Origin of the sequence: Kitasatospora sp. NPDC050543 (assembly GCF_044457565.1) — a bacterium.
Lineage (GTDB): Bacteria > Actinomycetota > Actinomycetes > Streptomycetales > Streptomycetaceae > Kitasatospora.
Genome location: NZ_JBITGZ010000025.1, coordinates 1 through 57671 on the forward strand (window position 1 = coordinate 1; position 57671 = coordinate 57671).

Annotated in this window: 51 protein-coding genes (1 of these 51 running past the window's edge); 11 read left to right on the forward strand and 40 right to left on the reverse strand. The window is 71.4% G+C overall.

What is annotated here, in order from left to right; all coding sequences use genetic code 11:
• Positions 1–191: 191 nt before the first annotated feature.
• The 8 genes from ACIBH3_RS26230 to ACIBH3_RS26265 form a co-directional block, all read right to left on the reverse strand.
• Complete coding sequence (locus tag ACIBH3_RS26230; RefSeq protein WP_396314534.1) at positions 192–1715, reverse strand: CoA-acylating methylmalonate-semialdehyde dehydrogenase; 1524 nt, start codon at positions 1713–1715, stop codon at positions 192–194.
• Positions 1716–1882: 167 nt separating this feature from the next.
• Complete coding sequence (locus ACIBH3_RS26235) at positions 1883–2743, reverse strand: nucleotidyl transferase AbiEii/AbiGii toxin family protein (protein WP_396314535.1); 861 nt, start codon at positions 2741–2743, stop codon at positions 1883–1885.
• A 157-nt stretch (positions 2744–2900) separates the two neighbouring features.
• Positions 2901–4295 carry an NAD(P)/FAD-dependent oxidoreductase gene (locus tag ACIBH3_RS26240; protein ID WP_396314536.1) on the reverse strand — a complete coding sequence of 465 codons (1395 nt, stop codon included), beginning with the start codon at positions 4293–4295 and terminating at the stop codon, positions 2901–2903.
• Positions 4296–4412: 117 nt separating this feature from the next.
• The gene (locus ACIBH3_RS26245) at positions 4413–5216 is read right to left on the reverse strand and encodes an ABC transporter permease (protein ID WP_396314537.1); all 804 of its coding nucleotides are present in this window, start codon (positions 5214–5216) and stop codon (positions 4413–4415) included.
• Positions 5216–6139 carry an ABC transporter permease gene (locus tag ACIBH3_RS26250; RefSeq protein WP_396314538.1) on the reverse strand — a complete coding sequence of 308 codons (924 nt, stop codon included), beginning with the start codon at positions 6137–6139 and terminating at the stop codon, positions 5216–5218. The genes ACIBH3_RS26245 and ACIBH3_RS26250 overlap by 1 nt, the downstream gene beginning before the upstream one ends.
• Complete coding sequence (locus tag ACIBH3_RS26255) at positions 6136–7278, reverse strand: ABC transporter ATP-binding protein (RefSeq protein ID WP_396314539.1); 1143 nt, start codon at positions 7276–7278, stop codon at positions 6136–6138. Before ACIBH3_RS26255 ends, ACIBH3_RS26250 begins: the two co-directional genes overlap by 4 nt.
• Before the next feature lie 30 nt (positions 7279–7308).
• Entirely contained in the window at positions 7309–8562 is a 1254-nt protein-coding gene (locus ACIBH3_RS26260; protein WP_396314540.1) for a spermidine/putrescine ABC transporter substrate-binding protein, read from the reverse strand.
• A gap of 46 nt (positions 8563–8608) precedes the next feature.
• Complete coding sequence (locus ACIBH3_RS26265; protein ID WP_396314541.1) at positions 8609–10126, reverse strand: gamma-aminobutyraldehyde dehydrogenase; 1518 nt, start codon at positions 10124–10126, stop codon at positions 8609–8611.
• 563 nt (positions 10127–10689) lie between these two features.
• On the opposite strand from ACIBH3_RS26265, the gene ACIBH3_RS26270 reads away from it, so the two are divergent.
• A complete protein-coding gene (locus ACIBH3_RS26270; protein WP_396314542.1) occupies positions 10690–12357 on the forward strand; it encodes a PucR family transcriptional regulator in 1668 nt (555 codons plus the stop codon).
• A 182-nt stretch (positions 12358–12539) separates the two neighbouring features.
• Here the strand turns inward: ACIBH3_RS26270 and ACIBH3_RS26275 are convergent, their stop codons facing one another.
• Positions 12540–13898 (reverse strand): aspartate aminotransferase family protein, encoded by a 1359-nt coding sequence (locus tag ACIBH3_RS26275; protein ID WP_396314543.1) that lies wholly within the window; start codon positions 13896–13898, stop codon positions 12540–12542.
• A gap of 181 nt (positions 13899–14079) precedes the next feature.
• Positions 14080–15525: a gamma-aminobutyraldehyde dehydrogenase gene (locus ACIBH3_RS26280; protein WP_396314544.1), complete on the reverse strand. Its 1446-nt coding sequence runs from the start codon at positions 15523–15525 to the stop codon at positions 14080–14082.
• 282 nt (positions 15526–15807) lie between these two features.
• On the opposite strand from ACIBH3_RS26280, the gene ACIBH3_RS26285 reads away from it, so the two are divergent.
• The 4 genes from ACIBH3_RS26285 (at position 15808) to ACIBH3_RS26300 (ending at position 19986) form a co-directional block, all read left to right on the forward strand.
• Complete coding sequence (locus ACIBH3_RS26285) at positions 15808–16281, forward strand: Lrp/AsnC family transcriptional regulator (RefSeq protein ID WP_396314545.1); 474 nt, start codon at positions 15808–15810, stop codon at positions 16279–16281.
• Complete coding sequence (locus tag ACIBH3_RS26290; protein ID WP_396314546.1) at positions 16278–17672, forward strand: aspartate aminotransferase family protein; 1395 nt, start codon at positions 16278–16280, stop codon at positions 17670–17672. The genes ACIBH3_RS26285 and ACIBH3_RS26290 overlap by 4 nt, the downstream gene beginning before the upstream one ends.
• Positions 17673–17935: 263 nt before the next feature.
• Positions 17936–18694, forward strand: coding sequence for an ABC transporter ATP-binding protein (locus tag ACIBH3_RS26295; RefSeq protein WP_396314547.1), 759 nt, complete (start codon positions 17936–17938; stop codon positions 18692–18694).
• Positions 18695–18819: 125 nt separating this feature from the next.
• Entirely contained in the window at positions 18820–19986 is a 1167-nt protein-coding gene (locus ACIBH3_RS26300) for a hypothetical protein (protein ID WP_396314548.1), read from the forward strand.
• Positions 19987–20073: 87 nt separating this feature from the next.
• On the opposite strand, the gene rlmN is transcribed toward ACIBH3_RS26300, so the two are convergent.
• From rlmN to rpsB, 6 genes are all read right to left on the reverse strand, one after another.
• A complete protein-coding gene (gene rlmN, locus ACIBH3_RS26305) occupies positions 20074–21174 on the reverse strand; it encodes a 23S rRNA (adenine(2503)-C(2))-methyltransferase RlmN (protein ID WP_396314549.1) in 1101 nt (366 codons plus the stop codon).
• A 173-nt stretch (positions 21175–21347) separates the two neighbouring features.
• Positions 21348–22616, reverse strand: coding sequence for a phosphatidate cytidylyltransferase (locus ACIBH3_RS26310; RefSeq protein WP_396314620.1), 1269 nt, complete (start codon positions 22614–22616; stop codon positions 21348–21350).
• A 107-nt stretch (positions 22617–22723) separates the two neighbouring features.
• Positions 22724–23281: a ribosome recycling factor gene (gene frr / locus ACIBH3_RS26315; RefSeq protein ID WP_396314550.1), complete on the reverse strand. Its 558-nt coding sequence runs from the start codon at positions 23279–23281 to the stop codon at positions 22724–22726.
• Positions 23282–23449: 168 nt separating this feature from the next.
• On the reverse strand, positions 23450–24205 hold the full coding sequence (gene pyrH, locus ACIBH3_RS26320; RefSeq protein ID WP_396314551.1) for a UMP kinase: 756 nt from the start codon (positions 24203–24205) through the stop codon (positions 23450–23452).
• 265 nt (positions 24206–24470) lie between these two features.
• Entirely contained in the window at positions 24471–25310 is an 840-nt protein-coding gene (gene tsf / locus ACIBH3_RS26325) for a translation elongation factor Ts (RefSeq protein WP_396314552.1), read from the reverse strand.
• Between the two features lie 129 nt (positions 25311–25439).
• The gene (rpsB, locus tag ACIBH3_RS26330) at positions 25440–26342 is read right to left on the reverse strand and encodes a 30S ribosomal protein S2 (RefSeq protein WP_396314553.1); all 903 of its coding nucleotides are present in this window, start codon (positions 26340–26342) and stop codon (positions 25440–25442) included.
• Positions 26343–27074: 732 nt separating this feature from the next.
• Between rpsB and ACIBH3_RS26335 the strand changes: the two genes are divergently transcribed.
• Entirely contained in the window at positions 27075–27605 is a 531-nt protein-coding gene (locus ACIBH3_RS26335) for a murein hydrolase activator EnvC family protein (protein ID WP_396314554.1), read from the forward strand.
• Positions 27606–27794: 189 nt separating this feature from the next.
• On the opposite strand, the gene ACIBH3_RS26340 is transcribed toward ACIBH3_RS26335, so the two are convergent.
• The 18 genes from ACIBH3_RS26340 to proS form a co-directional block, all read right to left on the reverse strand.
• Entirely contained in the window at positions 27795–28448 is a 654-nt protein-coding gene (locus ACIBH3_RS26340) for a TetR/AcrR family transcriptional regulator (RefSeq protein WP_396314555.1), read from the reverse strand.
• Between the two features lie 184 nt (positions 28449–28632).
• Entirely contained in the window at positions 28633–29505 is an 873-nt protein-coding gene (gene whiG, locus ACIBH3_RS26345) for an RNA polymerase sigma factor WhiG (RefSeq protein WP_396314556.1), read from the reverse strand.
• A gap of 541 nt (positions 29506–30046) precedes the next feature.
• Positions 30047–31276: a DNA-processing protein DprA gene (gene dprA, locus ACIBH3_RS26350; protein WP_396314557.1), complete on the reverse strand. Its 1230-nt coding sequence runs from the start codon at positions 31274–31276 to the stop codon at positions 30047–30049.
• Between the two features lie 81 nt (positions 31277–31357).
• Positions 31358–32992: a YifB family Mg chelatase-like AAA ATPase gene (locus ACIBH3_RS26355; RefSeq protein WP_396314558.1), complete on the reverse strand. Its 1635-nt coding sequence runs from the start codon at positions 32990–32992 to the stop codon at positions 31358–31360.
• Position 32993: 1 nt separating this feature from the next.
• Positions 32994–33554 carry a YraN family protein gene (locus ACIBH3_RS26360; protein ID WP_396314559.1) on the reverse strand — a complete coding sequence of 187 codons (561 nt, stop codon included), beginning with the start codon at positions 33552–33554 and terminating at the stop codon, positions 32994–32996.
• Between the two features lie 284 nt (positions 33555–33838).
• Entirely contained in the window at positions 33839–34165 is a 327-nt protein-coding gene (locus ACIBH3_RS26365) for a DUF2469 domain-containing protein (RefSeq protein WP_148642766.1), read from the reverse strand.
• A gap of 55 nt (positions 34166–34220) precedes the next feature.
• Positions 34221–34700 carry an NUDIX hydrolase gene (locus ACIBH3_RS26370; protein ID WP_396314560.1) on the reverse strand — a complete coding sequence of 160 codons (480 nt, stop codon included), beginning with the start codon at positions 34698–34700 and terminating at the stop codon, positions 34221–34223.
• Between the two features lie 55 nt (positions 34701–34755).
• On the reverse strand, positions 34756–35511 hold the full coding sequence (lepB, locus tag ACIBH3_RS26375; protein WP_396314561.1) for a signal peptidase I: 756 nt from the start codon (positions 35509–35511) through the stop codon (positions 34756–34758).
• A 242-nt stretch (positions 35512–35753) separates the two neighbouring features.
• Positions 35754–36731 (reverse strand): signal peptidase I, encoded by a 978-nt coding sequence (gene lepB / locus ACIBH3_RS26380; protein WP_396314562.1) that lies wholly within the window; start codon positions 36729–36731, stop codon positions 35754–35756.
• Between the two features lie 246 nt (positions 36732–36977).
• A complete protein-coding gene (gene lepB / locus ACIBH3_RS26385) occupies positions 36978–37745 on the reverse strand; it encodes a signal peptidase I (protein WP_396314563.1) in 768 nt (255 codons plus the stop codon).
• A gap of 178 nt (positions 37746–37923) precedes the next feature.
• On the reverse strand, positions 37924–38727 hold the full coding sequence (gene lepB, locus ACIBH3_RS26390) for a signal peptidase I (protein WP_396314564.1): 804 nt from the start codon (positions 38725–38727) through the stop codon (positions 37924–37926).
• Positions 38728–38925: 198 nt separating this feature from the next.
• The gene (gene rplS / locus ACIBH3_RS26395; RefSeq protein ID WP_396314565.1) at positions 38926–39276 is read right to left on the reverse strand and encodes a 50S ribosomal protein L19; all 351 of its coding nucleotides are present in this window, start codon (positions 39274–39276) and stop codon (positions 38926–38928) included.
• A gap of 177 nt (positions 39277–39453) precedes the next feature.
• Complete coding sequence (gene trmD, locus ACIBH3_RS26400) at positions 39454–40272, reverse strand: tRNA (guanosine(37)-N1)-methyltransferase TrmD (protein ID WP_396314621.1); 819 nt, start codon at positions 40270–40272, stop codon at positions 39454–39456.
• A 158-nt stretch (positions 40273–40430) separates the two neighbouring features.
• Positions 40431–41054: a ribosome maturation factor RimM gene (gene rimM / locus ACIBH3_RS26405; RefSeq protein WP_396314566.1), complete on the reverse strand. Its 624-nt coding sequence runs from the start codon at positions 41052–41054 to the stop codon at positions 40431–40433.
• A 99-nt stretch (positions 41055–41153) separates the two neighbouring features.
• Positions 41154–41393: an RNA-binding protein gene (locus ACIBH3_RS26410; protein WP_030306741.1), complete on the reverse strand. Its 240-nt coding sequence runs from the start codon at positions 41391–41393 to the stop codon at positions 41154–41156.
• A 2-nt stretch (positions 41394–41395) separates the two neighbouring features.
• Positions 41396–41827 (reverse strand): 30S ribosomal protein S16, encoded by a 432-nt coding sequence (rpsP, locus tag ACIBH3_RS26415; protein ID WP_396314567.1) that lies wholly within the window; start codon positions 41825–41827, stop codon positions 41396–41398.
• Between the two features lie 437 nt (positions 41828–42264).
• Positions 42265–42843, reverse strand: coding sequence for a hypothetical protein (locus ACIBH3_RS26420; protein ID WP_396314568.1), 579 nt, complete (start codon positions 42841–42843; stop codon positions 42265–42267).
• A 481-nt stretch (positions 42844–43324) separates the two neighbouring features.
• Positions 43325–44737, reverse strand: a complete 1413-nt coding sequence (gene proS / locus ACIBH3_RS26425; RefSeq protein ID WP_396314569.1) for a proline--tRNA ligase — start codon at positions 44735–44737, stop codon at positions 43325–43327.
• 277 nt (positions 44738–45014) lie between these two features.
• On the opposite strand from proS, the gene ACIBH3_RS26430 reads away from it, so the two are divergent.
• Entirely contained in the window at positions 45015–45845 is an 831-nt protein-coding gene (locus ACIBH3_RS26430) for a class I SAM-dependent methyltransferase (protein WP_396314570.1), read from the forward strand.
• A 361-nt stretch (positions 45846–46206) separates the two neighbouring features.
• Here the strand turns inward: ACIBH3_RS26430 and ACIBH3_RS26435 are convergent, their stop codons facing one another.
• Both ACIBH3_RS26435 and ffh read right to left on the reverse strand, forming a co-directional pair.
• Positions 46207–46749 carry a GNAT family N-acetyltransferase gene (locus tag ACIBH3_RS26435; protein ID WP_396314571.1) on the reverse strand — a complete coding sequence of 181 codons (543 nt, stop codon included), beginning with the start codon at positions 46747–46749 and terminating at the stop codon, positions 46207–46209.
• Positions 46750–47034: 285 nt separating this feature from the next.
• On the reverse strand, positions 47035–48600 hold the full coding sequence (gene ffh, locus ACIBH3_RS26440; RefSeq protein ID WP_396314572.1) for a signal recognition particle protein: 1566 nt from the start codon (positions 48598–48600) through the stop codon (positions 47035–47037).
• A 184-nt stretch (positions 48601–48784) separates the two neighbouring features.
• On the opposite strand from ffh, the gene ACIBH3_RS26445 reads away from it, so the two are divergent.
• The 4 genes from ACIBH3_RS26445 to ACIBH3_RS26460 are packed head-to-tail and all read left to right on the forward strand — an operon-like array spanning position 48785 to position 51887.
• Positions 48785–49291 carry a hypothetical protein gene (locus ACIBH3_RS26445; RefSeq protein WP_396314573.1) on the forward strand — a complete coding sequence of 169 codons (507 nt, stop codon included), beginning with the start codon at positions 48785–48787 and terminating at the stop codon, positions 49289–49291.
• Entirely contained in the window at positions 49281–49910 is a 630-nt protein-coding gene (locus ACIBH3_RS26450) for a hypothetical protein (RefSeq protein WP_396314574.1), read from the forward strand. Before ACIBH3_RS26445 ends, ACIBH3_RS26450 begins: the two co-directional genes overlap by 11 nt.
• Before the next feature lies 1 nt (position 49911).
• On the forward strand, positions 49912–51654 hold the full coding sequence (locus tag ACIBH3_RS26455) for a putative T7SS-secreted protein (RefSeq protein ID WP_396314575.1): 1743 nt from the start codon (positions 49912–49914) through the stop codon (positions 51652–51654).
• Positions 51654–51887: a hypothetical protein gene (locus tag ACIBH3_RS26460; RefSeq protein WP_396314576.1), complete on the forward strand. Its 234-nt coding sequence runs from the start codon at positions 51654–51656 to the stop codon at positions 51885–51887. The genes ACIBH3_RS26455 and ACIBH3_RS26460 overlap by 1 nt, the downstream gene beginning before the upstream one ends.
• A 73-nt stretch (positions 51888–51960) precedes the next feature.
• On the opposite strand, the gene ACIBH3_RS26465 is transcribed toward ACIBH3_RS26460, so the two are convergent.
• The 4 genes from ACIBH3_RS26465 to ACIBH3_RS26480 all read right to left on the reverse strand — a co-directional run.
• The gene (locus ACIBH3_RS26465) at positions 51961–54384 is read right to left on the reverse strand and encodes a [protein-PII] uridylyltransferase (protein ID WP_396314577.1); all 2424 of its coding nucleotides are present in this window, start codon (positions 54382–54384) and stop codon (positions 51961–51963) included.
• Positions 54385–54503: 119 nt separating this feature from the next.
• Entirely contained in the window at positions 54504–54842 is a 339-nt protein-coding gene (locus tag ACIBH3_RS26470) for a P-II family nitrogen regulator (protein ID WP_396314578.1), read from the reverse strand.
• Positions 54842–56227 (reverse strand): ammonium transporter, encoded by a 1386-nt coding sequence (locus tag ACIBH3_RS26475; protein WP_396314579.1) that lies wholly within the window; start codon positions 56225–56227, stop codon positions 54842–54844. The genes ACIBH3_RS26470 and ACIBH3_RS26475 overlap by 1 nt, the downstream gene beginning before the upstream one ends.
• A gap of 352 nt (positions 56228–56579) precedes the next feature.
• A protein-coding gene (locus tag ACIBH3_RS26480; RefSeq protein WP_396314580.1) for a hypothetical protein crosses the window boundary here: on the reverse strand, positions 56580–57671 show its 3' portion. 363 nt of this gene lie beyond the right edge of the window; the window shows 1092 of its 1455 coding nt (coding positions 364–1455); its start codon lies off the right edge, out of view — the gene reads right to left on this strand; its stop codon occupies positions 56580–56582.

Sequence of the window (57671 nt, forward strand, 5' to 3'; positions counted from 1 at the left end):
TTGGCCGCCCCGGGACCGTCCGCGCAAGACTGCGTGTCCGGTGCTCCCTGCCGAGCGACTAGGGAACACTACGCCGATCCGGGCCCGGAGGCAAACGGGCCTGCCGGCCGCACGTTGCGTGCGGTCGGCAGGCCCGTCGGGCGAAGCGGTGACGACCGTGGGCGCCGACGTACGTCGGCTCCGAGGGGACGTCAGCTGTTGGTCGGGAAGCCCAGGTTGATCCCGCCGTGCGAGGGGTCCAGCCAGCGCTGGGTGACGGCCTTGCCGCGGGTGAAGAACTGCACGCCGTCGGGGCCGTACGCGTGGGTGTCGCCGAACAGCGAGGACTTCCAGCCGCCGAAGGAGTAGTAGGCGACCGGCACCGGGATCGGCACGTTGATGCCGACCATGCCGACCTCCACCTCGTGCTGGAAGCGCCGCGCGGCACCACCGTCGTTGGTGAAGATCGCCGTGCCGTTGCCGTACGGGTTCGCGTTGATCAGCGCCAGGCCCTCGTCGTACGAGGCCACGCGGACCACCGAGAGGATCGGGCCGAAGATCTCGTCGTTGTAGACGGACATGCCGGGCTTCACGTGGTCGAAGAGCGTCGGGCCGAGCCAGAAGCCGTCGGTGGTCGGTGCCCCGTTGGCGTCCTCGGCGGCGATCGGGTGCTTTCGTCCGTCGACGGTCAGCTCCGCGCCGTCGGCCACACCGGACTCGACGTAGGAAGTGACCTTGTCGCGGTGCTGGCCGGTGACCAGCGGCCCCATCTCCGACTCGCCGTTGCAGCCCGGGCCGACCTTGAGGGTGGCCATCCGCTGCTTGATCTTCTCGACCAGCTCGTCACCGATCGGGTCGACCGCGACCAGGACCGACACCGCCATGCAGCGCTCGCCTGCCGCGCCGAAACCGGCGTTGATGGCGGCGTCGGCGCTGAGGTCGAGGTCGGCGTCGGGCAGGACCAGCATGTGGTTCTTGGCGCCGCCCAGCGCCTGCACCCGCTTGCCGTACCGGGTACCGGTCTCGTAGACGTAGCGGGCGATCGGGGTGGATCCGACGAAGCTGACGGACTTGATGTCCGGGTGCTCCAGCAGCCGGTCGACCGCCGCCTTGTCACCGTGCACGACGTTGAAGACGCCGTCCGGCAGGCCGGCCTCCTTCCACAGCTCGGCGAGGAAGTTGGCGGCGGACGGGTCCTTCTCCGACGGCTTGACCACGACGGTGTTGCCGGCCGCGATGGCGATCGGGAAGAACCACATCGGCACCATGGCCGGGAAGTTGAACGGCGAGATGATGGCGACGGGGCCGAGCGGCTGGCGGATCGAGTAGACGTCGACGCCGGTGGACGCCTGCTCGGTGAAGCCGCCCTTGAGCAGCTGCGGGATGCCGCACGCGTACTCGACGACCTCCTGCCCCCGGGCGAGCTCGCCGAGCGCGTCCGAGTGCACCTTGCCGTGCTCGGAGACGATGATCGCGGCCAGCTCGTCCTTGCGGGCGTTGAGCAGCTCGCGGAAGTTGAAGAGCACCGTCGTCCGCCGGGCGACGGAGGCGTTGCGCCAGTCGGCGAAGGCCGAGGCGGCGGCCGCGACCGCCTGGTCGACCTCGGCGATCCCGGCGAAGTCGACGTGGCCAGCGACCTGGCCGGTGGCCGGGTCGAAGATCTCGCCGCGACGGGGCGCGGAGCCGGCGGTGGCGACGGACGTACCGCCGATCCAGTGGGTGATGTGCTTGCTCAAGGTCGTCTGCCTCCGAAGTCCCGGGCGGGCATTACTGCCGCCGGTCCCTTGTACGGCGCCACCCGGGCCGGGCGACGGGATCACGGAGCTACCGCGCTCACTGCCCAGTCTGCTGCCCTGCCCGCCCCGTCTCAACGAACAGGCTGACGGGGATCCGGGATTCAGCCTTACAGGTCGTCGGAGGTGTACTCCGGATAGTCGCCCTCCAGATAGGGGTCGTGCAGACCGTCCGGGCGCTCCTGGGTCTCCAGCAGGTCGAGTCTGAGGTCCTGCGCCCACTCCAGTGCCCAGCGTCTGAGCTCCGCGATCTGCTCCGCGTCGAGGTCGCGAGCCCGGTAGCGTCCGTCCGCCGCCTCCGCCAGGATGTCCAGCCGGTCGGCCAGCACCGCGGGCTGGAACTCGGCGTCGAGGGCGGTGGCCAGGGCGAGCAGTTCACCCGGACGGAAGCACGCCGTCAGCGCGTGCACGTCGACGAGGTCCCGTGGCATGCCGCGGTCCGCCAGCAGCAAGGTGGTGAGCGCGGCGGCGTCGTCCAGGGCGACGACGGGCACCTCGGCACCGGTCCCGTCCGCGCTGCCGGGCCGGTCGGATTCGAAGCCGCCTGACAGGTCGGTCGTCTCGGCCGCCTCGGACACGTCGGTGCCGTACCTGCCGTGCGCGCGCAGTGGCAGCCGCACGGGCTGGTGGGCCAACGGCTCCTTGCGCAGGTACACCAGGTGGCGCCCGCCGCCCCAGGGCAGCTGGACGGAGAGCTGCTCCGCCCGCGGGGTGCCGGGGCGGTCAGTCACCTCGCAGTCGGCCGCCCGGTACGCGCGTGCCAGCTCGGCCGCCGCGCCGGGCAGGTCGGTGGTGCCGCTCATGACCAGCGTCAGGCTCTCGGGCGGGCAGGCCGCCAGACCGTGGGCGCGCAGGGCGCCGCCGCCCGCGAGCGCCAGGCCGAAACGGTCGCAGACCGGTAGCGCGATCTCGATGAAGTGGGCGAGATCGGGTTGGAGGGCCGGGGTGGACGCGGCCGGGACGGGTGTCACCGTTCCAGTCTCGCGCGCGCCCGCCACCCGGCAAGCGCTCGGCGGGTGCAGGCCGCCGGTACGCGGGCGGCGGAGTGCACCTGGGCAGGCGTCGGGGGCGCGCCCGTGCGGGTCGCGCCCCCGAGGCCGGTCCGACGGCGGCGGATGACCGGAGGTGTCAGCTGTCGAAGCCGAGCCCGAGCCGGTCCATCGCGCGCAGCCACAGGTTGCGGTGGCCGCCGTTGCGGTCGGAGCGGTCCAGCGACCACTTGGTGATCTCGATCCCGGCCCAGCGCACCGGCTCGGGCGGGAAGGGCAGCGGCTTGCTGCGCACCATCTCCAGCGAGGTCCGTTCGGTGCGCTCCCCGGCCAGCAGGTCGAGCATCACCTCGGCGCCGAAGCGGGTCGCGCCGACGCCGAGGCCGGTGAAGCCGGCCGCGTAGGCGACGCGACCGCGGTACGCGGTGTCGAAGAACGCGGAGAACCGGGTGCAGGTGTCGATGGCGCCGCCCCAGGCGTGGCTGAAGCGGACGCCCTCCAGCTGGGGGAAGCAGCGCAAGAAGTTCCCGGCGAGCGTACGGAAGGTCTCCGGACGCTGGTCGTACTCACCCCGTACCCGGCCGCCGTAGTGGTACACGGCGTCGTAGCCGCCCCAGAGGATGCGGTTGTCGGCCGAGAGCCGGAAGTAGTGGAACTGGTTGGCGCTGTCGCCAAGGCCCTGGCGGCCGCTCCAGCCGATCGAGGCGAGCTGGGCGTCGGTGAGCGGTTCGGTCATCAGCGCGTAGTCGTAGACCGGCACCACGTACGGGCGGACCCGCTTGACCAGCGACGGGAACACGTTGGTGCCGAGGGCTACACGGCGGGCGAAGACCCGGCCGTAGGGGGTGCGGACGGCCATGCCGCTGCCGTACTCGCCCAGCTCGGTGGCCCTGGTCCGTTCGAAGATCCGCACGCCCTGGGCGAGGCAGGCGGCCTTCAGGCCCCAGGCGAGTTTGGCGGGGTGGACCATCGCTACACCGTCCCGGTCCCAGATGCCGCCGAGGAAGGTGGGCGAGTTGACCTGGGCGCGCAGCTCGTCCGCGTCGAGCACGGTGACGTCCAGGCCGTACCGGGCGACGGCTTCGGCGACCTCGTGCAGTTCCTCCAGCTGGTGCGGCTGGGTGGCGACGTCGATCTCGCCGGTGCGCTCCCACTCGCAGTCGATGCCGTAGCGCTTGACGGTGTCCTCGATGGCCTGCAGGTTGGCCGCGCCCTGGCGCTCCAGCTCGGCGAGTTCGGCGGGCCAGCGTTGCAGGCCGTTGCCGAAGCCGTGGGTGAGGCTGGCGGCGCAGAAGCCGCCGTTGCGTCCGGAGGCGGCCCAGCCGACCTCGTGGCCCTCGACCAGGACGACGTCGAGTCCGGGGTCGCGTTCCTTGGCGATGAGCGCCGTCCACAGGCCGCTGTAGCCACCGCCGACGACCAGCAGGTCGCAGGTGGTGTCGCCGACCAGGGCGGACAGCGCCTCGGGCCGGCCCGGGTCCTCCAGCCAGAAGGGGGTGGGCCTGGCATCACTGAGCGCGCGGGCGGAGTCCATGCACTATCAGCCACTTTCTGAGCGTTGATGGTGATTTGAGGGTACGCCGGGTGGACCGTTCGATCGGGCCGTTCGAACCGTGGCCCGTTCAGGCGGTTCGCTTCAGGTCGCGCCCCTTCAGGCGGTGGCCCGGCGGCGGTTGCCGAGCCACTGGCCGACGACGGTGAGGACGACGGCCGCGAGGAACATCGCCGTGCCGATGACGTTCACCTGGACGGGTATGCCCCGCTGCGAGGCGCCCCAGACGAACATCGGGAACGTCACCGTGGTGGGCCCGGAGTTGAACTGGGTGATGATGAAGTCGTCGAAGGAGAGCGCGAAGCTGAGCAGCGCGCCGGCCGCGATGCCGGGAGCGGCGAGCGGCAGGGTGACCCGGAGGAAGGTCTGGACGGGAGTCGCGTAGAGGTCCTGCGCGGCCTGTTCGAGCCGCGGGTCCATGCTCATCACCCGGGCCTTGACCGCCGTGACCACGAAGCTCAGGCAGAACATGATGTGGGCGATCAGGATGGTGGTGAACCCGAAGGGGATGCGCATGTTGAGGAACAGGGTGCCGAGCGAGGCGGCCATCACGACCTCGGGCATCGCCATCGGCAGGAAGATCATCGCGGTGGTCGCGGAGCGGCCGCGGAAGCGGTAGCGGGCCAGTGCGAAGGCGACCATGGTGCCGAGCACCGTCGCGCCGAGCGTGGCGAGCACCGCGACCTGGAGGCTGAGCGAGAGCGACTGGCACATGTCGGCGACGCCGCAGGGGTTGGTCCAGGCCTCCGTGGAGAACTCGGACCACTCGTAGTTGAACCTGCCCGCCGGCTTGTTGAAGGAGAAGGCGAGCACGACCAGGTTGGGCAGCACCAGGTAGGCGAGGGCCAGGATGCCCGCCAGGACCACCAGGTGTGCGCGGATCCACTTCACTGCACGTGTCATCAGACCAGTTCCTCCGTCCCGGCCTTGCGCATGTAGACCGTCACCATCCCCAGGATCAGGGCCATCAGGATGAAGCTGAGCGCCGCGGCCGTGGGGTAGGCGAGGACGTTCAGGAACTGCTTCTGGATGCCGTTGCCGACCATCTGTTCGCTCGGCGAGCCCAGCAGCTGCGCGTTGATGTAGTCGCCGGAGGCCGGAATGAAGGTGAGCAGCGTGCCCGCGACGACGCCCGGCAGCGAGATCGGGAAGGTGACCTTGCGGAAGGTGGTGAACGGGCGGGCGTACAGGTCGCCGGCCGCCTCGTGCAGGCGCGGGTCGATCCGCTCCAGCGAGGTGTACAGCGGGAGGATCATGAACGGCAGGAAGTTGTAGGTCAGGCCGCAGACCACGGCGAGCGGTGTGGCCAGCACCCGGTCGCCGGAGGTGAGGCCGATCGCATTGGTGACGTCCAGGATGTGCAAGCTGCCGAGCGCACCGACCACCGGGCCGCCGTCCGAGAGGATGGTCTTCCAGGCCAGGGTGCGGATCAGGAAGCTGGTGAAGAACGGCGCGATCACCAGGATCAGGATGACGTTGCGCCAGCGCTTGCTCGCCTTGAAGGCGATCGTGTACGCGAGCGGGTAGCCGATGGCGAGACAGAGCAGGGTGGCGATGGCCGCGTAGGAGAACGAGCGGACGAAGTGCCAGCGGTACTCGACCAGGGCGTCCCAGTAGGTGGCGAAGTGCCAGGTGACCTTGAAGCCCTGCTCCAGCGAGCCGGTCTGCAGCGAGGTCGAGGCCTGGTAGACCATCGGCACCGCGAAGAAGATCACCAGCCAGGCGAGGCCGGGGAGCAGCAGCCAGTACGGGGTCAGCCTGCGGCGGCGCTTGGCCGGTGCCAGGGGGATCACCTGAGGCGCGGCGGCCTCGGTGGTGGTGGTCATGCCGCCTCCTCCCCGGTGCCGGCGTCGATCGCCTGGGCGGCGTCGAGGCAGAAGGAGTGGGCCGGGTTCCAGTGCAGGACGACCGGGTCGCCGGGGGCGAGGCGGATGTCGCGGTCCATGTTCTGCTCGAAGACGGCTATCTCCTGGCCGGCCTCGGAGCGGACCACGTACTGGGTGGAGACCCCGATGAAGCTGGAGTCGACCACGGTGCCGGCGAGGCGGTTGCGGCCCTCGGCGACGGCCTCGCCCGCCCGGGTGACGGTGATCTTCTCGGGGCGGATGCCGAGGTAGACCTTCTTGGCGTCGGTCGAGCAGCGCGCCTTGGGCACCGCGAGCCGCACGCCGGAGGCGGTGAGCAGCAGGTCGCCGCCCTCGGCGCCGGTGACCTGGGCGGGGATCAGGTTGGACTGGCCGAGGAAGTTGGCCACGAAGGTGGTGCCGGGGTTCTCGTACAGGTCGGCCGGGGCGCCGAGCTGCTCGACCCGGCCGCCGTTCATCACCGCGATGGTGTCGGCCATCGTCATGGCCTCCTCCTGGTCGTGGGTGACGTGGACGAAGGTGATGCCGACCTCGGTCTGGATGCGCTTGAGTTCCAGCTGCATCTGGCGGCGGAGCTTGAGGTCGAGGGCGCCGAGCGGCTCGTCGAGCAGCAGCACCTGGGGGTGGTTGATCAGTGCGCGGGCGACGGCGACGCGCTGCTGCTGGCCGCCGGAGAGCTGGTGCGGCTTGCGGCGGGCGTACTGGCCGAGCTCGACCAGTTCCAGCATGTCCTCGACCTGCTTGCGGACGTCCTTCTTGCCGCGCCGGCGCAGGCCGAAGGCGATGTTCTCGAAGATGTCGAGGTGCGGGAAGAGCGCGTAGCTCTGGAAGACGGTGTTCACCGGGCGCCGGTACGGGGGCAGGTCGGTGACGTCGTGGCCGCCGATCAGGACGGTGCCGCTGGTGGGCTCCTCCAGACCGGCGATCATCCGCAGGGTGGTGGTCTTGCCGCAGCCGGACGCGCCGAGCAGGGCGAAGAAGGATCCCTGGGGGACGGTCAGGTCGAGCGGGTGGACGGCGGTGAAGGCGCCGTAGGTCTTGCCTATGCCGGTGAGCTTGACGTCGCCGCCCGTGGCCGGGCCGCTCAGCTGGTCTGTCATCGTGTCCTCTGTCTGCTGCCGTTAGGGGGGTCAGGCGCCGATCAGCTTGGAGAACTTCGCTTCGAAGTCGCTCTCCTCGGCCTCGGTCAGGGTCCGGAAGACGTGGGACTTGGCCGCCATCTCGGGGGTGGGGACGACCAGGGGGTTGGCGGCGACGTCCGGGGCGAGGGTGGCGAGTTCGGCCTGCATGCCGGCGACGGCGGAGACGTAGCCGATGCCTGCCACCAACTGGGCCGCGATCTTGGGCTGGTAGTAGAAGTCGATCAGGTGCTCGGCGTTGGTCTTGTGCTGCGCCTTCGCCGGAACCAGCATGTTGTCCGTGGAGGAGATGAAGCCCTTCTCCGGTATGACGAACTCGATGTCGGGGTTGTCGGCCTTGAGCTGGATGAGGTCGCCGCCCCAGGCGACGGCGGCCGCGATGTCCCCGGAGGAGAGTTCCTGGCCGTAGTCGTTGCCGGTGAACTTGCGGATCTGCTTGCTGTCGACGGCCTTCTGCAGGCGGGCGATGGCCGCGTCGTAGTCGTCGGCGGTGAACTTGGCCGGGTCCTTGTCCATGTCCAGCAGGGTGATGCCGATGCTGTCGCGCATCTCGGACAGGAAGGTCACCCGGCCCTTGAGATCGGGGTCGTCGAGCAGCTGGCTGACGCTGGTGACGGGCTTCCCCTTGGTGGCCTTGGTGTTGTAGGCGATCACGACCTGGATGCCGGCCCACGGGTAGCTGTAGAGGCGGCCGGGGTCCCAGTCGGGCGCGCGGAAGCGGGAGTCGATGTTGGTGATCGCGGTGGTGACGTTGGCCGGGTTGAGCTTCTGCGCCCAGCCGAGCCGGATCAGCCGGGCGGCCATCCAGTCGGTCAGCACCATCACGTCGCGGCCGGTGTCCTGGCCGGCGGCCAGCTGGGGCTTGACCTTGCCGAAGAACTCGACGTTGTCGTTGACGTCCTCGGTGTACCTGACCTTGATGCCGGTGGCCTCGGTGAAGGCGTCGAGGGTGCCGTGCTTCTGCTCGTCGTTCTCGTCCACGTCGATGTACAGCGGCCAGTTGGAGAAGTTCACCTCCTTCTCGCTCGCCGAGTGGTCCTCTGCCGCGTTGGCGACCGAGTCACCGGTGCCGGTGGTCCGTGCGGCCGGGATCCCGCAGGCGGCGAGGGTGCCCGCACCGGCGGTGAGGGCGGCGGCGCGCAGCATCGTACGGCGGCTGAGAGCGGCGCGGCCGCTGGTCAGGCTGCGTTGCCAGGCCTTGCGGACGGGCTCTGACATGCCGTCGCTGATCTCGTGGAACTCCATGCGGGGACACCCTCCTGGGGGGAAGAGGCGGGGAGACGGCGGGGGTTCATCTGTCTCCGAAGACCGTGCGGTGCCAGTCCTTGCGGGCGACCGCGGTGGTGTCGAACATGACGTGCTTGACCTGCGTGTACTCGTCCAGGGAGTACTGCGACATGTCCTTGCCGTAACCGGAGGACTTGTAGCCGCCGTGGGGCATCTCGCTGATGATCGGGATGTGGTCGTTGACCCAGACGCAGCCCGCGGCGATCTCGCGGGTGGCGCGCAGCGAGCGGTGGATGTCGCGGGTCCAGGCGGAGGCGGCCAGGCCGTAGGGGGTGTCGTTGGCCAGCCGCAGGCCCTCCTCGTCGCTGTCGAAGGGGAGGGCGACCAGGACGGGGCCGAAGATCTCGCCCTGGACGACCTCGCTGTCCTGGGCGACGCCGGTGATCAGGGTGGGTCGGTAGTAGGCGCCGAGGCTGAGGTCGGTGCCGTCGTGGCCGGTGGCCGGGGCCTGGCCACCGGCGGCGATGGTGGCGCCGTAGCCGCGGGCGCGCTCGACGAAGCCGGCCACCCGGTCCCGGTGGGTGTAGGAGACGAGCGGGCCGAGGTCGGTCTGCGGGTTGAGCGGGTCGCCGAGGCGGACGGCGTCGAACAGTTCGGCGACGCCCGCGACGAAGGCGTCGTACAGCGGGCGCTGGACGTAGGCGCGGGTGGCCGCGGTGCAGTCCTGGCCACTGTTGATCAGGGAGGCGGCGACGGCGCCGTGCACGGCGGCGTCGAGGTCGGCGTCGTCGAAGACCACGAAGGGGGCCTTGCCGCCGAGTTCGAGGTGGGTGCGCTTGACGGTGGCGGTGGCGAGTTCGGCGACCCGCTTGCCGACCGGCGTGGAGCCGGTGAAGGAGACCATCGCGACGTCCGGGTGGGAGACCAGGCGCTCGCCGGCGTCCCGGCCGGCTCCGGTGACGATGTTGACGACGCCGTCGGGGATGCCCGCCTCGGTGCAGGCCCGGGCGAACATCAGCGAGGTCAGCGGGGTGAGCTCGGCGGGCTTGAGGACGATGGTGTTGCCGGCCGCGATGGCCGGGAGGATCTTCCAGGCGGCCATCTGCAGCGGGTAGTTCCACGGGGAGATGGAGCCGACCACACCGATCGCCTCCCGCCGGACGTAGGAGGTGTGGTCCCCGGAGTACTCGCCGGCCGCCTTGCCCTCCAGGCTGCGGGCGGCGCCGGCGAAGAAGGCGGTGTTGTCGACGGTGCCCGGCACGTCGAACTCGGTGGAGAGCTTGATCGGCTTGCCGGTCTGCGCGGTCTCCACCCGGGCCAGCTCCTGCGCGTTGTCCGCGAGGACCGCCGAGAGGCGCAGCAGGGCCTCGGCGCGGGCGCCGGGGGTGGCGCCCGACCACTCGGGCAGTGCGGCCCTGGCGGCGGCGACGGCCGCGTCGACGTCGGCGCCGGTGGCCAGGACGACCTGCTGGACGACGCTGCCGTCGGCCGGGTTGACGACCTGGAAGGGCTCACCGCCGGTGCCGTGGGTCTGCCGGCCGGCGATGTACTGTGCGCCCGCGCTGAAGTCGGTCAGGTCCATCTGGTTCCTCCATGTGCCCGTGGTTCGGCTGCTGCCGTGACGTGCTGCACCCGCTGCCGTCATGCTGCACGCGTAGGTCGGCGCGTTCCCGTACCGACGGCGGTGCGACTGGTCGAGTCGCCGCCTCGCTGGCCGAGAGGAATCCGGCCCGGTTGGTCACCGGGTTGCCGATCACCGGGTTTGCGCGATCCTGGCAGCCGCACGTTGCCCTCACAAGGGATTCCGCTGTTGCGTTCAGGTTTCGCGGCGGATTTCGCCGGTGCTGTCCACGCCTCGCGACTGCCGACCCGCTGACCATGCCCGCTGGCCCGGGGAGCTCACAAGAAGCACTCCGCCAGGCTCGACGGGAAGGGCCTTACAAGGTGGAAGGGTTCGCGATGGGCGACAGGTCGTCGCGGCGATGGATGATTTACCTGACACAGTGCGACACGGTGCCCCGAGCGACACGATGGCCCGCCCCGCACACCGCCGCCCCGACCGGCCTCGCGCCCGGGCGGACCTGGCGCCGGGCGGACACCGTGCCCGACCCGGCACCGTGCCCGACCCGACCCCGGAGGACCGGCGTGCTCCCCACCGTGGCCCGCGTACTCGACCTTGAGGTGATGCGGCGCGGCCTGCCGCAGGTGGTGGCAGGCGCCTCACACCTGGAACGGCCCGTCCGCTGGGTCCACGTCAGCGAGCTGCCGGACGTCGCCGGCATGCTCCAGGGCGGCGAGCTGGTGCTGACCACCGGCATCGCGCTGCCCGAGGACCGCGAGGGCCTGGCCCGGTACGTCCGGGAGCTGGACGAGGTCGGGGTCGCCGGGCTGGTGATCGAGTTCGGGCGGCGCTACTTCGACAGCCTGCCGCGCGCCCTGGTGCACGCGGCCGAGCAGCGCGGGCTGCCGCTGATCGTGCTCCGCCGTGAGCTGCGCTTCGTCGCGGTGACGGAGGCGGTGCACGCCCTCGTGGTGAACGCCCAGCTGGAGCGGCTGCGCAGCTCGGAGGCGGTGCACCAGGTGTTCAACGAGCTGGCGGTGGAGGGCGCCGAGCCGGCCGAGGTGGTCCGCCAGGTGGCGCTGATGGCCGGAGCCCCGGTGGTCCTGGAGAACCTCGCCCATCAGGTGCTGGCGCACGAGCCGGCCGGGCGCCCGGAGGCGGAGCTGCTGGAGGGCTGGGAGCGCCGCTCGCGCGGTGTCCGCCCCCCCGGCCGCACCGGGCACGACCCGCGCAGCGGCTGGCTCGTGACGGCGGTCGGCGCGCGCGGCCAGGACTGGGGGCGCCTGGTGCTGGTCGAGGAGCCGGGGCCGCTGCCGGAGGAGACCGCGCACCCGCACGCGATGCTGCTGGAGCGTGGCGCGGCCACGCTGGCGCTGAACCGGCTGGTGGTCCGCGACCGGGAGAGCCTGGAGCGCCAGACCCACCGGACCCTGCTCTCCGGCATCCTCACCCACGCGCTGACGGTCTCCGAGGTCGCGCTGCGGGCGCAGGCGCTCGGCGTGCCGCTGGAGGGCCGACGACTGGTCGGGGTGGTGCTGCGTCAGCGGCGTGGCCCGAGCCCGGCCGCGCTGGAGGCCCAGGCCCGGCTGCGGGACTTCACCGAGCTGGCGGCCGCGGCCGTCCGCAGCTGCCGGCTGCCGGCGCTGGTCGGCGCGCTGGACGACGAGGGCGTGGGAGTCCTGATCGCGCTCGGCTCGCAGCAGGACGAGCACGCCGCGCTGGACGGCTTCGCCGCGGCGCTGCGCAGGCTGGCCGCCGACACCAACCGGGAGGCGGCGGGCCCGGCCCCGCAGCAGGTGTTCCAGCCGGTGGTCGCGGTCGGCTCCTCGGTCGGCTCGGTCCGTGACGCCCGGCGCACACTGCTGGAGGCCACCCAGGTCGCGGACGCCGCGCTGCACGACGCACCGGGCGGCCGGGCGGCCGCGTACTACCGGCTGCCGGACGTGCGGCTGCGCGGTCTGCTGCACCTGCTGCGGGACGACGCCCGGCTGCAGACGTACGTCGAGCGCGAGCTGGGCCCACTGCTGGCGTACGACGCGGAGCACGGGAGCCAGCTGGTGCAGATGCTGCGGATCTACCTGGAGCAGGGCCGCAACAAGTCGGCGGCGGCGGATGCGGCGCACCTGTCGCGGCCCTCGTTCTACGACCGGCTGCACAAGGTGGAGCGGATCCTCGCCGTCGACCTCGACCAGGTGGAGTCCTGCCTGTCGCTGCACGTCGCGCTGCTGGCACTGGACGCCGTCCGCCGGTGAACGCCCTGACGCGGTAACGGCGGTGACGGCGGTAATGGCGGGTGACGGGGTGAAAGCGGTGAACTCCGGCGGGCCCGGGGCGCCGAAGCACCCCGGGCCCGGTGGCATCGAGCCTGCACGGCGGCACACCCTCGCCGACCCGCAGACCCGCCGACCCACCCGCGGCCGGCCGAGGCGCCGCGTCAGACGGTGTGCGCGTCCGCGACCGAGAGCGCCTCGTCCAGGATGGCCAGACCGCTCTTGGCCTCCTGCTCGGTGACGTTGCACGGCGGCACGACGTGGAAGCGGTTCATGTTGATGAACGGCCACAGGCCGCGCTGCTTGCAGGCGGCGCCCAGCTCGGCCATCGGCGCATTGGCGGCGCCGGCCGCGTTGTAGGGCACCAGCGGCTCGCGGGTCTCGCGGTTCTTCACCAGGTCGAGCGCCCAGAAGACGCCCAGGCCGCGCACCTCGCCGATGGACGGGTGGCGCTCGGCCAGCTCGCGCAGGCCCGGGCCGAGCACCGTCTCGCCGATGTGCTTGGCGTTCTCCACGATGCCCTCCTCGGCCATCGCGTTGATCGTCGCCACGGCGGAGGCGCAGGCCAGCGGGTGGCCGGAGTAGGTGAGGCCACCGGGGAAGGGACGCTCGCCGAAGGTGGCCGCGATCTCGGCGTTGATCGCCACGCCGCCCAGTGGCACATAGCCGGAGTTGACGCCCTTGGCGAAGGTGAGCAGGTCCGGGGTGACGCCCCAGTGGTCCACGGCGAACCACTCGCCGGTGCGGCCGAAGCCGGCCATCACCTCGTCGAGGATGAAGACGATCCCGTACCGGTCGCAGATCTCCCGGACGCCCGCGAGGTAGCCGGCCGGCGGGATCAGGATGCCGGCGGTGCCGACCACCGACTCCAGGATGATCGCCGCGATGGTGTGCGGGCCCTCGAACGCGACCGTCTCCTCCAGGTGGGCCAGCGCGCGCTCGCACTCCTGGGTCTCGTTCTCGGAGTGGAACGGGGAGCGGTAGGCGTACGGGCCCCAGAAGTGCAGGACGCCGGAGACGCCGGTCTCGCTGGCCCAGCGGCGCGGGTCGCCGGTGAGGGCGATCGCGTTGGCGGTGGCGCCGTGGTACGAGCGGTAGGTCGACATGACCTTCTGCCGGCCGGTGTGCAGCCGCGCCATCCGGATGGCGTTCTCGACCGCCTCGGCGCCGCCGTTGGTGAAGAAGATCTTGTCCAGGTCGCCCGGGGTGCGCTCGGCGATCAGCCGGGCGGCCTCGCTGCGCGACTCCACGGCGAAGCCGGGCGCGACGGTGCAGAGCTTCGCGGCCTGCTCCCGGATCGCGGCGACCACCTTGGGGTGCTGGTGGCCGATGTTGGTGTTCACCAGCTGGGAGGAGAAGTCGAGGTAGCGGTTGCCCTCGTAGTCCCAGAAGTACGAGCCCTCGGCGCCGGCCACCGCGAGGGGGTCGATCAGTGCCTGGGCGGACCACGAGTGGAAGACGTGCGCGCGGTCGGCGGCCTTGACTGCCTGCCCGGCGGCTGAGTCAGCGGTGGGGATGCTCATGCCGGTAAGCGTAGGGAAGCGGGCGCGAGACGTGCAGCTTCATCTTGTCAGGCGCTCACGCGTGTGGCCGACAGCCTGACAGGCGAAGGCCCGGACCACGCGGGTCCGGGCCTTCGGTTCAGGCTCCTTCGGACACCGTCGGGCCTGGTTCAGGGCCTCGGTGCCGGGTGGGTCGGCTCGCTCAGATGGCGGTCATCACGTGCTTGACGCGGGTGTAGTCCTCGAAGCCGTAGGAGGAGAGGTCCTTGCCGTAGCCGGACTTCTTGAAGCCACCGTGCGGCATCTCGGCGACCAGCGGGATGTGGGTGTTGATCCAGACGCAGCCGAAGTCCAGGCGGCGGGACATCCGCATGGCGCGGGCGTGGTCCTTGGTCCAGACGGAGGAGGCGAGCGCGAACTCCACACCGTTGGCGTAGTCGACGGCCTGCTCCTCGTCGGAGAACTTCTGCACGGTGATGACCGGGCCGAAGACCTCGTTCTGGATGATCTCGTCGTCCTGGTTCAGACCGGAGACGACGGTCGGGGCGTAGAAGTAGCCGATGTCGCCGACCCGGTGGCCACCGGCCTCGACCTTGGCGTGGGAGGGCAGCCGCTCGATGAAGCCGGCCACCTGCTTCAGCTGGTTGGCGTTGTTCAGCGGGCCGTAGAGCACGTCCTCGTCGTCGATGCCACCGGTCTTGGTCTCGGCCGCCGCCTTGGCGAGCGCCTCGACGAAGGCGTCGTGGATCGACTCGTGCACCAGCACGCGGGTGGCGGCGGTGCAGTCCTGGCCGGCGTTGAAGTAGCCGGCCACCGAGATGCCCTCGACGGCCTCGGCGATGTCGGCGTCCTCGAACACCACGACCGGGGCCTTGCCGCCGAGCTCCAGGTGGACGCGCTTGACGTCCTTGGACGCCGACTCGGCGACCTGGATGCCGGCGCGCACGGAGCCGGTGATGGAGGCCATCGCCGGGGTGCGGTGCTCGACCATCAGGCGGCCGGTCTCGCGGTCACCGCAGATGACGTTGAAGATGCCCGCCGGCAGCTCCATGTCGGCGAGGATGCCGCCGATGATCTCGGCCAGCAGCACGGTGGAGGCCGGGGTGGTGTCGGAGGGCTTGAGCACCACGGTGTTGCCCGCGGCGATGGCCGGGGCGAACTTCCAGACGGCCATCATCATCGGGTAGTTCCACGGCGCGACCTGGGCGCAGACGCCGACCGGCTCGCGGCGCACGATGGAGGTCATGCCGTCCATGTACTCGCCCGCGGCCTTGCCCTCGAGCAGGCGGGCGGCGCCGGCGAAGAAGCGGATCTGGTCGGCCATCGGGCCGATCTCCTCGGACTTGGTCAGCCCGCGCGGCTTGCCCGTGTTGCGACACTCGGCGTCTACCAGCTCGTCGGCGCGGGCCTCGACCGCGTCGGCGATCTTCAGCAGCAGCCGCTGCCGGGTGCTCGGGGTGGCGTCACGCCAGATCGGGAACGCCGCGGCGGCCGCGGCCATCGCCGCGTCCACGTCCGAGGCGCCGGACAGCGGAGAGGTCGCGTAGGCGTCACCGGTCGTCGGGTCCACGATGTCCAGCGTGCGGCCGTCTGCCGCGTCGACGAACTCACCGTTGATGTAGTTACGCAGAGTGCGAAGGTCACTCACGGGATTCTCTCCTCGGTCTGGGCCTGCGGCGTTGCAGTATCCGGCGCCAGGATACGTCGGCGCCGGGTGGCCCGGCCGGGTCCGGCGCGGTCCACTGTTCGGTGGAGCGCGCCCTCCGGAGGAGGTGCGCGCGACTACCCTGCCAGGGTAACCGCACCGCTGCGGTTATCGACAGGCCAATGTCAGAACAACGATGAAATCCGTATGCGATCCCGAAGATCACGACGAAATCAGTAGCATTCTGCGCTTGCGAACGCGCAGGCGATCGGGCACAGTGGCGACGTGGCCAACCGCGACCGGAACGCCAGCGTTCCCCTCGACTCCGCCTCCAAGGCGATCATCGAGCAGCTCCAGGAGGACGGGCGCCGCCCGTACGCCGCCATCGGCAAGGCCGTCGGCCTGTCCGAGGCGGCCGTGCGCCAGCGGGTCCAGAAGCTGCTCGACCAAGGCGTGATGCAGATCGTCGCCGTCACCGACCCGCTCACCGTCGGCTTCACCCGGCAGGCCATGGTCGGTATCCGGGTCGAGGGAGACATCGAACCGGTCGCAGACGCGCTGGCCGCCCTCGACGAGGTCGACTACGTGGTCTGCACCGCAGGCTCGTTCGACCTGCTGGCCGAGCTGGTCTGCGAGGACGACGAGCACCTGCTCGAACTGATCAACAAGCGCATCCGCGCGCTTCCCGGCGTGCGGAGCACCGAGAGCTTCGTTTATCTGAAGCTCCGGAAACAGACCTACACCTGGGGCACCCGATGAGCGCCGACCCGGCACAGAAGGACCTTTCGAAGACCGCCTACGACCACCTGTGGATGCACTTCACCCGCATGTCGTCGTACGAGAACTCCCCCGTGCCGACGATCGTCAAGGGCGAGGGCACCTACGTCTGGGACGACAAGGGCAAGAAGTACCTGGACGGGCTCGCGGGCCTGTTCGTCGTCCAGGCCGGCCACGGCCGCGAGGAGCTGGCCGAGGCCGCCGCGAAGCAGGCCAAGGAGCTGGCCTTCTTCCCGGTGTGGAGCTATGCCCACCCGAAGGCCGTCGAGCTGGCCGAGCGCCTTGCCAACTACGCCCCGGGTGACCTGAACAAGGTCTTCTTCTCCACCGGTGGCGGCGAGGCCGTCGAGACCGCCTGGAAGCTCGCCAAGCAGTACTTCAAGCTGACCGGCAAGCCGACCAAGTACAAGGTCATCTCGCGCGCCGTCGCCTACCACGGCACCCCCCAGGGCGCCCTGTCGATCACCGGCCTGCCGGGCCTGAAGGCCCCGTTCGAGCCGCTGGTGCCCGGCACCCACAAGGCCCCGAACACCAACATCTACCGTGCCCCGGCCTTCCTGGCCGGCCCCGACGGCACGGTGGACCCGGAGGCCTACGGCCGCTGGTGCGCCGACGAGATCGAGGTGGCCATCCTCAACGAGGGTGCCGACACCGTCGCCGCAGTCTTCGTCGAGCCGGTGCAGAACGCCGGTGGCTGCTTCCCGCCGCCGCCCGGGTACTTCCAGCGCCTGCGCGAGATCTGCGACCGCCACGACGTGCTGCTGGTCTCGGACGAGGTCATCTGCGCCTTCGGCCGCCTGGGCACCATGTTCGGCGCCGACAAGTTCGGCTACCAGCCCGACATGATCACCTGCGCCAAGGGCATGACCTCGGGCTACTCCCCGATCGGCGCCACGATCATCTCGGACCGCCTGGCGGAGCCGTTCTACAAGGGTGACAACACCTTCCTGCACGGCTACACCTTCGGTGGCCACCCGGTCTCCTCCGCGGTGGCGCTCGCCAACCTCGACATCTTCGAGCGCGAGGGCCTGAACCAGAACGTGCTCGACAACGAGTCGAAGTTCCTGAACACCCTGGACAAGCTGCGCGACCTGCCGATCGTCGGCGACGTGCGCGGCAACGGGTACTTCTACGGCATCGAGCTCGTGAAGGACAAGGTCACCAAGGAGTCGTTCAACGACGACGAGGTGGAGCGCGTGCTCTACGGCTTCCTGTCGAAGGCGCTCTTCGACAACGGCCTGTACTGCCGAGCCGACGACCGTGGCGACCCGGTCATCCAGCTGGCCCCGCCGCTGATCTCGAACCAGTCGACCTTCGACGAGATCGAGCAGATTCTGCGGGTCAGCCTCACCGACGCGTGGGCCAAGCTCTGACCTTCTGTCCCACCCTCCGCCAAGGGCGGTCCCGCACTGCGGGACCGCCCTTGGGCGTCCCCCCGCCGGCCCAGCGCCGCCGGGGCCCGCCGAAGAGCCGGCAAGGAGCCCCAAGCCGAACGTCCGCGAAGGTTTCTTGACGCCAACACGCCGGATTCGCTCCGGTTTGCCCACGGATGGGCCAGTGTGCCGCAACCTCGGCACGGCTCAGTCGTTCTAATCTGACGACTGTCATATCCCCGTAGCCACCAGGATGGTGCTTCATGTCAGCGGCCCCGCCTGACAACGACGTGCTGTGGGCCCGAGGAGTCGTCAAGTCCCACCATGGCACTCCCGCCCTGCGCGGCATCTCGCTCGGCATCCGCGAGGGCGAGGTGCTGGCCGTCACCGGAGCGCGCGGCGCCGGCAAGTCCACCCTGCTCGGCTGCCTCTCCGCGCTACTCCCCGTCGACCAGGGCGAGGTCTGGTTCAACAGCTCCTCCGTCCACACCCTCGGCCGGGCCGGGCGTGAACGCCTGCGCCGCGACCGCTTCGGCTTCGTCGGCTCCGAACCCCACCTGGTACCGGAACTGACGGCCCGCGAGAACGTCGCCCTGCCGCTGCTGCTGGCCGGTGCCGGCAACAAGGCCGCGTACTGCGCCGCCGACGAGTGGCTGGAGCGGCTCGACGTCGCCGAAAGCAGCCGGCTGCGACCGGACCGGCTGATCCAGAGCCAGCGCCAGCGGATCGCCGTCGCCCGCGCGCTCGCCCCGCTGCCCCCCGTCGTCTTCGCCGACGACCCGACCGCGCCGCTGCACCGCGAGGCCGCAGATCAGGTCCTGCGGATACTGACCAGCGCGGCCCGCTCGCACCAGCTCACCCTCGTCCTTGCCACCCACGATCCCGAGCTCGCCCGGTACGCGGACCGCACCGTCGCGCTGGTCGACGGACGTCTCGCCGCGCCCGTCGCCCCCGTGGCGCGCGGCACCGGCGGCACCGGCGGCGTCACCGGCGCGTCCGCCGTCTCCGCCTCGCGCCGCTAGGAGCCCGAAGCGGCCGACCTGCCGAAGGCGCTGAGCGCTGAGCGGGCTGAGCTGAGGGCAGCAGAGCCGGGCGTCGAAGCGCCGAGTGTTGAAGAGCTGAAGAGCGAAGAGCTGAAAGAGTCGACGTGTTGTATCTCCGCCTGGCCCGTGGCTACCGGGTGCTCGACCTCGGCCGCTGGCTGCTCACCGCCCTCGCCGGCAGCGTGGTCGCGGCGTTCCTGCTGCGCTCGCTCGGCCGGGCGATGAGCGACCCGCAGGGCACCGACGGGTCCGTGGTCCGGCTGCTCTGGTGCCTGCCGCCGCTCGCCGCCGTCGCCTGGTTCGCCGCGGTCGCCGCCCGGGCCCTGCCCGCCCAGCGCCCCGAGCGGATCACCGGCCTGACCGCGGCCGGGGCCGGCTCCACCCGGATCAGGATCCTGATCGCCGGCGAGATCGCGCTGGCCAGCGCACTCGGCAGCGCCCTCACCCTGCTGCTCTTCCTGGTACTGCGCAACGACATCGCCGGTGACACGCTCGCCCCCGAGCTCGGCATGGGCGTCCCGCTGCCCGCCGCCGCCCCCGTCACCCTGCTCGCCCTCGTCCCGCTGGTCGCCGGAGTAGCCGCCGCCATCGCCGTACCCGCCGTCGAGACGCTGCCCGGCCGTGGCACTCCCGGCGGCACTCCCGGCACCGCCCAGGGATACACGCCACTGCGCCTCGCCATCCCGGTCGGCCTGACGGTGATCGGCCTCGCGCTGGAGCTGTACGGGCTGCGCTCCGGTGCCGCCGAGGACGGACGGCCACTCCACCTGCCGGCCGGGCTGGGCAGCACCAGCGTCGCCGCACTCGGCGGCTGGGCCGGCACCGCGATCGGCCTCGCGCTGCTGACCGGCCCGCTGCTCGCCTGGGCCGGGCGGCTGCTGGCCCTCGGCCGGCCGACCCCGCTGCGACTGCTGGCCGGCCGCGGCCTGACCGCCGAGGCCCGGCGGCTGAGCCCGCCGCTCGCCGTGCTCGCGCTGATCCTCGCGGTGGTGCTCACCACCATCCGGTACTGGGTCGGCACCCCGGACAGCGCGGACGTCCTGCCGGCCATCGAGGCGGTGCTGGTGCTCGGCTGCGCCGTCGCCGCCGTGGTGGCCCGGCTGGCGGAGGTCCGCACCGCCCGTCGGCAGGTCACCGCCGGGCTGCTCCAGCTCGGGGCGGCGCCCCGGCTGCTGTTCGGCGCCGTCGCACTGCGCGCGCTCGCCGTCGGGACGGTGCTGCTGCTGACCGGCGGGCTGACCGCCGCACTGGGCGCGGCCACGCTGGCCTGACCACGCGGGTGGCCCGGCCGGGCCACCGGGCCCGCGGTTATGGCCGACCGGGGCCGACCAGCTCGCGGTCCGCCCCGGCTCCGGGTCTCAGCCCGCGGCCGCCAGCTGCCCGCAGGCGCCGTCGATCTCCTGGCCACGGGTGTCCCGGACGGTCGTCGGCACACCGTGCGACTGCAGCCGACGGACGAACTCGCGCTCGTCCTCCGGGCGGGAGGCCGTCCACTTGGAGCCCGGGGTCGGGTTCAGCGGAATCAGGTTGACGTGCACCCGGTGGTTCTTGATCAGCCGCCCGAGGAGGTCCGCCCGCCACGCCTGGTCATTGATGTCCTTGATCAGCGCGTACTCGATGGAGATCCGGCGGCCGGACTTCTCGGCGTAGTTCCACGCCGCGTCCAGCACCTCGGCGACCTTCCAGCGAGTGTTCACCGGGACCAGCTCGTCCCGCAGCTCGTCATCGGGGGCGTGCAGCGAGAGCGCGAGGCGCACGCTCAGCTCCTCGTCCGCCAGCCGGTTCATCGCCGGGACCAGGCCGACGGTGGAGACGGTGATGCCGCGCTGCGACATGCCGAAGCCGTCGGGCGCCGGGTCGGTCAGACGCCGGATCGAGGCCAGCACCCGGTTGAAGTTCGCCAGCGGCTCGCCCATGCCCATGAAGACCACGTTCGACAGCCGCGCCTCGCCGCCGGGGATCTCCCCGGACTTGAGCGCGCGCATGCCCGCGGCGATCTGCTCCACGATCTCGGCGGTGGACAGGTTGCGGTTCAGCCCGGCCTGGCCGGTGGCGCAGAACGGGCAGTTCATGCCGCAGCCGGCCTGCGAGCTGATGCACATGGTGACCCGGTCCGGGTAACGCATCAGCACGGACTCGACCAGTGTCCCGTCGAAGAGCTTCCAGAGCGTCTTTCGGGTGGTGTCGTCGTCGCAGGAGACGTGTCGCACGACCGACATCAGCTCCGGGAGCAGGGCCTCGGTGAGCTTCTCCCGGCTGGCAGCGGGGATGTCCGTCCACTCGCCCGGGTCGTTGGACATCCGGCCGAAGTAGTGGTTGGACAGCTGCTTGGCGCGGAACGGCTGCTCGCCCAGCTCGGCGACGGCCGCCTTGCGATCGGCGGGGCTCAGGTCGGCAAGGTGTCGCGGGGGCTTGGCGCCGCGCGGCGCGACAAAGGTCAGTTCTCCGGGTGCAGGCATGGTTCATCCAGTGTCGCAGATGCCGCAGGCCCCGGACGCCGAGCGTCCGGGGCCTGCGGTCGTACCTCCCGCCGCACCGGCGGTCGTACCTGCGTTCGCGTCTCGCCGGTACCTGCGGGTGCGTCGTACCGCTCCCTTTCAGCTGCCGGTACCGGTCAGCTGCCAAGTGCCGGTCAGCTGCCGACAAAGGCTGCCAGCAGCAGCCAGACCACCGGTGCGGTCGGCAGGAGTGAGTCCAGCCGGTCCATGATGCCGCCGTGGCCGGGCAGCAGCGTGCCCATGTCCTTGATGCCCAGATCACGCTTGATCATGGACTCGCCGAGGTCGCCGAGGGTCGCCGTGACGGCCGCGCAGCCACCCAGGACCAGGCCCTGCCACCAGCTGCCGTCGTCGATGATCAGCTGCATCAGCAGCGCGCCCGCGAGCATCGACAGCGCGATGCCGCCGGCCAGGCCCTCACGGGTCTTGCCCGGGCTGATCGTCGGCGCCAGCTTGGTCCTGCCGAACTTGTACCCGACGGCGTAGGCCCCGGTGTCGCTGCAGACCGTGACGATCAGGAAGAGCACGATCCGCTGCGGGCCGTCGTCGGCCGCCAGCATCATCGCGACGAAGGTGGCCAGGAAGGGGACGTAGAAGGCGGTGAAGATGCCCGCCGTTATGTCCCGCAGGTAGTTCTCCGGCGGCTGCGCCATCCGCCAGACCATCACCGCGAGCCCGGTCAGCGCGAGCGCTGCGGCGGCCCACTGCACGCCGGCCCAGTAACCCGTCGAGATCATCGCGACGCCACCGACCGCGAGCGGGACCAACGGTGCGTCGATCTCCTTGCGCTCGGCCAGCCTGCTGGTCAGCTCCCAGAGTCCGACCACCGCGGCCACCATGACGACGACCAGGAACAGCTCCTTGACCAGGAACAGCGAGGCGACGATCACCGCGCCGAGGCCGACCCCCACGCCTATCGCGGCCTTGAGGTTGCGACCGCCGCGCTGCTTGCGGGGCTGCGGGTCGGGCTGGGCCACTGGTGTCTCCTGCCCTGGGAAGGACGGCACAGGGTGGTGGTGCGCCGGGTCGTTCGGCTGGGGGTGGTACTGCGGGGACTGTGGGGGCTGCGGAGCGCCGGCCTGTGGACCTCCGAACGGCGCCGGACGGCCCACCGGGGCCGGACCTCCGGCCCCGGGCCACCCGGGCGGGGTCGAAGACGTCGGCGCGCGCAGCACCATCGTCTCCTCCGGCCCCGGGCCGCCCGCTCCCGGATGCTCGTCCCGGAACAGCGGGCCGCCGCTCAGCCGGCCGGGCGAGCGCGCCGGCGCCTGCTGCGGCCGGTGCGGGTCGGAGCCCGGCTCCGGGGAGTGCTCCTGGCCTGGGCCGGCCGGGACTGGGGGCATGAACCGAGTCTGCTCCGCATCACCGCCCCAGGACACCGGGGGCTGCTGCGAGTGACCCATTCGGTGCTGGAGGTCACCCGCAGCAGGCGCCGGCGCGGCGGGGTACGGAGGCAGGTACTGCTGGTCGGATGGGCCCCAGTAGCCAGGGGCGTCAGGGGCGTCGTTCATCAGACTTCGAGCAGCTCGGCTTCCTTGTGCTTCAGCAGCTCGTCGACGTGTGCGACGAAGCGCGAGGTCAGGTCGTCGAGCTCCTTCTCGGCGCGGCGGCCCTCGTCCTCGCCGGCCTCGCCGTCCTTCACCAGCTTGTCGATCGCGTCCTTGGCCTTGCGTCGGATCGCCCGGATCGAGATCTTGGCGTCCTCACCCTTGCCGCGGGCGACCTTGATGTACTCCTTGCGGCGCTCCTCGGTCAGCTGAGGGAACGACACCCGGATGATGGAACCGTCGTTGGACGGGTTGACGCCCAGGTCCGAGTCGCGGATCGCGGTCTCGATGTTGCGCAGGGCCGTCTTGTCGAACGGGGTGACGATCGCCATCCGCGGCTCCGGGACGGCGAACGAGGCGAGCTGGTTGATCGGCGTCGGGGCGCCGTAGTAGTCCGCCACGATCTTGGCGAACATCGCCGGGTGCGCCCGGCCGGTGCGGATGGCGGCGAAGTCGTCCTTGGCGACGGCTACGGCCTTCTCCATCTTCTCCTCGGCTTCGAGGAGGATCTCTTCGATCACGGTCTGCTCCCTGTCCGGTATGCCTTGATGCCGTACTGATGTCCCGCACGCGCACGCCGTGCGGATGCTTGCCGCGGCGTGCTGCCTGCCGGCTTGCTGGTCGCTCGCTGCACGCTACTCGTCGGCCGTCGCTCGGTGCTCGGTGCGGCGGCCGACGTGCCGGCCCGCTCAGGCCCGGACGGAATCCTGGCTGATGAGTGTGCCGATCTTCTCACTCTTCACCGCACGCGCGATATTGCCCTCCGCCAGCAGCTCGAACACCAGCATCGGCAGGTTGTTGTCCTTGCACAGCGTGATCGCGGTGAGGTCGGCGACCTTGAGGTCGCGCGCGATGACCTCGGAGTACTCCAGGGCGTCGAACTTCACGGCGTCCGGGTTGGTCCGCGGGTCGGAGTCGTAGACGCCGTCCACACCGTTCTTGCCCATCAGCAGCACCTCGGCGTGGATCTCCAGCGCGCGCTGGACGGCCGTGGTGTCGGTGGAGAAGTACGGCATGCCCATACCGGCGCCGAAGATGACCACGCGGCCCTTCTCAAGGTGCCGGACGGCACGCAGCGGCAGGTACGGCTCGGCGACCTGGCCCATGGTGATGGCGGTCTGGACCCGGGTCTCGATGCCTTCCTTGATCAGGAAGTCCTGGAGCGCGAGGCAGTTCATCACCGTGCCGAGCATGCCCATGTAGTCCGAGCGCGCCCGGTCCATGCCGCGGACCTGGAGCTCGGCGCCACGGAAGAAGTTGCCGCCGCCGATCACCACGGCCACCTCGGTACCGGCGCGGACCACCGTGCCGATCTCCCGCGCGATCGCGTGCACGACGTCCGGATCGACGCCGAGGCCGCCGCCACCGGCGAACGCCTCACCGGACAGCTTCAGCAGAACCCGGCGCCGCCGGCCGTCCTGCGCGGTCTCCTGCGTCTCCTGCATGGACTTCTCCTTCTAACCTGCTGGTTCACAGATCCGGCTGTGCGAAGCCCGACCTGCGCGTACACGCGAGGAGGCCACTGCCGCGGGAACCGGTACGGTGTCCTGCACGGCAATGGCCTCCTCGTCGTTCATGGTGCCGACGTGGCCCCCGAGGGGTACGTAGAGAGCCCGATCGGCGCGTTCCTGCCGCCCTGGTCAGGAGCGGTGGCGGTTCCTACCCTATGCGGGGTCCTGACGGACGGGAACCAAGGTGGAACGTGGTGGCTCAGGCGCCGACGCGGAAACGCGCGAAGCGCTTGAGGGCGACGCCGTTCTCCTCGAGAACCTTGGCGACGGACTTCTTGTTGTCCTTCGCGAAGGCCTGCTCCAGGACGGAGTTCTCCTTGACGAAGCCGGTGACGCGACCCTCGACGATCTTCGGCAGGGCGGCCTCGGGCTTGCCCTCCTCGCGAGCGGTGGCCTCGGCGACGCGACGCTCGTTCTCGATGTCCTCGGCCGGGATGTCCTCGCGGGAGAGGTACTTCGGGGCGAAGGCGGCGATGTGCTGCGCAACATCCTTGGCGACCGCGGCGTTCTCCTTGTCGAGCTCGACGAGGACGCCGATGGCCGGCGGGAGGTCCGGGTCGGTCTTGTGCAGGTAGACCGCGACGTAGCCGTCACCGTCGAACTGCGCGAAGCGGCGGAAGACGATCTTCTCGCCCAGGCTCGCGTTGGCCTCGTCCACGAACTGCTGGACGGTCTTGCCGGCGGCGATCTCGGAGGCCAGCGCGGCCTCCAGGTCGGCCGGCGAGGTGGCGGCGACGTGGGCGGCGATCGTGTTGGCGACCTCGACGAACTTGCCGCCCTTGGCGACGAAGTCGGTCTCGCAGTTCAGCTCGACCAGCACGCCGGACTTGTTGTCCTCGGCGATCAGCGCGGCGACGGCGCCGTTGGAGGCGTCACGGCCCTCGCGCTTGGCGACGCCCTTCTGACCCTTGATACGGAGCAGCTCGACGGCCTTCTCGACGTTGCCCTCGGCCTCGTCGAGCGCCTTCTTGCAGTCCATCATGCCGGCGCCGGTGAGCTCACGGAGCTTCTTGACGTCCGCGGCGGAGATGTTCGCCATGGTGTGAATCTCTTCTCGCGTCTCGCGTGTCTGCGTGGGGTTGCGCCGGGGCCGATGGTTCGGCCCCGGCACGGGAGAGAGGGGCACCTACCGGTGTCGTACCGGCGAGTGCCCCTCACCCTTGGTACGTCAGGCCTGCTCGGCCTCGGCGGCCGGAGCCTCAGCCTCGCCGGCGGGGGCCTCAGCCTCGGCGGCGGGGGCCTCGGCAGCGACCTCGGCGGCGGCAGCCTCGGCGGCCGGAGCCTCCTCGACCTTCTTGTCGCCCTCGAGGATGTCCTTCTCCCAGTCGGCCAGCGGCTGGTCGGCGCCCGGCTCGGCCTTGACGTCGCCCTTCGCGACACCCGCGCGGGCCTTGAGGCCCTCGGCGACGGCGTCGGCGATCACGCGGGTCAGCAGGGTGACGGAGCGGATCGCGTCATCGTTGCCCGGGATCTTGTAGTCGACCTCGTCGGGGTCGCAGTTGGTGTCGAGGATGGCGACGACCGGGATGTTGAGCTTCCGGGCCTCGCCGACCGCGATGTGCTCCTTCTTGGTGTCGACGATCCAGACAGCGCTGGGAACGCGCTGCATGTCACGGATACCGCCAAGGGTCTTCTCGAGCTTGGTGTGCTCGCGCTCGAGGACCAGGAGCTCCTTCTTGGTGAGACCGGAGCCGGCCACGTCCGAGAAGTCGATCTCGCCGAGCTCCTTCATCCGCTGAAGGCGCTTGTACACGGTCTGGAAGTTGGTCAGCATGCCGCCGAGCCAGCGCTGGTTCACGTAGGGCATGCCCACGCGGGTGGCCTGCTCGGCGATGGCCTCCTGGGCCTGCTTCTTGGTGCCGACGAAGAGGACGCTGCCGCCGTGGGCAACGGTCTCCTTGACGAACTCGAAGGCGCGGTCGATGTAGTTCAGCGACTGCAGGAGGTCGATGATGTAGATGCCGTTGCGCTCCGTGAAGATGAAGCGCTTCATCTTCGGGTTCCAACGACGGGTCTGGTGACCGAAGTGGACGCCGCTCTCCAGCAGCTCCCGCATCGTGACGACGGCCATAGCCGTGCTCCTCAGGTGTTGCGCCCGGCTCTTGCGTTGCCGCTGCTGCCGGGTCAGGCTCGGTTTTGTCCGTGCCGGTCAGGTGACCGTCACGCCTGACGCCCCGAACGTGCCGAGCCGCTTCGGCCCGGGCGGTCGAAACCACGTCGGGCTCGGCGGACCGAGCGGCACTCGCACCAGGTGATGGCGGCGGCTGGGCCGCAGTCCGACCACCGGTGGCGGGGCGTGCGAAGTCGACCCGGGCAGACCGGGTCGCGTGTGAAGTGTACGGGAAGCGCCGAGCGACGAGCGACTCCGCTGATTTCGGGGGGGTCGGCCGGCGCTCGTGTGACTGCCGCCCGGCCCTGCCGGGCGGGGCTCCTGCCACGTAGCGGGAGGGCGGCGGGACCCGTGACGGGGGGTGGTGTGAGCGGGTGGCAGCATGGCGGGCTCGCCCGCCTCGGTTCGTGCGCGGTCACCGGGGGCGGCCACGCCACCCGTCCGGGGGACACCGGTTGTCCACAGCCGGGTGGTTGTCCACAGGAATCGGGCGGGGCCTGGCGCGGCCGCTCTCCCGCCGGGAGCCTCATCGGCATGTCCGCACCCCGCGCCGCATTGCCAGGCCGCCCTGCCTCACTCCGTCCCTGTCCGCCTTCCTTGACGCGGGCTGCGGAGCGATCTCCCTCTCGCCCGCGCCCTCGGCGTCGAGGTAGGTGCCGGCCTCGTCCTGGGCGTCGAGTCAGATGTCGAGCGGTGCCTGTGACACTGCTGCTGACGGTGCTGCTGGCCGCGCTCCCCGAGCCTGCCGTCCACGCGAGGCGGGTGCCGGAACTTCTCGCACTTCTGGCGCCGACCGGTCGGGCGTGGCCGGTGGGCGGGCCCGGTGCGGTGCTTCGACGCTTCGAAGCCCCGCCTGCACGCTGGGCCGCCGGGCACCGGGGAGTCGACCTGGCGGCGGAGCCGGGGACCGAGGTGCGATCCGCAGCCCCCGGGGTGGTCGTGTTCTCCGGCACCGTCGCGGGACGCCCGGTGGTCACCGTCAGCCATCCTGGATCCGGCACTCCCCCACTTCGCACGACCTACCTACCCGTGGCAGGCACCGCCCCGGTGGGCGCGGCCGTCGTTGCGGGTCAACCCGTCGGCCGCCTCGCGCCGGCCTCCAGCCACTGCCCGAGCAGTTGCCTGCACTGGGGTCTGCTGCGTGGCGAGCGCTATCTCGACCCGCTCGCCCTGCTCGGCACCGGCTCGGCGCGCCTGCTGCCACTGGCCGGCGGGGAGCACTGACACGCGCGGGCGTGGGCCCGTGCGGGGTGGTCAGGGCTCGGGCCTGCGTGAGGGGCCGGTGAATGATCGGCCCGTGTACCACGCAGGCGTAGTCGGCTCCTGTGGTCGGTCCGCGCGTGGGGCCCGTACACGGTCGCCCGCGGGCGGCTCAGTGCTCGACTCGAAGGCTGCTGCCGCCCGCTCGCACTGTTACGACAGCTCCGGCGGCAACGGTGCCGTCGTCGTTGGCTGCGTGCTCTCACGCGGGCACAGCCCGTGCAGCACCAGTGCCACGGCCGCATCCGCGACGGAGGCCGGGCTCCCGGCTCCGAGGCGGCCATGCCCACCGGGGCGCTGTTCGGACTGCCGGACCGCCGCCTCGACGACGCCCTGGAGCAGCGCCGCCGCCAGCCGCGGCTGATCGTGTCCGAGATCCTCCAGTGCCTGCACCACCAGACCGATGAGGCCTCCGTGCGCAGCGCGGATGCGCTCGCGCGCGGCCTCGTCGAGTTCCAGCGCCGAGATGGCGGCGATGGCCCGGTGCCGCGGATCGCCGGCGAGCGTCAGCTGCCCCCGGACGTAGGCCTCGACCCGGCCGGCTGGGTTGTCGCAGACAGCCATGCCCGCCTCGATCTCGGCGGCCCAGAGTGGGAAGTCCACCTCGCACAGCGTCTCGACCACGGCGGCACGCGAGCGGAAGTACTCATATACGGAGGAGCGGGCCAGCCCGGTGCGCGCCGCAAGCGCGGGGAACGTCAGCGCCTCCATACCGCCCTCGGCCAACAGACTGCGGGCAGCGTCGAGGAGGGCTGCCTGTTGCAGCTGTCGATGCTCGGCCAAGGTGGCCGCTCGGATCTTCGGCACCGTCCCACTCTACGGAGCCCGCCGAGCGCCCGGTACGGCGCCGCGCAATTGAGGGGAACGAGGAGGCGGGTGACCCCGTCCGGTTCCGCCGGGGCCGACCCGACCGCTCCGGCCGAGTCGACCACTCCGACCTCGGATACCCGGTGCGCGGGCCGCTCGCCGACGGATGTCGGCCGGCCGCTCGTCAGCGGATGTCGGGCAGCTTCGCTCGCAGTTGCAGCACCGATTTGGTGTGGATCTGGCTCACCCTGCTCTCCGTCACCCCCAGCACCTGGCCGATCTCGGCGAGCGTCAGGCCTTCGTAGTAGTAGAGCGTCACCACCGTCTTCTCCCGCTCCGGGAGGGTGTTGATCGCGTGCGCCAGCAGCCGGCGCAGCTCGCGGTCCTCCGCGACCTCCACGGGGTTGTCCGCCCCGTGGTCGACCAGGCTGTCGATCAGGCTCGGTCGGTCACCTCCCTCGCCGGCCGGGTGGAGGAGCTCGTCGAGGGCGACCACGTTGGCCAGGGAGAGCTGGCTGAAGATGGCGTGCAGATCCTCGATCGCGATGCCCATCTCGGCGGCGACCTCGGGCTCGTGCGGTGTGCGGCGCAGCCGCGCCTCCAGCGTGGCGTACGTCCGCTCGACCGCCTTGGCCTTCTGCCGGACCGAGCGGGGGATCCAGTCCAGTGCGCGAAGTTCGTCGATGATGGCGCCACGGATGCGGCTGATGGCGTAGGTCTCGAACTTGATGGCCCGGTCGAGGTCGAACTTCTCGATCGCGTCGATCAGGCCGAACACGCCCGAGGAGACGAAGTCGGCCTGCTCGACGTTCGATGGGAGGCCGACGCCCACCCGGCCGGCCACGTACTTGACGAGCGGGGAGTAGTGCAGGATCAGCTGTTCCCGGAGGCGGGCGTCCCCGGTCTCCTTGTAGGAGCGCCAGAGTGTTTCGAGCGCGGTGCGGTCGGCGCCCTGCTGCTCGCGGCGGGCCGCCGGGGTCCGGGCGGTCGCGGTGGCCGGCGGTGCGGGCTGTGCCGGGCCCGTGCCGACCGGCCCGCCCCGGTGTGCGGCCGACACGGGCCCACCCGGTGCCGGAAGGGCCCCGCGCGGTCCGGCGCCGCCGGCCACCGCCACCCCGGACACCAGGGATCCCGCACGCGACCCGGTGGCAGGCTCACCGGTGGGTCTCTCCTCGGCCGGGTCGGTGTCGGGCTGCGGGCCGACGCCCGGAGTGGCCGACCCACCCTGGACGCCCGGCACCGCCGGAACGGTCGGCGGCATCGGAGCAGCCGGAGCAGCCCGGCCGCTCTGCCGGGTCAGCCCCATCGCGCCCGTTGCTTTCGGCTGGAGGTCAGCCACGGGGCGCGTCTCGGTCCTCGGCCCTCCCGAGGACCACCCGCCACCGGTCACCCTGTGTCCGGGAATGTGTGTGGGCATACGTTGGTCTGCGCCGTTCTGCCGAGTCATGTGCTGATAGGGAAGCCACTGCGAGCGTAGCGTGACCGACTCGCTGCAATGCGCTACCGCCACTCGGTCGTCCCCCGATCCGGTGGCGTTGAAAGCCACCTGCTGGGATACATCGGCCGGCCCGACCTGGCAGTCGTGCTGTCGAAGCGCCTCACCCCTTCCGTACGAGCCGCCAGTGCGCGCCCTGACGCTCGACGAATCCCAGCGACGCCAGCTCGTAGAGGCGTTGCAGGACTTCGTCGGGCGGAAGCTGTGACTGCCGGGCGAGTCGCTCGATGGGCGCCCCCTCCGCTGAGGCGGGCACCGCCTCCAGCACGCGCGCCACGGCCGGCTCCAGTAGGTCCCGCGGCACCACGGGGCCGGCGCGGCGCGGCGCGAGGTCGTCGCCCATGGCTCCGATCAGTTCGCAGACCTCGGCGGCGTCGGTGACCAGACTCGCCGCGCCGCTTCGGATCAGCGCGTGCACCCCGGCGGAGAGTTCGGAGGTGACGGGCCCCGCCACGCCCATGGTGTGGCGGTTGAGATCGCGGGCGCGCCGCGCGGTACTGAGCGCCCCGCTGCGCAACGCGGCCTCGACCACCACGGTGCCCCGGGTGAGGGCGGCGATGACCCGGTTGCGCAGCACGAAGCGGAAACGGTTGGGATGCTCGCCGGGCGGCAGCTCGCTCAGCAGCAAGCCCTGCTCGGCGATCCGCCTGATCAGTTCCGTGTGTCCCTGCGGGTAGGCCATGTCCACCCCGCAGGCAAGGACGCCGACGGTGAGACCGCCCACGGCGAGCGCGCCACGGTGCGCGGCGGCGTCGATCCCGTACGCCGCTCCGGAGACGACCACCCAACCGCGTTCGGCGAGCTGTGCACCCAGTTCGCCTGCCACATGCGCACCGTAGGCGGTGCAGGCTCTGGCGCCGACCACCGCGACCGACCGGAGTGCCAGCAGCCGCAGGGAGCCGGTGCCCAGTACCCACAGCCCGACCGGCCGGCCGTCACCCAGATCGTCGAGCTGGCTGGGCCACTCCGTGTCCCCCGGAATGATGAAGCGCCCACCACGGCTTCGTACCCGCTCGAGGTCCGCGAGGGGATCCAGGCCGACCAGGCGTTCGCGGTAGCCTGCCATCCGCGCGGGGTCCAGATCGGGGTGGGCGGGCGCTGTGCCGTCACGGATGGCCGCGAGCAGGGTGGCCGCGTCGGTCCGCGCCAGGCATCGGCCGATCACGGCGTCGCCCGGTTCTGTCAACCTGCTGAGCGCGGCCCGGGCGCGGCGCTCAGGGTCGGCGACCGGCCGTGGCGGCGGGGGCGCGGCCGTGTGGTCGGCAGCGCGGTCGGCCGAGCGTCCGGGCGTCGCGGCTGACCATTGCGATGAGGTCTGCGTGTGATTCACCATCAACCTCCATGCTTGACGTGTGCTCAGCGGTGCGTGCTCAGTGGCCGGCGGTCGACGATCAGCGAGTCGGCGGGCTCTCATCTAGGCGTCCGTGCCGGCGAACTCGCCGCCCATCGGGTCCATGACGGGTAGCCCGTGCTCGATCCCGGTACGCAGGACCAGGGCCGTACGGACATCCCGTCGGTCCGGCCGGCCCCGGCCGGCGAGGTCGGCCACCGTCCAGGCCACGCGCAGCACCCGGTCCAGTCCGCGGGCGGTGAGCAGTCCGCGCTCCAGCTGACGTGCGGCGTCGTCGAGCGCGCCCGGCCCGAGCTTCCAGCGGGTGCGCAGTTCATGGCCCGGCACCTCGGCGTTGGTCCGCCACGGAGTGTCGGCCAGCCTGGCGGCGGCGCGCTCACGAGCCGCCAGCACTCGCGCGGCGACCGTCGCGGTGCTCTCCGCCGAGATGTCACGCTCCATCAGCTCGACCCTGGTCACCGGCGCGACCTGGACCTGGAGGTCGACGCGGTCCAGCAGCGGCCCGGAGAGTCGCCCCTGATAGCGGCTCACCATCGCGGGGGTACATTCGCAGCCCTCGCCCCGCCGTGAATGCCGGCCGCACGGGCAGGGGTTTGCGGCCAGGCACAGCAGGAACCGCGCGGGCAACCTCAGCGACCCCGCCGATCGCGCGATCACCACCTCTCCCGATTCGAGGGGCTGGCGCAGCGCGTCCAGGACACGGACGGGGAACTCCGGGGCCTCGTCCAGGAACAGGACCCCTCGATGGGCCAGCGACACCGCGCCCGGTCTGGGCAGTCCGCTCCCGCCTCCGACGATCGCGGGCATGGTCGTGGAGTGGTGTGGGGCGCAGTACGGCGGGCTGTCGATCAGTGGCCGACCTGCGGGGAGCAGCCCGGCCACCGAGTGGACGGCCGTGACCTCCAGCGCCTCGGACTGCGTCAGCGGTGGCAGCAGCGCGGGCAGTCGCTCGGCGAGCATGGTCTTTCCTGCTCCGGGCGGCCCTTTGAGGTAGATGTGGTGCCCGCCGGCCGCCGCGATCTCCAGCGCTCGGCGCGCCTCGTACTGGCCCGCGACGTCGGCCAGGTCGAGCGCCCCGGCCCGGCCGCCGGGGAGGCCGCGCACTCCCCCGCTGGGAATCATCAGCCCCGCCATCAGTGGATCGGGCCGACCGCTGACCGAGTCGGAGGGCTCGTCGGGAACGGGCGCGTCGGTGAGCACGGCGATCAGCTGGCGCAGGCTGCGCACCCCGATGACGGAGACGCCGGGCACCAGCGCCGCTTCGGGCGCGGTCTGCTCGGCAACCACGACCTGCCGGTAGCCGGCGTCGGCCGCGGCCAGGACGGACGGGAGGACGCCACGGACCGGACGTACCCGGCCGTCCAGGCCGAGCTCGCCGATGATCAGGAGTTCCGCGATGGAAGAGGGGTCGAGACGCTCTGCGGCCGCGAGGACGGCGCAGGCCACGGCGAGGTCGAACCCGCTGCCGCTCTTGGGCACGGAGGCGGGGCTCAGGCCCACGGTCAGCTTGCGTGGCGGCCAGATCTCCCCGCTGTTGACCACGGCCGCCCGGACACGGTCGCGGGCCTCCGAGAGTGCCTTGTCGGGCAGTCCGACCAGGGTGAAGGCCGCGACGCCGGGCTCCAGATCTGCCTGGACCTCGACGACCACCCCGTCGACCCCCACCAGGGCGACCGAGCAGGTACGCGCGAAGGCCATCTCAGACCACCCCTCGGACATGCTCGACCACGGCGGCGCCCCTGACCTTGTTGATCACGGCGATGAGGTCGATCCGCACACCGCCCGGAGGCGTCGGGGCGGGCCACGGCATGAGGGCGGCGGGCAGCGCCGACGATCCGCCCACGCCGGTGGCCAGCTCGGCGAAGTGGGTGGGCCAGCGTTCGCCGAGCCAACGCTCGGCGAGGCGGCACAGTCGGTCGGCCTTTGCCTGGTCAATGGCCTCGGTGGGCTGTTGGAAGCTCCGCTCGGAGCGGGTCTTGACCTCGCAGACGGCGAGGGTGTCGCCGTCCAGGGCGACAATGTCGAGCTCCCCCTCCGCACAGCGCCAGTTCCGCTCCAGGATACGCAGTCCGTCGGCGGCGAGCCTGCGGGCGGCGACCTCCTCCCCGTAGCGGCCCAGGCCGTTGTTGGAGCCGCGTCCGGCCTGCGGCTCGCCAGCCGCTGCCTGGCTCGGCTCCTTCGCCTGCCCCCGACCCCGCCCCCGTGCATCCGAGTGGCCGCTCGCCCGGCTGCTGATCGCGCCGCTCGGCGGTGCGTGCACCGAGCTCTTCGTGTGGCCCGCGCCCGGGCCGGCCGCTGTCTCTTCGACCTTCGCGGTCCGCGGCGCCTGCTTGGCCCGTGTTGCCCGATCGGCCTTTGCTGTCTGCTTCTGCTTCGAGTCGCGCACGGCGATCACCTCCGAGACGGGAGGCTGCCGCGAGCACCGCAACAGGGCCAGGGGGTATCGATTTCCTGTGGATAACCACGGCCTGTGGATAACTTCTGTCACTCGCGCAGGTGATGATTCCCTTTATCGCTGGACATCGGCGCGCGAGCCGTCCACGGTCAGTTCCCGAAGCCCGAATCGTCGGAGGGCAGCTCCAGATCGCTCTTCGCCAGCTCCTCGATATTGACGTCCTTGAACGTCAGCACCCGGACCTTGCGGACGAACCGAGCCGGACGGTACATGTCCCAGACCCAGGCGTCCGCCATCGACACCTCGAAGAACACCTCGCCCTGGACCGAGTGCACCTGCAGCTCGTAGTCGTTCGTGAGGTAGAAGCGCCGCTCGGTCTCGATCACGTATTTAAACAGGCCTACTACGTCCCGATACTCCCGGTAGAGCTTGAGCTCCATCTCGGTCTCGTACTTTTCGAGATCTTCGGCACTCATCCCGGCGTCCCCTCAACTTGTCGCGTCCACCCATTGTGGACCACCACACCAGCGCTCAGAGCCGTACTGGAGTGACAGGCGGCCCATCCGCCAGCAGCCGCTCCACGAAGTCCGCCAGCCCGCTCGGATAGACCGTCTCCCCGCCTGCCCGCAACTCCTCGATCGTCCACCAGCGCGCCGCCAGCAGCAGGGCGTGCTCCTCCGCGCCCGCGCCGGTGAAGTCCACCGTGGTCTCCCTGGTCCTGGCCAGGTGGAACCACTGCTCCTGTTCGAATCGCTCCCCGCGGAAGGAGAACGACACCGTGCCGTACGCCACCAGCGGACCCAGCTCGACGTTCCGAAGCCCGGTCTCCTCGGCGAGCTCGCGCAGCGCCGCCGCCCGGACATCCTCGCCCGGCTCCAGGCCCCCGCCGGGGGTCAGCCACCACGTGACGCCGGGCTCCGCAGGGTCGAAGCCACGCAGGAGCAGCAGGCGGTCCTGCTCGTCGAGCAGCAGCACCCGGGCCGCCCTGCGGCGTCGTCCGGATCCCGCCATCGCCCACCTCCCCGTTCCCCTGCCGGGCCCCTCGGAGCCGAGGCGCCCGCTGCGGTCAGCGCGAGCGTCGCCGCCCGACCTTGCGTACCAGAGCGGCCACTCCACCGGCCGCCGAAGCCAGCAGGATCAGCGCCGCCCCGCCGACCGTGGCGTACGCGGCGGGCCTCAGCGGGCCCTCCGGACTCGTCTTCCCCGTACCGAGGGCATCGAAGGACACGGTACGCCCGAGCAGACCTACCCGGCCGAACGGCAGGACAGTCGCCTCCACCCGGCCGATCACCTCGTCGGCGGGGACGCTGCCGCCCGCCGCGTCCAGGTGGGTGCGGGAGTCGAGCGAGCCCAGCCGATTGTCTCCCAGGAGGAAGAGCCGCCCGGCCGGCACCTCGGTGCTGAAGTCGTCCCCCTGCACCCCGTGACCCGACAGGTACGGCTCGTCGATCACCGTACCGTTGACCGTCAGCCGGTTCTGGCCGTCACAGCAGGCGACCTTGTCCCCGCCCACCGCGACCACTCGCTTGACCATCAGCTCGCCGCCCCAGAGCGGATCGCGGAAGATCACCACATCCCCCCGGCCGACCGCCCCACCGTCGACCTTCCTGGCCAGCACGGTGTCCCCGATCTGCACCGTCGGAGCCATCGAGGCGGTCGGGATGCTGTACGGGCGGTAGTCGACGGCGATGAGCGCGAACCCGCCCAGCATGAGGACGAAGCCCAGGGCGATCGCCACCCCCTGCACGACGCCGGCCAGCCGGCGCCGAGGCATGGCGGCGGCGACCGGCCGGTCGACCGACTTCTCCGCGACACTGCTCATCGACACCGTCCACCTTCGACCGATCCGGAAACCTGCGAGCCGGCCTGCCCAGGGCCGCGAAGCCCGACGGGCCGTGGCACGTCCGAGCAGATTACTCGTCGGTACCACGGCCCGCGCAAGAGCTGAACCCGAATCCGGGACCATCGCCGCTGCCGCGCACCCGGCCGCGCGCCCATCGCTCCACCGGAAGGAGGCGAAGGTTGTCTCAGCACGCCACCGGAGTCAGCCGCGCGCCGGCGAGGTCAGGACTCCTTCTTCCCCAGCCGCCGTGCCAACGGCAGCAGGCCCACGGCACCGACCGCGCCGGCAACCGGCGGGAGGTACGGCATCGCGGCCGCCAGCCCCTTCTGATCGAAGGTGCTCGGTACCGGAAGCGTGGCCCAGCGGTCCAGCGGCCAGGCGACGACGAACGCCCTGCCCACCACATCGTCCACCGGTACGGTGCCGCCACCCGGCTGGTCCATGTGGAAGCGCGAGTCCAGCGAGTCGGCGCGGTGGTCGCCCATCACCCAGAGCCGGCCGTCGGGCACCTTGACGGGGCCGAACGGCTTGGTGCCGCACGGGGTGTTGCCCGGGAAGATGTAGGGCTCGTTCAGGGCGATCCCGTTCACCTTGACCGGGCCGTCGTCCGCGCACTCCACGGTGTCCCCGCCGACCGCGATGACCCGCTTGATCAGATCCTTCTCGTTCGCCGACGGCATCAGGCCGATGAAGCTCAGCACGTCCTGGACGCCCCGGACGAAGGAATTGCTGCTCTGCGCGGCCGGCTCGTCATTCAGCCAGCCACCGGGGTCGTGGAAGACCACGACTTCGCCGCGCTCCGGCTCCGCGCCGAACCAAGGCGTCAGCTTGTCCACCAGCACGCGGTCGCCGACCTGAAGCGTGTTCTGCATCGACTCGGACGGAATGGAGAACGCCTGGACGAAGAATGTCTTGATCACCAGCGCGAGGATCAGTGCGATCCCGACCAGGATCGGCAGCTCCTTCCAGAACGACCGCTGCTTGCGATCCTTGCCGGACCGCTCCGCCGAGTCGTCCTCGCCCGCGCCGCCTCCAAGTACGTCCCGATCGCCGGCGTCCGACTCCTCTGCCGACTGCCCCGCGGAATCCTCCGTGGAATCAGAAGGCTCTGCGGACTCGTCGGACCGGACCGTACGGCTGCTGCCGGAGCCCTCAGGCTCTCCTGCGCCCGAGCGGGCGCCGATCACCAGATCCCCCACGACATCTCCTCCCTGCTGTGCGGACGCCCGCGCGCCCGCGCTCACCAGTGCCGCACAGCGGGCACCACGCTCCTGACCGACCGTGAACCCGCCTCAGGGCGGCCCATCATGAGCACGCCTGACACCAGCACAGCCTCCGGGCAACCGGTACCGAGTACCGGGCACTCCAGCACTTCTCTATCACTCCTGGCCATCCTGCCCGCGATCCCACACGCCAGACCTGGCGGCCGGGCGCATGGGCGGGCCCTAGTCCGCGCGCGCCCGCACCCGACGGACGATGAGCGGGAAGACGCCCAACACACCCATAACGAGCGGGGGTTCCGACGGAACCGGCCGACCGGCCACCGAATGGGAGTGAACCCCGGATCCCGCCGCCGACGCATTCCGGACCGAGGAGAGTGAAGCCGGCTCGTCAAGTTGATCGAAGCGCGACAGCGGCCACGCGATCACGAACGCCCTGCCCACGACATTGCTCAGCGGGATGGTGCCCTGGCCCGGGTTCGCCATGTGGAACCGCGAGTCGGCGGAGACGTCCCGGTGGTCACCCATCACCCAGAGCCGCCCCGCCGGAACCTTCACCTTGAACGGCTGGTTCGACGGTGCGTTGGCCGGCGCGACATAAGGCTCGTCCACCGGTGAGCCATTGATGCTGACCCGCCCCTGCTCGTCGCAGCACTCCACGGTGTCACCGGCGACACCGATCACTCGCTTGATCAGATCCTGCTCGTTCTCCGAGGGCAGCAACCCGACATAGGCGAAGGCGTGCTTGACCCCGCCCAGCAGCGGCCCGTCCGTCGAGGGCCGATGGTCGGACTCCAACCACCCGCCCGGATCGCTGAAGACCACCACGTCACCACGCGAGGGCTCACTGCCGAACCACGGCGTGAGCTTGTCCACCAGGACCCGGTCCCCGATCTGGATGGTCTGCTCCATCGAGCCGGAGGGAATCACGAACACCTGCACCAGGAAGGTCTTCATGAACAACGCGATCAGCAACGCCACCACGGCGATCACGGGGACCTCGCGTATGAAGGAGCGCTTGCGGCGGCGCGCCGCGCGCTGGGCCGCCCGACGCCGTTCTGCCCGTCCGCGTGTCACCGTGGGAGTCTTGCGCCTGCGCCCGGTGCCTTGCTCGGCACTGGAGGCGGCCGAAGCCCCGTGCCGGGCCGACGGGCGACCGGCCGGTCTCCCCCTACCTCTCGTCCCCATGCCCACCCGTCCCCCCTGGCGCGGCAAAGCCAGCCGGCCGGTCCAGGCTGCTCCAGTGTCCGAACGGGTACACCACCCAGTCCGCCCGCCCGATCACCCTGCCTGCGGGGACAAAGCCGCCGCCCGGCTCTCCCAGGTGGTCGCGCGAGTCGCGGGAGGCACTGCGGTGGTCACCCATCACCCAGAGCTTGCCGGTGGGCACCACCACGTCGAAGCCCACGCTGGAGGGCTGATCACCCGGAGCCAGGTAGTCGGACTCGTCGAGGGGCACACCGTTCACGGTGATCCGGGCGCCAGGGCCGGTACAGGTCACCCTGTCCCCGCCGACGCCGATCACACGCTTCACGTAGACGGTGTCGCTGTCCGGCGCGAGGCCGAGATCCTCCGCGAAGCCGCGGACCGACGCCCCGAATCCCTTGGCTGCGGCCGAGCTCGGCAGGAAGGAGCCCGTCCCGTCGAACACCACCACATCCCCACGCTGAACGTGGCCGCCGAAGGCGTACGCCAGCTTGTTGGCGATCAGCCTGTCCCCGGGATGGAGAGTGTTCTCCATCGACTCCGAGGGCACCGCGAACGGTCGCGCGACGAAGGCGTTCACCAGCAGCAGCGCCAGGACGCAGACGCCGGCCAGAAGCAGCAGGTCGCGCGGGCGCCAGCCCCCGCCGGACTCCCCGGCCCCGGACCTGGCCCCGGACCTGGCCTCATCCTCAGCGTTGGCCTTGCCGTCGGTCGGCGGCTCGGCCGCGGCCTGGGCTCCGTCAACCTCGTCCTCGGCGGCGGAGACCACTCGGACGGCGCGGACACCGCGGACGGCTGGAGCAGAAACGACCGCGGACCGCGACGGAACGCCCGCACCCGTGGGTGCAGGACGGCCTTCGCGGTCCGCGATTGGTTCGTGCGTGCTCATCGGAGGCTGAGCTTACCTTGCGGCAGCCAGCACCCGGCGAGCGAACTGGACCCCCGGCGATGGCTGAGGGCCAGCGGATCAGCGGTCGCGCTTCTCCTTGATCTTCGCGGCCTTGCCGCGGAGGTCACGCAGGTAGTACAGCTTGGCGCGGCGAACCGCACCGCGGGTGACGACCTCGATCTTCTCGACGACCGGGGTGTGCACCGGGAAGGTGCGCTCCACGCCGACGTTGAAGCTGACCTTGCGGACGGTGAAGGTCTCACCGATGCCGGCGCCGTGGCGACGGATGACAACGCCCTGGAAGACCTGGACACGGGAGCGGTTGCCCTCGATGACCCGGACGTGAACCTTGAGGGTGTCACCGGCGCGGAACGCGGGGATGTCGTTGCGCAGCGAGGCCGCGTCGACAGCAGCGAGCTTGTTGCTCATGTTGCTCTCCATCGCAGGCGCCACGGGCCGCCCACGGAAGTTCGTAACAATGGGGTGTGCTGCGGGCCGCATCGGCTGGCGGTGATCCCCCCGTGGCGGGGGCACCGGTCCACATGGCTCCCCCGGAGTGGACGAGTGAACGCCTACCCGAGAAGCCCAGCGACAGACAACAGCCGCCTATTCTTCCACACCATCGGCCACGGACCGAAATCGGCCGAGCCGCTCGTCCCAGGCGAGGCCGAGAATGCTCAGCGCCTCGCGGTCCTTCTTGTCGAAGGCGCCGTACTGCCAGCGCTGCACGAGATCGGAGCGGTTGGCCACCGTCCGGGCGAAGGCCTGCTCGCGCCGCCAGCGGGCGATCTTGCCGTGATTGCCGCTGAGCAGCACCTCGGGGACGGTCCGCCCACGCCATTCGGCGGGCTTGGTGTAGACAGGGCCCTCCAGCAGGTCGGCCATCGCGCCGGGTGCGAAGGAGTCGTCACGATGGGACTCGGCGTTGCCGAGCACACCCGGAAGCAGCCGGGCGATCGCCTCGACCATCACCAGCACGGCGACCTCACCGCCGGCGAGCACATAGTCACCGATCGAGGCCTCGACCACCCGCATCCGGGTGCCGGCCTCCTCGATCACCCGCCGGTCGATGCCCTCGTAACGGGCGGGCGCGAACGCAAGCCAGGGCTGGGCCGCGAGCTCCTGCGCCAGCTCCTGGGTGAACGGCCGCCCGCTCGGAGTGGGCACCACCAGGGTCGGCACCTCGCCCCCCGGACCTTGCGCGATCACCGAATCCAGCGCGGCCCCCCACGGCTCGGGCTTCATCACCATGCCCGGGCCGCCACCGTACGGGGTGTCGTCCACGGTGCGGTGGATGTCGGTCGTCCAGCTACGGAGGTCGTGCACGTGCACGTCGAGCTGGCCGCGGGCACGGGCCTTGCCGACCAGGGAGACGTTCAGCGGCTCGAGATACTCGGGGAAGATCGTGACGACGTCGATCCGCATCCCGTGCTGCGCTGCATGCTCGACGCTCCGGCCGGCGAGCAGCGCGTCCGTCGACTCGGCCACGGCCACGTCCGGCGAAAGGTCCGACGACACATCCGGCGACGCGTTCGACTGCGCCTCGGCCGGTACGCCCGCGGCCCCACCCGGCTGCGGCGAGGTCACTTGCTCTCCTTGGCGTCGGCGTCGACGTCGACGCCCGACTCGGAGTCCGAGTCCGAGTCCGAGTCCGAGTCCGAGTCCGAGTCCGTGGCCGTTCCGACGACGTCGGCCTCCGCCGGGTCGATGAGGCCGGGCGGAGGGTCGATGACGGCCCGCTGGTTCTCCAGGTCGATGGTCGGCACGATCCTGGTCACGAACGGCACCAGGACCTCGGTCCCGTCCGGCTTCTTGACCGTGAGGAGGTCCTGGTAGGGCAGGTGGACGACCTCGGTCAGCTCGCCCACGGGGGTGCCGTCCAGCAGTACCACGTCCAGGCCGATCAGCTGGTGGTCGTAGAACTCCTCCGGGTCGTCCGGACGCTCCTCCGGGTCGACCTCGGCGATCAGGATGGTGCCGCGCAGTGCCTCGGCGGCGTTGCGGTCCTTGATCCCCGCGAAGCGCAGCAGCAGCCGGCCGCTGTGCACCTTGCCGGAGTCGACGGTCAGCGGGCCGGCCGACGCGGGGTCGGTGAGCAGCACCGCGCCCGGGCCGAGCCGCAGCTCCGGCTCGTCGGTGCGGACCTCGACGCTGACGTCACCCTTGATGCCGTGGGCGCGGCCGATCTTGCCGACGACGAGCTGCACGGTGATCGCTCTCCTGAATTCGGTACCGGAAACGAAGAAGGCCGGCCGGGACGACAAGCGTCCCGGCCGGCCTCAAAGCAGACTGCTGAACCAACAGCGTCAGCGAATGCTGTCCACGTCGACCAGGTCGACCCGGACGTTGCGACCGCCGAGGGCGCCGACCACGGTGCGCAGAGCGCGCGCGGTCCGGCCGCCACGGCCGATCACCTTGCCGAGGTCATCGGGGTGCACGCGCACCTCGATGGTGTTGCCCCGGCGCAGGTTGCGCGAGCGCACCTGCACCTCATCGGGGTGCTCGACGATGCCCTTCACCAGGTGATCGAGGGCGTCCTCGATCACGATCAGGCCTCGGTGGAAGCGGCGTCGGCCTCAGCCTCAGCCTTGTCCGACTTCTTGGCCTTCGGGGTGATGGCAACACCGGTGGTGCTGTCCTCGAAGCCGGCGACGGCCTTCGCGAACAGGTGCGAGAAGTCCTCGACCTTGGGCTCGGCGACGAGCAGCGGGGCCGGGGCGGGCAGGCCCTTGTACTTCTGCCAGTCACCGGTCAGCTTGAGGATGGCGAGCACCGGCTCGGTCGGCTGGGCGCCGACGGACAGCCAGTACTGGGCGCGGTCGCTGTCGACCTCGATCTTCGAGGGGTTGTAGGTCGGCTGGTAGATGCCGATCTCCTCGATCGCGCGACCGTCACGCTTGGTGCGGGCGTCGGCGACGACGATGCGGTAGTGCGGGGAGCGAATCTTGCCGAGACGCTTGAGCTTGATCTTGACTGCCACGGGAGTGGATTCTCCTGGAGTTGACGTGGGTGAGCAGCCGCGCCGCCGCGTGGGGTTGCGGAGGTCGGCCGTTCAAGGGACACGCCAGCCGTAGGAGAGAGGGGTCCTGCTCGGCTGCCGAGTACTCAGCTGTCAATTGTGCCATACCGGCACTGCTGAGCCCGACCAGAGGCCCCGAGCGGCGTACCGGCCGGGGCGGGACACCAGCCTTGACGACCGCCCTGAGACCTGCCGCGCGGTCCACCCTGAGGCCCGCCTCGGGTCCGCATGACGAGCTGCACGAGGACCGGCGTGGCGCCCGCGGGGCGCCCCATCGAGGCGCGCACCGAGGCGACGCAGCCGGGTGACGCACTCGACGTACCCGGCCCGACCCACCGGGCGAGCCTGCGGCGTCGGCCTGACCGAGAGCCCCCGCTCCCGGTCAGCCCGGCCGCCGGCTAGGCAATCCGGAACGGCTGCTGGCAGGCGCCACAGACGATCGAGGCCTGGGCAAGCACCGACGGTACGACCCGGACGTTGCGCCCGCAGCCGCAGACGGCCTTCACCCGGACGCCGCCCCCGGAGGAGCCGTGCCGGGCGGCCGGTCCGCGGAAGGCGCGCGTCGCGCCGTCGCCGGCCACCGCCTCCTCATGGGCGCCGAGCGCACGGTCCAGCCGCTCGATCGTCCCGGCGTACCGTTCGCGGGTCTCCTTGAGCATGGTCACCTGGGAGAAGCCGCTGCTCGCGTGCGGCTCCACCGGATGCGCCAGGCCGAGCTCGGAGGCGAGCAGCAGGAAGCGCCGATTGTGGTAGCGCCCGGCTCGCGAGGTGTCCCGGATGTCCCGGGCGGCGGCCAGGCCGTGGGCGGCCTCATGGAGCAGCCGCTCGAAACCGAGCCGCGTTCCACAGGCCGAGGAGGACTCGCCGATCAGCGCCTCAGGCGAGGCAAGATCGGGGAGGTCCTGATGGTGGGCCTGGATGTCACTCCAGGCGGCGGCCAGTTCGGCCGCGAGGACGAGGGGCTGTGTCGTGCTCACGCTAGACCAACGATGGAGAGAGAGCCGATGTTCCGCACGTTCCCGATCGCCGGGAATTCCCAGCAAACTCTCAGGAATACCTGTCGGCGCGCGAATTGCGCGTTTCGGATCTGACGCAAGACCAACCCCCTGCAACTCTGGGCCCGCCGGAGCTCGCCGGGCTCTTGGCTTCCGCCCAGGGGTGCGCTGCACCCCAAAGCGTACGGCCCGCCGACCCTGCCGAGTTGACAGGGCCACGGGCCGTACACCGTACCGCTATTCCGTTAATACTGGCAGTTGACCGGCCAGTAGCCTTCGCATCGACTTAGACAACTGCCGAAAATCGGTCCGGATCAGCCGGGGAATTCGCGCGCTACGCGTCGGTAACGCGCCGCTGAGTGGACATCCGTACGCGTCGGTGCGCGTCAGTACGCATCCATGCATCCACGCGTCCGGCCCGGGTCGGGTCCGTACCCGCCCGGGCCGACCGGCGCCGAGATTCTCAGTAGGCGCGGGCCACGATCGCGATGTTGCCCTCCTGGTCGTCCGTCAGCGGGACGGACCCGTCGGCGGCAACGATGCAGCGCACCGAGACACCCTGCTCGGCCAGCTTGGCCTCGCCCTCCGGACCGAGCTCGGCCCAGGAGATCCGGCCCCAGCCCGTGGCGGCGGCCTCCACGGCCTCCTCGATGGTCTTCACGTCCACCGTGCGCGCCTCGCGGCGCTCGCGGGACTGGCGCAGCAGCAGCGCCTGGTCCTCCTCCAGGATGCCGGGCACCAGCGCGGTCAGGGTGTCGATCGCGACCGACTCCTTGCCGCCCGGGATGCGGCGGGCCAGCATGGCCGTGCCGTTCTCCAGATCGCGCGGGCCGACCTCGATGCGCAGCGGTACGCCCTTGAGCTCCCAGTCGACCGCGCGGCGGCCGAACGGGGTGTCGGTGCGGTCGTCCACGACCACCCGGACGCCTGCGGCCTCCAGCTGGGCGCCGATCTCGCGGACCTTGGCAAGCACCGCGTCGTCACCCTTGATGGCGAGGACGACGGCCTGGACGGCGGCCAGACGCGGGGGAACCCGCAGGCCGTTGTCGTCACCGTGGGACATGATCAGGCCGCCGACCATACGGGTCGAGACACCCCAGGACGTCTGCCAGACGTGCTCGCGCTCGGCGCCCTGGAGCTGGTAGGTGGTGTTGAACGCCTTGGCGAAGTTCTGGCCCAGCTCGTGGCTGGTGCCCATCTGCAGCGCCTTGCCGTCGCCCATCATGCCCTCGAGGGTGAGGGTGTTGATGGCGCCGGCGAAGCGCTCCTTGGCGGTCTTGCGGCCGAGCACCACGTCGATGCCCAGCACGTTGATCATGAAGTCCGCGTAGACCTCGGTGTGGATGCGCGAGGCGTACGCCCGGGCGTCCTCGTAGGTGGCGTGGGCCGTGTGGCCCTCCTGCCAGAGGAACTCGGTGGTGCGCAGGAAGACGCGCGGACGCAGCTCCCAGCGGACCACGTTGGCCCACTGGTTGATCAGCAGGGGCAGGTCACGGTGACTCTGCACCCACTTGGAGAAGTACTCGTTGATGATCGTCTCGGAGGTCGGCCGAACGACGACCGGCTCCTCGAGCTCCTTGCCGCCGCCGTGGGTGACCACGGCGAGCTCGGGGGCGAAGCCCTCGACGTGCTCCGCCTCCTTGGTCAGGTACGACTGCGGGATGAACATCGGGAAGTAGGCGTTCTGCGCGCCTGCCTTCTTGATGCGGGCGTCCATCTCCTGCTGCATCCGCTCCCAAAGGCCGTAGCCATACGGTCGGATGACCATGGTGCCGCGCACCGGACCGTTGTCGGCCAGCTCGGCCTTGTTGATGAGGTCCTGGTACCAGCGCGGGAAGTCGTCCGCCTGGGGGGTGAGAACGGGTGCCTTTGCCATGGGGCGAATGGTACGGGGAGTAGGGCCCCGACTTCGAATCCGTATCCCCGTCCGTATCCCGGCCCGCGTTCCGGCGCCCGTGCTGGTCCGCGTCCCGGTCCGAATCTCGGACCGCACCCCGGCCGGGCCGTCGCACGGCGAGGGGCGCACCACCACGGCGCGCGGATACCACCCCGCACCCCTCTGGACGCCGCGCCCGAGCCGCTGTTCGCTGGAGTGGGGCGGGACTTTGGGGGGAGCCACGGACGACACACCAAGGGACCGGATGGAGGCCGCGATGGCTTCAGCGCAGATGACCGGCACGACCGAGCAGCGCACGCGGGCGCAGGGCGGCACAGGGGCGCCCAAGCGCGGGCGCAGCCGGGCGCGCGACTGGGCGGAGATCCAGGAGCGGATGCTCGTACCGCTCTACGAGGCGGTCTACGACCGCCTGGAGGTCGGCCCGGCCACCAGCGTGCTCGGGCTCGGCTGCCGGTCGGGGCTGGCGCTGCTGCTGGCCTCGGCCAGGGGCGCGCAGGTCGCCGGGCTGGAGTCGGAGGCCGAGCTGCGGGAGCTGGCGCACGGGCGCCGGCTGCGGGTCGCAGGGGCCGGCCGGCCCGGGCCGGCGGGCGGTGATGTCCCCCGCACGGCCCACTCCCTCGTCACGGTTTTCGAGCAGTTGCCCGGCGCGGCCGAACCGCAGCGGGTGGTCACGGAGGCGGCCCGGCTGACGCTGACCGGCGGGCACGTCGTACTGGCCGCCTGGGGCCCGCCGGAGCGCTGCGAGAGTGCGGCCGTGCTGGACGTGGCGCGCCGCCGGGCGGGTCGCACCACGGCGCGCGACCCCTTCGCGCTCAGCGCGCCGGGCGGGCTGGAGGATCTGCTCGGGGGCGCCGGGCTACGGCCGGCCGGCAGCGGCCGGGTCTCCTGCCCGTTCGCCTACGCGGATCTCGACAGCGCGGTCCGCGGGCTGCTCTCGACCGGGCTGTACGAGGGCGCGGTGGAGTACTCGGGGCAGACGCTGGTGACCAAGGAGCTGGAGGAGGCGTTACACCCGTACCTGCGGCCGGACGGCTCGGTGCGGATGGCGAACGTGTTCCGGTACGTGGTCGCCGAACAGCCCCGCTGACCTCGCGGCCGGGCCGCTGACGCAGGGCGGCCGCGCGTGAGCGCCGGAGGGGGCGCCTGCCGGATGGCGGGCGCCCCTCGTGCGCGGCCGTACCCAGCTCGGAGACCCGGGATCACGGGATGCCCGGGTCGGCGGGCAACCAGCGGCGTTCGCGCGACGTCGCACGGCTTCGCGCGGCCGGCCGCGTGACCCGACCTCGGGCTCAGCCAATCCGCCCCTTCACCGGCCCGTCCTCACCAACCGGCCCCTTCACCGGCCTGGCGCCGAGCCTGCGCCGGCTCCCATCGGGCTGGACCAGCACATGCGGTACGTGCGGCACGAAGGGCGCGCACCGAGCATGACCATGTCGGCCCCGACCCGGCTAAACCTCCGCGCCCGGCCACTCCTCGGCCGTGAGCGCGAAGCGCTCGTGGTCCCGCCAGGCGCCGCCCAGGTAGAGCATCCGGGGGGAGAAGCCCTCGTGCCGGAATCCCAGCCGCCGGGCCATCGCGATCGAGCGCTCGTTGTCCGGCTGGACGTTGATCTCCAGCCGGTGCAGGCCGAGCCCGTCCCGGGTCTGGTCCGCGAAGCAGCGGTCCACCACCAGACGCATGCCCTCGGCCATCCGACCGGTACCGGCGAACGGCAGGTAGGAGTCGTAGCCGAGCGCGCCGTTGCAGAAGCGGCCCATCACGATGTTAGCGACGTTGCACTTGCCGACCAGCCCACCGGTCTCCCGATCCATGATCAGAAAGGTGCGCAGCCCCGGGCCCTGGCGTTCCAACAGATCGGGCAGGCCGTCCGGCTCGACGGGGTTCCACCGGCCGATATGCTCGGCGGAGCGGCGTACGGCCTCGGCGTACTGCGCCACATCTGCGGCCCGAGGGGGCCGGATCGTCACTCTCACCCCACCATCATCGGCCATGGCAACGGCCCGCCGCCCGGGATGTACGGGGCGGCGGGCCGCTGTCTGCCTGAGCTGCGTGGAGCAGGAAGTCGGCCGGGCCGACTTCCTGCTCCCGATGCGCTCCCGATGCGCTCCCGACGCGCTCCCCCGGTGGTCCCCAGAAGGCGGTCCCCAGCAAGCCGGGCCGCACCTGACGGGCACCCGAAGGGCGTCAGCCGGGCTCCGGAGGGCCGAGGGGCCAGGGCCGCCGAAGGACTGTCCTGTCGAGGAATCACCGAGGACTGCGGAGGAACTGCCGAAGGACTAGAGCAGGTCCTTGAACTCCTTCGGCAGCTCGAAATCGGCCGGACCCTTGCCCGCGCCGAGCCCGAAGGCCCCGCCCTCGGCCGGCGCCTGACCGGCGCCCGGGCCGAGCGCCCGGCGCTCGGCGGCGGCCGCCTCCTCCTGCGCCCGCTTCAGCGGGTTGCCCGACTTCTTGCGTCCCTTGGCAGCGGGGGCCTTCTTCGCCGACTTCTTGCCGCCGCCACCCATGCCGGGGATGCCCGGCATACCGGGCATGCCCTTGCCGGAGGCCATCGCCGACATCATCTTGCGCGCGTCGAAGAAGCGCTCGACCAGGTTGTTGACCTCGCCGACGCCCACGCCCGAACCCTTGGCGATACGCAGCCGCCGCGAGCCGTTGATGATCTTGGGGTCGGTCCGCTCGGCCGGGGTCATCGACTTGATGATGGCGCCGACGCGGTCGACGTCCTTGTCGTCGATGTTGTTGATCTGCTCGCGGATCTGCCCCATGCCGGGCAGCATCCCCAGCAGCTTGGAGATCGAGCCCATCTTGCGGACCTGCTCCAGCTGGGCCAGGAAGTCGTCGAGCGTGAAGTCCTTGCCGCCGCCCTGGAGCTTGGAGGCGATCTTCTCGGCCTCGGCCTGCGAGAAGGTCTGCTCGGCCTTCTCGATCAGGCTGAGCATGTCGCCCATGCCGAGGATGCGCGAGGCCATCCGGTCCGGGTGGAAGGCGTCGAAGTCGTCGGCCTTCTCGCCGTTGGAGGCGAACATGATCTGCCGGCCGGTGACGTGCGCGACCGAGAGGGCCGCGCCACCGCGGGCGTCGCCGTCCAGCTTGGACAGCACCACACCGGTGAAGTCGACGCCCTCGAGGAAGGCCTGCGCGGTGGTGACCGCATCCTGGCCGATCATCGCGTCGACGACGAAGAGGACCTCGTCCGGGTTGACCGCGGCCCGGATGTCGGCGGCCTGCTGCATCAGCTCGGCGTCGATGCCGAGGCGGCCGGCGGTGTCGACGATCACGACGTCGTACTGCTTCTGCTTGGCGAACTCGATCGAGTCGCGGGCGACCTTGACCGGGTCGCCGACGCCGTTGCCCGGCTCGGGTGCGTAGACCGCGACGCCCGCGCGCTCGGCGACGACGCTCAGCTGGTTGACGGCGTTGGGGCGCTGGAGGTCACAGGCCACCAGCAGCGGGGTGTGCTTCTGCTTCTTCAGCCAGTGGCCGAGCTTGCCCGCGAGGGTGGTCTTACCGGCACCCTGCAGACCGGCGAGCATGATCACCGTCGGTCCGGTCTTGGCGTACCGGACCCGGCGGGTCTCGCCGCCGAGGATGCTGATGAGCTCCTCGTTGACGATCTTGATGATCTGCTGGGCGGGGTTCAGCGCGCCGGAGACCTCGGCGCCGAGCGCCCGGTCCTTGACCTGCTTGATGAAAGCCCGCACGACCGGCAGCGCGACATCCGCTTCGAGCAGCGCGATCCGGATCTCGCGGGCGGTGGCGTCGATGTCCGCCTCACTGAGGCGGCCCTTGCCCCGGAGGTTCTTGAACGTCGCTGCGAGGCGATCGGAAAGAGTGTCGAACACGTCGGTCGCGGGTCCCTTGCGGCATCGGTACGGGTACGGTCGTCGCCCCCAGGGTATCCGGCCGCCCCGGGTACGGTCTCCACCCCAGGATCCGAACGATCTCTTTACCCGATCGCGGGTGTCCACGAGGGCCCGCGCCCACTAGCCTCCCGTGCGTCATGCCTGCGATCGGAGGGGGCGCGTCATGGGCGTCGTGGACCTGGCCGCACGGGCGGCCGAGCTGGGAACGGATCACTACGATCCGGTCGGATTGATCGCGGAGTTCCGGGACAGCCCGGTGCTCGTCCCGACCACCTCGGACGGCCGCTGGTGGACCGCCGACCTGGGCGGGATCCGCTGGCTGTACGCCTTCACCGGCCCGGACACACTCGCCAGGTTCGCCGCCGAGCGGCTCCGGGACGCCGGCGCGCCGAGCCCTACGGGCACCGCTCCGGCGGCCGCCGCTCCACCCGCCACCGCCCCGGCGACGGACTGCATCGCCGATACCGCCGACGCCGCCAACGCCGGGTGGCCCTATGTCACCGTCCACGGCGCACGGCTGCTGGACATCGCCGTCCCGGCCGTCGGCGTACCGGCCGGCGTGGTGCTGGACGTGGCCGGTCCCTCCCCCGCGTTCCTGCCGCCGGTCACGGGCATCGTGCCGGACTCGGTCGCGGTGGACCGTGCCAGGGGCGGCTCCGATGGCCGATAGCTACGCGGTCGATCCCAAGGCGCTGGAGCTGGCCGCGGCCGGCATCAACGAGGCCATCGCCGAACTCAAGACCCTCGGTATCGACGAGAGTGCCGAGGTCGGGCGGGGGTTCTCGAACATCGACCTGTCCGGCATGCAGCTCGGCCACGCCGGCCTGCACGGGTCCTTCTCCGCCTTCTCCGAACGCTGGGCCTGGGGCGTACGCACCCTGGTGCAGGACGGCAACGAGATCGCCGTGCGCCTGGGCCTGTCAGCCGGCCTCTACCACGATCAGGAGCAGTACGTGGAGGGGACGCTCAAGGACGTGGTGAACGCCGCGATGGGCAATCCGGATCTGACCCAGGAGGAGGTCGAGAAGCAGTCCTGGGGCCAGACCTTCGCCGACAACCCGTACACCCAGGTCAGGGACGCCGACTTCTCGCCCGAGTCCGCCGCGAAGGCCGCCGAGCACATGGAGCAGACCTGGCGGGACGAGGGCCGGGACCTGATGGACGGCCCGATGGGACTGCGCCGCAAGGCCGCCGAGGCGGCCAGGCTGGGCGATCGGTATGACCAGCTCCAGACGGACGTGTTCGGTACCAGGATCCTGCCGCCGCAGCGCACCGAGAGCGGGGAGTGAGATGGGGCTCGGTGACTTCATCAACGGTGTGGGCGACGGGCTGGAGGACGCCTGGGATTCGACCAAGAAAACCGTCGGCTCGGCCGTCGACGGCGCCGCGCACCTCGTCGGCGACGGGCTGGACGCGGTGGGCCTGCACGACGCCGCGCACGCGGTGGACACCTTCGGCGACAGCGTCGCCGACAGTCTCGGCGCGCAGGTCGGGGAGTACGGGCTCGGGGAGTCCGACGACCCCGGGGATCTGGTGCACGGCGACGTGCAGGCCATCGGCGAGTCGGCCGGTCACCTCCAGCGGTTCCATGTCGCGTTCGAGGCGACGGGGCAGGGCCTGACCAGGCTCGACGCCGATCACTGGCGGGGCGAGGCGGGCGATGCCTTCCGGGCCAGGTTCGCGCCGCACCCCAAGCTCTGGCTGACCGCCGCGGACGCCTGTCACACCGCCGCCAGGGCCCTGGTGGAGTACGGCCACACGGTCGGTTGGGCGCAGCAGCAGGCCAAGCAGGCCATTGACCTCTACAAGCGCGCCAAGAAGGCGTCCGAGGACGCCCGCGAGGCGTACAACAAGCAGGTCGACTCCTACAACGCCTCCGTCCGGGACTACAACCGGCGGGCCGCCGCCGGGCAGCCGCCCGCCCAGCAGCCCACCGCGCCGGGCGCGTTCACGGATCCGGGCGAGGCCGTCCTCGGGCAGGCCCAGGAGGTCCTCAGGAGCGCCCGGGCGCAGCGCGACGTCGCGGCCGAGCAGGCCAAGGCCGCCCTGGACACCGCGACCGCGACGGCTCCGTCCGAACCGAGCTTCCTGTCCCGCATGGGCCATGACGTCAGCGACACCTTCCAGGGTCTGGAGGTGGGTGAGCTCCACCTGGCCGGTGGCCTGGTCAAGGGCGCCGCCGACATCGTGAAGTTCGTGCGCGGGCTGAACCCGACCGACCCGTACAACCTCACCCACCCCGCGCAGTACGCCGACCATGTGTCGTCGACCGCCGCCGGCCTGCTGCACGCCACCAACCACCCGATGGAGCTGCTCTCGGCCGTGGTCGGCTCGGGGTGGGGTTCCGATCCGTTCGAGGCGTTCGGCAAGCTCACCACCAATGTGGCGTTCGGCGTCGCGACGGGCGGCGCCGGCGAGGCCGGTGCGATCGCCGAGGACGTCGGGGCCAACGTCGGCCGGGAGGTGGCGGAGAACGCCGGGCGGGACGCGGCCGAGACCGCGGGCCGGGAGGCGGCCGAGGACCTGCGGCCCAAGCCCTTCGGCGACGAGTGGCTGACGGGCGCCCGCCGCCGGCCCCGCGATCTGCTGGACGACCCGGCCCAGACCAGGTGGGCCGAGGACGCGTACGCCGACTTCCTCAAGAACGACCGTGACATCGAGGCGATCAGCAGCCAGAACGGAGACGTGCTCCGGCCGGACGGCAGCCACGGCTACACCCCGGAGGAGATCGCCTCGATCAAGAAGCACGTGTTCGACACCGAGCATCCGATCGAGGACTACGAGACCGGTCAGGTGGTCCAGCGGAAGTTCGACGCCGACCCCGAGATCGCGGACGCCTGGATCCGGCTGCGCAGCGGACGGGCGATGCCCGAGGACCACATCCTGGTGGAGCACGAGCTGGCGGAGCTGACCTACCTGCGCGAGCACCCCGGGGCCACCTACCAGGAGGCGCACCGGGTGGCCAACCAGACGTACAACTGGCAGGAGAATGTCCCGCTGGACAAGCGCGAAGACTTCGAAGGTGAGTGGTGATGGCAGCGATCGTCTACTTCAACAGGATCGCCGAGGGTGCCGACAGCGTGCAGTACGTCTTCGGGGACGACCCGCAGACCATGACCAGGACGCTCACCGTCGACAAGGGGAGCCGGCGGTCCGCGTCGGGTGACGGCAAGGCCGACTACGAGTTCCTGAAGGCCTCTCGGAAGATCAACGCCAAGTTCGCCGAGTCCGGGTCCTGGCCCGAGCGGGGTATGAGCGTCAGCTGACCGGGCGCGGCGCGGGCCCGGCGGCCACGGCGGGCCCGCGCCGCGGTGGGCCGGGCGCGCACCCGCGCCCGGCTCAGGTGAGCGCAGCCTGCACCGCCGCCGCGACCTGCGCCGCCCGCTCGGGCGCCAGCGGCAGACCGGCCGCGTCCGTCACGTAGAAGGCGTCCACCGCGTCCGCGCCCAGCGTGCTGACGTGCGCCGTCCGCACCCGTACGCCGGCCGCGTCCAGCGCCCGCCCGATCCGGTGCAGCAGGCCCGGCGCGTCGTGCGCGCGGACCTCCAGGACGGTGGCGGTGGCCGAGGCGCCGCCCGGGGCGACCGAGACCACCGGCGGCGGGGTGCTGATGCCCCGTCGGCGTGGGGCGGCGGCGTCCCGCTCGGCGAGCTTGCGGGCGACGTCCAGCGAGCCGTCCAGGGCCCGGCGCAGATCGGCCCGCAGCCGGGCGGCCTCCGGCAGCTCGCCGTACTCGGCGGCGACCGTCCAGGAGAGCAGCAGCACGGCGCCGGCGCCGATCGGATCCAGCTCACGCAGGCCGGCCTTGCGCACGGTGAGCCGGTGCAGGGCCAGCACCCCGGCCACCGTGCCGAGCAGGCCGGGCCGGTCCGGGACGGCGAGGGTGAGCTCGACGCCCATCGGCTCGGTGGTGAAGGAGTCCTGATCTGCCTGGGCCCGCAGGGAGAGCGCCGGGCCCTGGGTGCGGGCCGCCTCCACGGCCAGGCGCTCCTCCTCCGCGGTCGGCTCCGCGTCGGCCGGCCCCGGGTAACCGCCGGCCAGCTGGGCCGCCGCCCGGGCGACCAGGCCGTCCACCAGCGAAGCCCGCCAGCTGCTCCAGGCGGCCGGGCCGGTGGCGGTGGCGTCGGCCTCGGTGAGCGCGTGCAGCAGTTCCAGCTGCGGCAGGGTGGCGACCACCTTGGTGATCAGGTCGACGGTCGCCGGGTCGTCCGGATCGCGGCGGGTGGCGGTGTCCACCAGCGTCAGGTGGTGGCGCACCAGCACCGCGAGGGTCTCGGTGTCCTCCCGGTCGAAGCCCATCCGGACGGCCACGTCGCGCACGATCACCTCGCCGGCCTCGCTGTGGTCGCCGGGCCAGCCCTTGCCGATGTCGTGCAGCAGCGCCGCGACCAGCAACAGGTCGGGCCTGGCCACCCGGCGGGTCATCGCGGCGGCCTTCACCGCCGTCTCCACCAGGTGCCGGTCCACCGTCCAGCGGTGCACGGCGTTGCGCTGCGGGCGGCAGCGCACCCGCTCCCAGTCCGGCAGCAGCCGGGTGATCAGCCCCTCCGCCTCCAGCGCCTCCCAGACCGGGATACAGGCCTCGCCCGCGCCCAGCAGGGTGATCATCTGCGCCCGGGCCTCGTCCGGCCAGGGCACCGGCAGCGGGCGGCATTCGGCGGCCAGGCGGCGCACCGTCGCGTACGAGATGGTCAGCCCGGCCTGGGCGGCGGCCGCCGCGGCGCGCAGCGGCAGGACCGGGTCGCTTGCCGGACGGGCGCCCTGGGCGAGCACCGCCTCGCCGTCCTGTTCGACCACACCCTCGGCGAGCGGCCGGCGTTCTATGGCGCCGCGCGCCACCGCGCCCGCTCCCCGGCCGGTGCCGGTGAAGGGGAACGAGAGCCGGGAGGAGCGCCGGCCCCGGGTGGAGCGGGTGGCCAGCAGCCGGTCCACGGCCCGCCAGGTGACGTCACCGGCGTAGGTGATGGTCCGGGCGGCCTCGTAGACCTGACGCAGCAGGGTGTCGGCGTCCAGCACCCCGAGCCGGTCGGCGACCTGGTCCTGGTCCTGGAGACTGAGCCGCTCGGTGGCCCGGCCGGTGACCAGGTGCAGCGCATCGCGGACGTCGCTGAGCCGGCGGGCGGCGGCGTCCAGACCGTCGCGCGGGGCGTCGGCGAGCCAGCTGGCGGCGATGGCGCCGAGCGCGACGACGTCCCGCAGGCCGCCCCTGGCCTCCTTGAGGTCGGGCTCCAGCAGGAAGGAGAGCTCGCCGTGCCGCTCGGCGCGGTCGGCGCACAGCTCCCTGAGCTCGGGCAGCCGCTCGGGGGCGCCGGAGCGCCAGTCGGCCAGCACGGCGGAGCGCAGCGAGGCGGTGAGGGCGCCGTCGCCGGCGATGTGTCGCGCGTCCAGCAGGCCCAGCTGGGCCTTGAGATCGGCGGCCGCCACGGTACGGGCCTCGGCGAGGGTGCGGACGGAGTGGTCGAGGGCGGCGCCGCTGTCCCAGACGGGGTACCAGATCCGCTCGGCCAGCGCACTGTCGGCGGCGCCCTCGTGCAGCAGCAGTACGTCGAGGTCGCTGCGGGGTGAGAGCTCGCCGCGCCCGTAGCCGCCGACGGCGACCAGGGCGACGCCCGGCGGGGCGCCGGCCGCGGTGAGCAGGCCGGCCAGCCAGTCGTCGGTGAGCCGGGCGAGCGCCGCGCGGCGCTCGGCGCCGCCCACCCCGGGCTCGGCGAGCAGCCGGGCGCGGGCGGCGCTGTAGTCGGTGGGGTTGGCTTCGGTGGTCACGTCGGGATCCCCATCCGTCGTACGGGCAGCGTGGCTGCTGCGCCCACTGGCGCTGATATGCCGTCAGCGGACCTGTGACCGGTCAGGTCACAGGTCCGCCGGCGGCGTCGAGGTGAATGCTAGAGGGCGTCGGGGCCGCGCTCGCCGGTACGCACCCGGACGGCCGTGTCGACCGGGATGCTCCAGACCTTGCCGTCGCCGATCTTGCCGGTCCTGGCGGCCTTCACCAGGACGTCGATCAGCTGCTCGGCGTCGTCGTCCTCGACCAGGACCTCGATCCGGACCTTGGGTACCAGGTCGACGGTGTACTCCGCGCCCCGGTAGACCTCGGTGTGGCCGCGCTGGCGGCCGTAGCCGCTGGCCTCGGTGACGGTCAGGCCGTGGACACCGAAGGCCTGCAGGGCGGACTTCACGTCGTCCAGGCGGTGCGGCTTGATGACGGCGGTGATGAGCTTCATCAGGCGTCGACCCCAGTCTTCTCGGTGGCGGTGCTGGTGGCCTTGTCGGCGGCCGGCGCGGCGGGCTGCGCGGCTGCGGAGGCCGCGGCCACCGCCGCCAGGGCGGGGAGGGGGGCGCTGCGGCCCAGGCTGGCGCCCACGGCGCTGAAGTCGTACGCGGACTCGGCGTGCTCGGCCTGGTCGATGCCGGCCACCTCGACGTCCTCGGCGACCCGGAAGCCGATGGTGCGGTGGATCGCCTGGCCGAGCAGCCAGGACAGGACGAAGGAGTAGACCGCGACCACGGCCACGCCCATCGCCTGCTTGCCGAGCTGCTCGAAGCCGCCGCCGTAGAACAGGCCCTTGACACTCTGGCCGACGGTGCCGGTGGCGAACAGGCCCACCAGCAGCGAGCCGAGCGCGCCGCCGACGGCGTGTACGCCGACCACGTCGAGCGAGTCGTCGAAGCCGAAACGGTACTTGAGGCTGATCGCGGCGGCGCAGGCGGCGCCGGCGATCAGGCCGATCGCGACCGCGCCGAGCGGGCTGACCGAGCCGCAGGCCGGGGTGATGGCGACCAGGCCCGCGACCGCGCCGGAGGCGGCGCCCAGGGTGGTGATCGCGCCGTGCTTGAGCTTCTCGTAGACCAGCCAGCCGATCATCGCGGCCGCGGTGGCCACCTGGGTGTTGACCAGGGCCATCGCCGCGACGCCGTTGGCGGCCAGCGCGGAGCCGGCGTTGAAGCCGAACCAGCCGAACCAGAGCAGGCCGGAGCCGAGCATGACCAGCGGGAGGCTGTGCGGGCGCATCGGGTCCTTCTTGAAGCCGACCCGCTTTCCGAGGACGAGGCACAGGGCCAGGCCCGCCACACCGGCGTTGATGTGCACCGCGGTGCCACCGGCGAAGTCGATCACGCCGTTGCGGTCGCCGAGCCAGCCGCCCTTGCCGCCGTCGAAGAAGAACACCCAGTGCGCGACCGGGAAGTAGACGATCGTCACCCAGAGCGCGATGAACAGGCCCCAGGCGGTGAACTTGGCGCGGTCCGCGATCGCGCCGCTGATCAGGGCGGGGGTGATGATCGCGAACATCAGCTGGAAGGCCGAGAACGCGGTGACCGGGATCGCGCCGGTCAGGTCGTTCAGGCCGATGCCCTGCATCCCCAGGAAGTCGAGGTTGCCGATCAGGCCGGCACCCGCGTCGGGCCCGAAGCTGAGCGAGTAGCCGTAGAGCACCCAGAGCACACTGACGATGGCGAGCGAGATGAAGCTCATGGCCAGCATGTTGAGCACGCTCTTGACCCTGACCATGCCCCCGTAGAAGAAGGCCAGGCCCGGAGTCATCAACATGACCAGGGCCGCACTGATGAGCACAAAGGCGGTATCGCCTGCGCTGAAGCCGTCCGGCATCGGCGTCTCCTCGTGAAATGAAGCCGCTCCACCCGCGGGATACCTGTCCCGTGCCACCCGGGGTGTCGGCGATGTAGAGGAGGTTGCCGAAGTCTGGTTTCGGCCGATGCGGCTCGGTGTTTCGCCGCCGTGACGTCGTTGACGCCGGGGTTACACCGACGTGAACTACGGCCGCGCCGCGCCGGCGGATGAGCTACCGTTCGGCCGCACAGTACGGCAGGTGCCCGAACGGTCACCGACCGTGGGGGCGGCGGCCCCCACGGTCGGAGAATGAGTGGCGATCGTGGCCGGAACCGGCCGGTCGGACCACCGGCCCGCCCCGGACCCGGCTCGGCCCGCGCTCGGCCCGGCCTCAGACCACCGAGGCGTACTCCGGAATGTCCTGCACCACGCGGTCGGCCAGCCGGCTCACCGCGTCCACACCCCGGTACTGCCGGTTGGCCGCCTCCGAGGTCTTGCGCACCCGGGTGTTCAGCCGCTCCGAGCGGACCTTGGTCGCGATGTCCACCGCCTGCTCCGCCATCACGGCGGCCTGCTCCGGCTCGTTCTGCAGCAGGTGGACGCTGGCCATGCCGATCAGGTTGAAGGCGTACGAGCGGACGTGGTCGTCGTCCTGGCGGAAGAGGTCCACGGCGCGCTCCATCACCGGCGCCGCCATCGAGGCGTACAGGTCGCCGCGGCTGGAGTGGTAGGCCAGGTCACGGTAGGAGTGCGCGTTCTCCGCGTTGAGCTCGGCGGCGGAGAAGAACTTCAGCCAGTCCGGGTCGTTGTCGCCGTCCCGGATGTCGGTGAAGGTGTCCTCGGCCAGCCGGACGGCCCGGGCGCAGCGGTTGACCTCGCCGATCGTCGAGTAGGCGCGGGCCTCCATCGCGTACAGCAGGGCCTGCTGCTTGGGGGTCGCGGTGTCCCGGCTGCCGTACTGGGCGAGGTGGATCAGCTCCAGGGCGTCGTCGCCGCGGTTGAGGTGGATCATCTGGCGGCTCATGTCTGTGAGGATCAGCGCACCGAACGGGCGATCGCCGGCCTCCTTGGCGGCGTGCAGCGCGAGCACGTAGTACTTCTGCGCGCTGGGGTGCATGCCGACGTCGTAGGACATCCAGCCGGCCAGGTGGGCCAGTTCGGCCGTGAGGCGGAAGAGCCGCTTGGTGGTCGCCTCCGGGTAGGTCTCCTGGAGCAGGTCGGTGACCTCGTGCAGCTGGCCGACGACGGCCTTGCGGCGCAGGCCACCACCGTTCTGGGCGTCCCACTGGCGGAACATCACCGTGGTCTGCTCCAGCAGCTGGAGCTCGGGCTCGGAGAGCCGGCCGGTGAAGGGCTCGCCGCCGTTGGCGGCGGTCAGGATCGGGGTCGGCACGCCGGCGGGGCCCGGCGTCAGCCAACGCTGCATCGGCTCGATCAGTGCTGCTCCGGCCGTGAGGGCGAGTGAGGTGCCGAGGAAACCACG

What these genes read in the sequence shown, in the direction of transcription:
- ACIBH3_RS26430 (WP_396314570.1), top strand. Translation starts at nt 45,015, where the DNA reads ATGGCTTCAGCGCAGATGACCGGCACGACCGAGCAGCGCACGCGGGCG.
- ACIBH3_RS26295 (WP_396314547.1), top strand. Translation starts at nt 17,936, where the DNA reads ATGTCAGCGGCCCCGCCTGACAACGACGTGCTGTGGGCCCGAGGAGTC.
- ACIBH3_RS26355 (WP_396314558.1), bottom strand. Translation starts at nt 32,992, where the DNA reads ATGGCCTTCGCGCGTACCTGCTCGGTCGCCCTGGTGGGGGTCGACGGG.
- ACIBH3_RS26290 (WP_396314546.1), top strand. Translation starts at nt 16,278, where the DNA reads ATGAGCGCCGACCCGGCACAGAAGGACCTTTCGAAGACCGCCTACGAC.
- trmD (WP_396314621.1), bottom strand. Translation starts at nt 40,272, where the DNA reads ATGCGGATCGACGTCGTCACGATCTTCCCCGAGTATCTCGAGCCGCTG.
- ACIBH3_RS26445 (WP_396314573.1), top strand. Translation starts at nt 48,785, where the DNA reads ATGGGCGTCGTGGACCTGGCCGCACGGGCGGCCGAGCTGGGAACGGAT.
- ACIBH3_RS26455 (WP_396314575.1), top strand. Translation starts at nt 49,912, where the DNA reads ATGGGGCTCGGTGACTTCATCAACGGTGTGGGCGACGGGCTGGAGGAC.
- rpsB (WP_396314553.1), bottom strand. Translation starts at nt 26,342, where the DNA reads ATGGCCGTCGTCACGATGCGGGAGCTGCTGGAGAGCGGCGTCCACTTC.
- ACIBH3_RS26435 (WP_396314571.1), bottom strand. Translation starts at nt 46,749, where the DNA reads ATGGCCGATGATGGTGGGGTGAGAGTGACGATCCGGCCCCCTCGGGCC.
- ACIBH3_RS26460 (WP_396314576.1), top strand. Translation starts at nt 51,654, where the DNA reads ATGGCAGCGATCGTCTACTTCAACAGGATCGCCGAGGGTGCCGACAGC.
- rlmN (WP_396314549.1), bottom strand. Translation starts at nt 21,174, where the DNA reads ATGCCTGCACCCGGAGAACTGACCTTTGTCGCGCCGCGCGGCGCCAAG.
- ACIBH3_RS26250 (WP_396314538.1), bottom strand. Translation starts at nt 6,139, where the DNA reads ATGACCACCACCACCGAGGCCGCCGCGCCTCAGGTGATCCCCCTGGCA.
- dprA (WP_396314557.1), bottom strand. Translation starts at nt 31,276, where the DNA reads ATGGTGAATCACACGCAGACCTCATCGCAATGGTCAGCCGCGACGCCC.
- ACIBH3_RS26265 (WP_396314541.1), bottom strand. Translation starts at nt 10,126, where the DNA reads ATGGACCTGACCGACTTCAGCGCGGGCGCACAGTACATCGCCGGCCGG.
- ACIBH3_RS26275 (WP_396314543.1), bottom strand. Translation starts at nt 13,898, where the DNA reads ATGAGCATCCCCACCGCTGACTCAGCCGCCGGGCAGGCAGTCAAGGCC.
- ACIBH3_RS26245 (WP_396314537.1), bottom strand. Translation starts at nt 5,216, where the DNA reads ATGACACGTGCAGTGAAGTGGATCCGCGCACACCTGGTGGTCCTGGCG.
- tsf (WP_396314552.1), bottom strand. Translation starts at nt 25,310, where the DNA reads ATGGCGAACATCTCCGCCGCGGACGTCAAGAAGCTCCGTGAGCTCACC.
- pyrH (WP_396314551.1), bottom strand. Translation starts at nt 24,205, where the DNA reads ATGCAGGAGACGCAGGAGACCGCGCAGGACGGCCGGCGGCGCCGGGTT.
- ACIBH3_RS26450 (WP_396314574.1), top strand. Translation starts at nt 49,281, where the DNA reads ATGGCCGATAGCTACGCGGTCGATCCCAAGGCGCTGGAGCTGGCCGCG.
- ACIBH3_RS26470 (WP_396314578.1), bottom strand. Translation starts at nt 54,842, where the DNA reads ATGAAGCTCATCACCGCCGTCATCAAGCCGCACCGCCTGGACGACGTG.
- ACIBH3_RS26475 (WP_396314579.1), bottom strand. Translation starts at nt 56,227, where the DNA reads ATGCCGGACGGCTTCAGCGCAGGCGATACCGCCTTTGTGCTCATCAGT.
- ACIBH3_RS26310 (WP_396314620.1), bottom strand. Translation starts at nt 22,616, where the DNA reads ATGGGTCACTCGCAGCAGCCCCCGGTGTCCTGGGGCGGTGATGCGGAG.
- lepB (WP_396314561.1), bottom strand. Translation starts at nt 35,511, where the DNA reads ATGAGCAGTGTCGCGGAGAAGTCGGTCGACCGGCCGGTCGCCGCCGCC.
- ACIBH3_RS26260 (WP_396314540.1), bottom strand. Translation starts at nt 8,562, where the DNA reads ATGGAGTTCCACGAGATCAGCGACGGCATGTCAGAGCCCGTCCGCAAG.
- ACIBH3_RS26255 (WP_396314539.1), bottom strand. Translation starts at nt 7,278, where the DNA reads ATGACAGACCAGCTGAGCGGCCCGGCCACGGGCGGCGACGTCAAGCTC.
- proS (WP_396314569.1), bottom strand. Translation starts at nt 44,737, where the DNA reads ATGGCAAAGGCACCCGTTCTCACCCCCCAGGCGGACGACTTCCCGCGC.
- rplS (WP_396314565.1), bottom strand. Translation starts at nt 39,276, where the DNA reads ATGAGCAACAAGCTCGCTGCTGTCGACGCGGCCTCGCTGCGCAACGAC.
- ACIBH3_RS26240 (WP_396314536.1), bottom strand. Translation starts at nt 4,295, where the DNA reads ATGGACTCCGCCCGCGCGCTCAGTGATGCCAGGCCCACCCCCTTCTGG.
- ACIBH3_RS26370 (WP_396314560.1), bottom strand. Translation starts at nt 34,700, where the DNA reads ATGGCGGGATCCGGACGACGCCGCAGGGCGGCCCGGGTGCTGCTGCTC.
- ACIBH3_RS26365 (WP_148642766.1), bottom strand. Translation starts at nt 34,165, where the DNA reads ATGAGTGCCGAAGATCTCGAAAAGTACGAGACCGAGATGGAGCTCAAG.